Source organism: Sphingopyxis solisilvae, assembly GCF_015475875.1.
Classification (GTDB): domain Bacteria; phylum Pseudomonadota; class Alphaproteobacteria; order Sphingomonadales; family Sphingomonadaceae; genus Sphingopyxis; species Sphingopyxis solisilvae.
Genome location: NZ_JADKYM010000023.1, coordinates 1 through 49,595, shown reverse-complemented (window position 1 = coordinate 49,595; position 49,595 = coordinate 1). Strand labels below are relative to the sequence as shown.

The window sequence follows — 49,595 nt, the reverse complement described above, 5'->3', positions numbered from 1 at the left end:
GCTCTCGGCGCATCATTTGCCGCCCGACGCGCTGACGATCGAGATTACTGAAACGGCGCAGATCGAAAACAGCCGCCAGGCACGCCAGACGCTCGCCGATCCCGGCGCGGCAATAAGTCGCTGTTTGAAATTTGAATTGGTCGGGACGAGAGGATTCGAACCTCCGACCCCCACACCCCCAGTGTGATGCGCTACCAGGCTGCGCTACGTCCCGACCGGCCCGATTGGGCAGGCGTGGCCCCTAGCGTGCCTTCGCGGGCGATGCAAGGCCATCGTGCCGCCAGAAGGGCGGCAAATCCTATTTGTTCGCGCCGCGCCGGAAATCCCTTGATCGCGGTGTGCGGCACCCCATTTCGGAGCCGCTTGGCACGAGGGGGGGAGGGCGCCGCGACGGTTGCGCGCCCGGTTCCTGCGTGATAGGCGCCGCGCCATTCATGCGCGCCGGTTTCGTGACGGAACCAGCGACGCCTTTTGACGGAAAGTTTTCACCCATGTCGACCAATCTGCTTCTGACCCAGGCGGCCGGATCGGGAAGCGGGGCCGCCGGTTTTCTGATGCTGGTCCCCTATCTGCTGATCTTTGTCGTATTCTGGTTCTTCCTGATCCGCCCGCAGCAGGTACGCGCCAAGGAACATCGCGCCAAGATTGCGGCGGTGAAGCCGCGCGACCAGGTGGTGACTGGGGGTGGCATTGTCGGCAAGGTCACGCGCGTCGATGACGATTATGCCGATGTCGAAATTGCGCAGGGCGTCAAGATCAAGGTCGTCAAGGCGACGCTGGCCGACGTGATGCAACCCGGCGGCAAGCCCGCCAACGACTGACGCGGCGGGGACTGCGCGCGTCGCCGTCCTGCCAATCGATCGGACCAATAGACCATGCTCGATTTTCCGCGCTGGAAGACCATCAGCATCAGCATCATCCTGTTGCTGGGCGTCATCTTTTCCATTCCCAGCTTTTTGCCCGAACGGACACTGAACAGCCTGCCGTCGTTCATGCAGGCCAAGGTCAATCTGGGGCTCGACCTGGCGGGCGGCAGCCATCTGCTGCTGGAAGCCGACATCGACGATCTGCGCAAGACGCAGCTGACCAATATGGAAAAGACCGTGCGCGCGGCCATGAACGGCGAACGCGGACCCGACGACGACATCGCGATCGGCGAGCTGTCGACCGATGGCGGGCGGATCAGCTTTCTGGTCCGCAACCAGGCACAGCTGGACGAAGCGCGCGACCGGCTGTTCAACCAGACGCGCGGTGCGGCGCTGACCGGTCAGCGCGACTGGAATATCGACATCGTCGATACCACGCGGATCGTGATGACGCCGACCACCGCCGGGCAGACGCAGGCGGTCGCCGAGGCGATGGATTCGGCGCGCGACATCATCGACAAGCGCGTCAACGCGCTGGGGACGCGCGAGCCGACGATCATCCGGCAGGGCAATGACCGCGTGGTGGTACAGGTGCCGGGCTTGCAGGATCCGGCGGCGCTGAAAGAGCTGATCGGCAAGACCGCGCGGCTGGAGTTCCGCATGGTCGATCCCAACGCCGACCTGAACGAGGCGGCAGCGGGCCGCGTCCCCGTCGGCAGCGAAATCGTCCCCTATGCGCCCGGCGAGGGCAATGGCGCTGCGTTCGAAGTGCTGCGGCGCCAGGTGATGATCAGCGGCGACCAGCTGGTCAACGCGCGGCAGAGCTATGATCCGCAGACGAACGAACCCGTCGTGACGATCGCGTTCGATTCGGGCGGTTCAAACACCTTTGCGCGGGTGACGGCGCAGAATGTCGGTCGACGGTTTGCAATGGTGCTGGACGGCCAGGTGTTGTCGGCACCGAACATCAACGAACCGATTTTGGGCGGCAGCGCCCAGATTTCGGGCAGCTTTACCGTGGCGAGTGCCAATGCGCTGGCGATTTCGCTGCGGTCGGGCGCGCTGCCGGTGAAAATGGCGGTGGTCGAGGAGCGCACCGTCACACCCGAACTCGGTGCCGATTCGATCCGCAAGGGTGCCATCGCGGGGATTATCGCGACCGTCGCGGTGCTGGTGTTCATGATCATCGTTTACGGGCGGTTCGGCGTCTATGCGAACATCGCGCTGATGTTCAACATCGCGCTGATCATTGCGATCATGGCCGCGTTCAACGCCACGTTGACGTTGCCGGGGATCGCGGGCTTTGTGTTGACGATCGGCGCCGCGGTCGACGCCAACGTGCTGATCAACGAACGCATACGCGAGGAATTGAAACGCGGGCGGCGCGTGTTCCAGGCGGTCGATGTCGGCTATGCCGAAGCGAGCCGCGCGATTTTCGATGCCAACATCACCAATGTCATCGCGGCGGGATTGATGTTCTGGTTCGGGTCGGGGCCGATCAAGGGGTTCGCCGTCGTGCTGACCATCGGCATCATCACCAGCGTCTTTACCGCCGTGACCGTTACGCGCCTGTTTGCCGCCCGGTGGCTGCACCGCACGCGCCCGACGTCGCTGAACATTTGATAGAGGGACCGACACCATGCGCCTGCTGAAACTCGTCCCCGACGACACCAACATCCAGTTCCTGAAATGGCGCCAGCTCGCCATGGCGATCAGCATTTTGATGATCGTGGCGTCGATTGCGCTCGTCGCGATGCGCGGGCTGAACCTGGGGGTCGACTTCGTTGGCGGCCAGTCGGTGCGCGTCGAATTTACCCAGACGATGCCCCCGATCGACGAAATCCGGTCGAAAGTGGCGGCGATCGGACTGGGCGAAGCGACGATCCAGCAATTCGGGTCCGACAAGGCGGTATCGATCCGCACCGCGCTGCCCGAAGGGGACAAGGCCGCGGCCGAACAGGCCGGCCAGCGCCTGGTGGCCGGAATCAAGGCGGCGTTTCCGACTGCCGAAACCGGGTCGGTCGAAACGGTGTCGGGCAAGGTATCGGAGGAATTGCTGCGAACCGGCGCGCTCAGCCTGTTGCTGGCGATGGTTGCCATCTCGATCTATATCTGGATCCGGTTCGAATGGCAGTTCGGGGTGGGCGCGCTGTTTGCGCTGTTCCACGACGTCGCGCTGACGTTCGGTTTTTTCGCGCTGACCCAGTTGCAGTTTGACCTGAACATCGTCGCGGCGCTGCTGACCATCATCGGTTATTCGCTGAACGATACGATCGTCGTGTACGACCGTATTCGCGAAAACCTGAAAAAATACCGCAAGATGGAAATCATCCCGCTGCTCGATCTCAGCCTGAACGAGACGCTGGCGCGCACGGTGATGACCAGCTTTACGATGCTGATCGCGCTGGGCGTGTTGCTGTGGGTCGGGCCGGACGTGATTTTCGGCTTCACCGCCGCGATGCTGCTCGGCATTTTCATCGGCACCTATTCGTCGGTCTACATGTCGGCGCCGATCCTGGTGTGGTTGAAGGTCGGCCCCGACAGCTTTGTGCCACGCACGGTCGCCGGGATCGAGGGCGGCGAGCGGGTCGAGCGCAAGGACGACGGCGCGGTCGTTTAACGACCGGCGCAGCGGCGCAGATGCTCGGCCAGTTCGCGGCCGTTGCGGTTCCAGTCGAAGCGATCCGCGAGGGTGGCGGCGACGTCTGACGGCGCGGGCGGGTTGGTCAGGATGGCCTGTACTGCGGCGGCAATCGCTTCAGGGGTCCGTTCGACGATCCGTCCCGCGACGGGCGACGTGACCAACTCGGCAGCGCCGCCCGCATCGCTGATAACGATCGGGGTGCCACAGGCCAGCGCCTCGACCCAGGCATTGGCGAGGCCTTCGCTGACCGAGGGCATGACGACGATATCGGCGGCGCGATAGAGCATCGGCAGGTCGCCATTTGCGACCGGACCCATGACATGGACGCGGGTTTCGACGCCGAGCCGCTGCGCCAACGCGCGGTAGCGGCCTTCGGCTTCGCCCGCGCCCGCCAGCCAATAATGAACGCCGGGCAGCGCGGGGAGCGCCTCGATCACGAGCGCCTGCCCCTTGCGCGGGATAAGCGCGCCGACGGTCAGGACCATCGGCGCATCGTCGATGCCGAGCGCCGCGCGGGCGGCGGCGCGGTCGCCGGGCGCAAAGCGGGCGGTGTCGATGCCGGTGTAGTGGGTGGTGACCTTGGCGGGATCGATGCCGATCGCCGCCATGTCGCGGCGCATCGCATCGGACACAGCGAGCAGGCCCGCGGCCTTGCCGGCGGCCTCGATCAGCTGCGGTGCAGTCGCCGGATCATGGCCGAAATGGCTGATATCGGCGCCGCGCGCCTTCACCGAAAAGGGCAGGCCGTGCGCGGCGGCGACGCGCATCGCGGCGGGACCGTCGGGGTAGAAGAATTGCGCGTCGACGACGTCGAAGGTCTGGCCGGACACCGTTGACAGCACGGCGCGCGCGACCATCGCCGGGTTGAAGCGTGCGCCGATGTGCGGGATCAGCGGGAAGCGCGGGCGGTGGACCGTGAGGCCGTCCCAGCTTTCGGTTCGCGGCAAGGCGCGGAGCGGCCGGTAGCGCGGGTGGAGCGCCAGCGGGAAGGGCGGCAGGCCGACGGGCGCGACGATGGTGAGTTCGATGCCCGGCTGGGCGGCCAGCGCGCGGAGGCTGCGTTCGACGAACAAGCCGAAGTTGGGACGTACGGCATCGGGGAACAGGGTAGCGATCGACAGGACGCGGAGGGGGGAGGTCATTCGCGAGTGCCCATAAGCACGTCATTGCGAGCGAAGCGAAGCAATCCAGGGCGGTTACCGCACGCTCTGGATTGCTTCGCTTCGCTCGCAATGACGAGGTTCCTGATCGCGAGCATGTTCCTAAAGCGATCGGATCAGCCGCACCGCGACCGCGGCCCAGGGCGGGTTATTGACCACTTGCTGCCGGGCGCCGGTGCCGAGCGGAAGCAGGTGCAGTTTTTCGCCATCGACGTTGAGCAGGCGGGCGAAGAAGAAGCGGCCGGCGGGGCGCGGGACGAGCAGGTCACGGTTGAGCGCGCTGGTCCAGTCGCCGGTGATCCGGCGGCACCAGATTTCGTCTCCGGCACGGTAGTCGCCAATCGACGAGGTGACGCGGACGGCGACCATATCCTCACCGGGACGGGCGGTCAGCGCCTGCTCGACGCGCGTCGGCGCCTGCGCGCCGTCCGCGCCGAGGTGCGCGGTAATCGTCAGCTGGGTATCCTGCGGCAATTGCACCAGTTCGGCAGCGTCGACCCCTAGCGCGGCGGCGATGCGGTTCATCCAGCCGAGCGACAGGTTGCGGGTGCCGGTTTCGAGGCGGCCGATCGTCTGCGCGGTGGTCGGCGGATCGCAGCGCGCGCCGACTTCCTCAAGCGTCAGTCCCTTGGCGCGGCGCACGGCGCGGATGCTGTTGATCATAAAAATTCCTCGATAACCAAATTGGTTTTTTCTTTCCTACTTATTTCTCCAATGTCAAGACATGATTCGTGACAGAGGAGTTCAACATGATCGCACGCCAACTGACCGATTGCCTGCATCCCGACGACCGCATCGATCCCGGGAAGAGCGGGCCGCAGGCGATGCGGCGCGTGACCATGAACGTGGCCGAGAGCCCGGTACAGTGGCTGGCATCGCGCGGTTTGCTGACCGAAGCGCAGTGCCGCGCGGGCGAACGGCTGCGCGCCGATTACGAGCGCGCCGGGCTGGCGGCACGGGTGACGATGCGCTGGGACGCGGCGCCCCCTGCGAAAGTCCGCGGCGGCGCGCGCGCAGCGGATGCGTCGCTGGCGCGGATCGATGCACAACGGCGTTTCCATGGCGCGCTCGAGGCGGTGGGGCCGGGGCTGGCCGACATATGTTGGCGGGTGATTTGTGCGGGTGAGGGGATTGCCGGGGCGGAGAAGGGCCTGGGGTGGCCGGCGCGGTCGGGGAAGCTGGTGCTGGGTCTGGCGCTGGATCGGCTGGCGCGGTTTTATGGGGTGGGGTGATCGTTAGCCGAAGATGCGCTGCGTTTCGTCGATATCCTTGATGTAGGTATTCGCCACGCGCTTCGATTTCATAAGATAGGCTGTCCAGATCGTGGCCGAAATGCTCGATTTGGCGGCCGACCATAGTGCTTCAGGAACTATGGCGCCAACAAACTCGGGGAAAAGGATCGACCCAACCAAAGCATCGATCAGCGTCGGGATAGCGGCAAGGCACCAAAGGCCAATGATGACGATCCGCACGGATGACCAGCGATGAACCGCCAGCAGCCGATAGGCGAGGAAGATCGACCCGGCGGCCGATGCTGCGACCAGCGCCCAACAGAATTGAATGTAGATAGACGTGTTGGGGCCAAGCACCTGACCCATTATGGCCGTTTCACGTATGTTCGCGATTGTCTGGAACAACATTCGCGCCGGTGAGAGGATACCGAGGACGAACACAAGCAAGCCCAGCCATCCCGCGACGCCCTGCAATTCGGATCGGCCTTTGTCGTCGCTCATGTCGTTCTCCCTTGGTTACGACATGTTCGAATTGCGTCTGTCTGCCAAGCACAATCCAAGACTTAGCCAAGCGATTCAATCTCTTCGGCCAATTCCAACCAGCGATCTTCCGCCGCCGCCTTCTCGGCGCGCAGTGCTTCGAGCTTCGCGGTTAGCGCGGCGAACCGCGCATGGTCGCGGGTGAACAGGGTGCCGTCGGACAATTCGGTTTCCGCCGCGGCCATCTCCGCCTCGATCGCCTCGATCCGCCCCGGCAGCAGGTCATAGTCGCGCTGATCCTTGTAGCTCAGCTTCTTGCGCGCGGTCGGCGGGGGCGGGGCGGCGGCGGTTGATGCTTTGGCTTTGACGCTGTTCGGCTTGACCCGCTTCGCTTCCCAGTCGGCATAGCCGCCGGCGACGATGTCGACCTTGCCCGATCCGTCGAGGCCGAGCGTTACGGTGACGGTGCGGTCGAGGAAGTCGCGGTCGTGGCTGACGAGCAGCACGGTGCCGGCATAATCGGCGATGACTTCCTGCAAGAGGTCGAGCGTTTCGAGGTCGAGGTCGTTGGTCGGTTCGTCGAGCACGAGCAGGTTCGATTCGCGGGCGAATTCGCGCGCGAGGAGGAGGCGCGAGCGTTCACCGCCCGACAGCGCGCCGACGCTGGCCTCCATGACGCCGGGATCGAACAGGAATTCCTTCAAATATCCCTGGATATGCTTCTTGACCCCGCGCACTTCGACCCAGTCGCCGCCGTCGGCGAGGATGTCGCGCACGGTCTTGTCGGGGGACAGCAGGCTGCGCTGCTGGTCGATGATGATACCGTCGAGCGTCGGGGCAAGGGTGATGCTGCCGCTGTCGGGCGCGATCTCGCCGGTCAGCAGCTTGAGCAGGGTCGATTTGCCCGCGCCATTCGCGCCGACGATCCCGATGCGGTCGCCGCGCTGGACGCGGAAATCGAAATTCTTGATGATGACGCGGTCGCCGAAGCTTTTGGACACGCCCTCGGCTACGATCACCGATTTCGAGCGCACGTCGTCGTTGGCGAGGCCGAGTTTGGCGACGCCGGGACCGCCGATCATCGCGGCGCGGGTGGCGCGCATTTCCTTGAGCTTTTCGAGCCGCCCCTGATTGCGCTTGCGGCGCGCGGTGACGCCGCGTTCGAGCCAATGCGCCTCGAGCCGCAGTTTCGAATCGAGCCGCTGCGCGGCGCGCGCTTCCTCGGCGGCGACGGCATCGCTCCATTCCTCGAAACCGCCGAAGCCGATTTCCTTGCGGCGGATGCTGCCGCGGTCGAGCCACAAGGTCTGGCGGGTCAGGCGGGTGAGAAAGGTGCGGTCGTGGCTGATCGCGACGAACGCGCCGGTGTAGCGTGCGAGCCAGGATTCGAGCCAGTCGATCGCGGCGAGGTCGAGGTGGTTGGTCGGCTCGTCGAGGAGCAGCACGTCGGGGTTCTGTGCCAGCGCGCGGGCGAGCGCAGCGCGGCGGCGTTCGCCACCCGAGGCGCTGGCGGCGGTGCGGCTCATGTCGATGCCGAGCTGGTCGGCGATGGCGGCGACCTCAAATTCTTCCGGTGCATTGGGCGGTGCCATGGCAAAATCCATCAGCGTCGCGAAACGCGAGAAATCGGGTTCCTGTTCGAGCATCACGACATGGGTGCCGGGAACGATCACCCGCTTGCCCTTGTCAGGTTCGATCCGCCCGGCGAGCAGCTTGAGCAAGGTCGTCTTGCCCGCGCCGTTGCGCCCGATCAGCGCCAGCCGGTCGCGTTCGCCGACATAGATGTCGAGATCCTGGAACAGCCAGCCACTGCCCTGCACCAGGCCGAGGCCTTCGTATGAAAGAATGGGAGCTGCCATGATGAACGGCGCGCTACCGATCCATTCAGCATCATGCAAGCGCGCTGCGCACAAAGGCCGGAACGGGTCCGGTCCGTCTGCGTTACGGGCTGGAAATCGGAAATGGCCGGAGCTCCGGCCGACAGGAGAATGAAATGACGAAGCAATTGTTCACCGTTATGGCAGCCGGAATGGCTTTGATGGCGGCCGCGCCCGCTTTCGCGCAGCAGGGAGGTTCGGCGGTGACCGCAGCCACAATGCAGGGACCGATCCTGAGCTTCAGCGTCAGCGAGGAAGTGCGCTCTCGCCCCGACCAGGCGACGATCGGCGCCGGGGTGACAACCACCGCGCCGACCGCGGTCGAGGCGATGCGGCAGAATGCGGCGGCGATGGACAAGCTGATCGCCGCGGCGAAGGCGCGCGGGATCAAGGCCGAGGATATCCAGACGAGCGGCATCAACCTGTCGCCGCAATATGATTACAGCAACCAGACCCCGGGCCAGCCGCCGCGCTTCATTGGTTACCAGGTGTCGAACACGGTGCGTGCGACGACCGGCAAGATCGCCGACATCGGCCCGCTGCTCGACGCGCTGGTCGCCGCAGGCGGCACCAATATCGAAGGACCGTGGTTCGGGATGAAGGACGCCGACGCGCAGCTGGTCGACGCGCGCGGCACCGCGATCAAGGCGGCCGAAGCCAAAGCGGCGGACTATGCGCGGCTCGCTGGCTATCGCGGCGCCGAGCTGGTATCGATCAGCGAGGGCGGTTTCGTCGGCCAGCAGCCGCCGATGCCTTATGGCCGTATCCAGAGCACGGCGATGGAGATGAAGGCGACGCCGGTCGAACCGGGACAGGTCGCGAACACGCTGACGCTGAATTTCCAGTACCGGCTGGTGCGGTAAAGCGGTGGGCGCCTGTTGGGCGCGCTAGCAGGATTCGGGCGGGGCCGGAGCATATGCTTCGGCCCCTTTCGTTTGAGCAGGACAGGCGTGCCAGCCTTGCCGGAAATACAGGCGCTGCACTTGCGACGCCGGTTTAAGCGGTTAAGATTGCGACGGGACGCGTGGATATTGCACGCCGGACACGCTCCGGCGTCGAAGGGGATGGATGGATGATCCGCAAGGCGATGGCCGGTGCCGTGCTGGCAGGTTCGGCGATGATGGCGCTGGTGGCATGGGCGCAGCAGAAGGGGGAGCGCATCGATCTGGATGGGATGCCGTTTGTCGTAAACGAGTGGGGTTCGAACGGAGGATCGGTTTTTGCCGTAAGTTCGCCAGGCGACCGTGAGCCAGGCGTCGTGGTGTCTCTCTACACCTCGCCGACAGAGGGTACGGCATCATTCGATGTCCAATGGCATTCCCTGCTGCGTAATCTGGCAGGATCGTGCGCCGAAGACGAGCGCTTGGTTCGCGCACTGGCATTGCGTGCTGGGTATAAGATATCCGCGCTGAAGATCAATCGTTGCAAACTCAGAGCGAACAGTTTTCATGCTAAAACAGACGGCATCGCGGACATAGAAAAGGCCGCCCGACCGGCCATTGCGGGCGGGAAGTGCCGCGCCGATTCCTATGTCGGGACTTGGCAACGGCCCGGCAGCGGCAGGCAAAGCGCGCAGGTGCAGATCGTTTTCAGCCGGGAAGGTCAGGAGGGAACGGGCCGCGCGACCGGCTTTGCCCGCGCGCCATATAGCGACGGCGAAGTGATCGCCTCGCGCATCACCGGCGACGGGGCGGGGTGTCGTTTCAAGGCGCAGTGCGGCACGATCACTTCGACGTCGAATCCCTGTACGGTTGTTGTCGATCCCGCCCAGAACCGCTTGACCATCGAAGGCGGCGCCAAAAGCTTTGTTTCCGATGTCCCCTGGACGCGCGGCACCGCTGCGCCGGCCGCGGCGGTTTGCACGCGCGCCGATATCGAGGGTGACTGGCATCGCAGCGACGGGGCGCTGGTGCCGATCGTCGGCGTCGATGCGTTCGCGCGCGGTGACGGCGGTAACGCGCTGCTGTACAACCATCCCGAAAACTGGCCGAAGGGGCAAAGCAAGTTTCGCGGCATTTATCGCGTCGGCGGCGCGCAGAGCTGTCAATTGAAGGCCGTCTGCGCCGGTTACGACCGCAACAGCCGGACCGGCGCGGTCACGCGCAATGAACGCGCGTGCGAACTGACCATCGATCCGGTTCGCGGTACGCTGCGCGAAAGCGGATCGACCCTGACCTATCGCCGCGACGGCAGGGGCGGCGCCGCGACCCCGGCCCCCGCACCGGTGCCGGAGCCCAAGGTGAGCGCAGAAGAATTGGCTGCGACGCGCTCGCTCAATGCCGATCAGGCGGCGACTGCGAAGCGCGAGATCGAACGCTATGAAGCCGACAAGAAGCGTATCGCCGACGAACAGGCCGCCAATGAAGCCGCCTATCGCAAGGCGCTGGCCGACCGCGAGGCGCTGATCGCCGAAAACGACCGCAAGGCGCGCGAGGCGATGCGGAAATGGGAAGCGGACGTCGCGGCTTGCAAGGCGGGCGACCGCAGCAAATGCGCGCCGGGGCCGAACTGAGCGGCGATCGACGTCAGCGGTGAAGTTCCTCCGCCGCCCACGGCCACGGGCGCTCGCGGAACCATTTGGTGATGATATATTTGCGCCCTTTGCGCACCTTCATCCCATGGTGGAGCGTGTCGGGGTTGACCGTACCGTCGGGACGGACATTGTTCCACGCGAGCAGCTTGCCCGTCTCGGGCTGGTGCAGCTTGCCGGTGGCGAGAAAGCGCGTCGCGCCGCCCGCGGCGGGTTCGTTCAAATAGATCATCAATGTCCAGCTGCGCTGACCGGGGATCGTGCAATAGGTTTCCCAGTCGGCGCCGTGCGGGTCGAAATAGTCGGTATGCGCCTTGAACTCTTCCCCCACGTCGTAACGCTGGCCCTGTAGCGGTTCGCCATATTCGAGCGGGATACCGGTGAGGTCGTGGAGCCTGTTGTTGACCGCGACGACGACAGGCAGCCGGTGGTCGAGGTCGCAGGTGGAACTGGTACGAAACGTGTCGTCGCCGTTCGGGTCGGCGATCGTCGATGGGCGCGCGTCGCTGTCGATAAGATCGATGATCGCCGCGCAAGTGTCGGCGTCAAGCAGGCGCGGCAGCATGAACTGTTCGAGCTTGGGTGTCGGCGCGCGGCGGATGCCGGGGACGGCAGCGAGCCGCGCCGCGGTACGGTCGGCGCCCGAGGTCGCCATGTCGACAAATTCATTTGCAGCCATGGCGCGCGTTTTAGCAGGGTGGCGCGTGCGAACAATGCTTGACGAACGGGGCGGTGCGCGCCTATCGCCGCGCGCTGTCGAGGCCGCTTTATGCGTGCTCGGCATGTGTGTGGCGACCATAGCTCAGTTGGTTAGAGCGCCGGTTTGTGGTACCGGAGGTCGCGGGTTCGAGCCCCGTTGGTCGCCCCATTCCTCCTGAATAATCTGCGGACGGCGTTTGCGCGTGACTTCGCGCTTGCGCCTGATTATTACGCGGTGACGTAATTTTTTAACGCGAGGATTGAATCCATGTCCGCAGTCTGGGATTTCGCCGATTTCGACGATCACGAGCATGTCCATATGTTCCGCGATCGCGACAGCGGACTGACCGCGGTCATTGCGGTTCACTCGACGCACCTTGGTCCCGGCGCGGGTGGCGTACGCTATTGGCATTACCCGCAGCGGGCATCGGCAATCACCGATGCGCTGCGCCTGTCGCGCGGGATGAGCTACAAGAATGCCATGGCCGGGCTGCCGATGGGCGGCGGCAAGGGCGTGATCCTGGCCGACGAAGGCGCGGCGAAGACCCCCGAACTGCTCGCGGCGTTCGGCCGCGCGGTCGAATCGCTCGGCGGCGCCTATGTCACCGCCGAAGATGTCGGCATGTCGGACGCCGATATGGTCGCAATCTCGAAACACACCAAGCATGTCAGCGGCCTGCCCGTGGCGAGCGGCGAAGCGGGTGGCGATCCCGGCCCGCTGACCGCGCTGGGCGTTTATCTGGGCATCAAGGCGGCCATTCGCGAAGGATTGGGCGCCGACAGCGCCCAGGGCGTCCGCGTCGCGATCCAGGGCGTCGGCAGCGTCGGCGGCGGCGTCGCGCGGCGGCTGGCGGCGGAAGGCGCGAAGCTGACGCTGGCCGACGTCAATCTGGCGCGCGCCAAGGAACTCGCCGAGGAACTGGGCGCCGAACTCGCCGATTCGGCCGCGATCATGGAGATCGAGGCCGATGTGCTCAGCCCCAACGCGCTGGGCGCGATCCTGACCGAGCGCAGCATCGAGAAGCTGCGGGTGCCGATCGTCGCGGGGGGCGCCAACAACCAGTTGGCGACCGCCGCCGATGGGCAGCGCATCCACGATCGCGGCATCGTCTATGCGCCCGATTATGTGATCAACGCGGGCGGTATCATCAATGTCGCGCTGGAATATCTGGGGCAGGGGAGCCGCGAAGAGGTCGAGGGGCGGATTGCTCTGATCCCCGGACGCCTCGCCGAAATCTGGGCCGAGAGCAAGGCGAGCGGGACCCCGGCGTCGATGGTCGCCGACCGCATGGCGCAAAAGCTGATCGGGCGGGGTTAGGAGATTAAGCCCTTCCCCTGAAGGGGAGGGGTTTAGTTGTCTTTGATTTCCGCTAAGCCACCCCGCGATGAAGCGGCATTTTTTTCTTGTCGGTGGATTTTTGTCGCTCGCGCTTGGCGCGATCGGTGCGGTGCTGCCGCTATTGCCGACGGTGCCATTTGTCATTCTGGCCGCCTTTTGCTTCGCGCGTTCGTCGCCGCGGCTCGAGGCGTGGTTGCTCCATCACCCGACATTCGGACCACATATCGTCGCGTGGCGCGAGAAGGGGGCCATCAGCCGCAAGGGCAAGGTGGCGGCGATGCTCGCCTTTGCCTTCAGCATCGCCCTTGCACTGATTTTCGCACCGTGGCCGTGGATGATGGCACCGATCATCGCAGCGGCGGTCGGCGGTAGCTGGATATGGACAAGGCCGGAGGGTTGAGGTTCGTTGGTGCTGCTGAAGGCAGGTTTGGGGTGTCTTGCGGAATCTAGAAATCCTCCCCATCGACTTGCGATGGGGAGGATATATGTCCGCAACCGCTCGCTAGCTGGCGCTCCGAACCTGCACCGGGCAAATCGCTGGACCCCCACGCCGCGCTCCCCTAAGGACGCGAAGCGATGCACGCCTATGCGAATCCGACCCGTTTCCTGGCAATCGCCCGCCCATTGACGCCATGGCTGCTTTGCCTTGGCCTCTTGCTGGTGCTCGCCGGTGCATGGGCCGGGCTGACGCAGGTGCCCGGCGATTACAAGCAGGGCGAGACCGCACGCATCCTTTATGTCCATGTGCCGTCGGCGTGGCTGGGCATGGGCGGTTGGACCTCGCTGGCGATCGCCGGACTGGTTCAGCTCGTCTGGCGCCATCCGCTGTCGGGCATTGCGGCACGCGCGATTGCGGTGCCGGGGATGTTGTTTACCGCGCTGTGTCTTGCGACCGGATCAATCTGGGGCAAGCCGACGTGGGGCACCTGGTGGGAATGGGACGGGCGGATGACGTCGATGCTGGTCCTGCTGTTTCTCTATGCCGGCTTTATAGCGCTGACCAACGGTGATGAGGGCCAGCGACAGGGCGGATCCTTGTCACGCGGCGCGGCGATTTATGCGCTGGTCGGCGCGATCAATATCCCGATCATCAACCGCAGTGTCGTATGGTGGAACAGCCTGCATCAGGGGCCGAGCATCACGCTCCGCGGGTCGAGCATCGACAATGCGCTGCTCTGGCCATTGGGCTTGACCTTGCTGGGCTTTTCGCTGCTATTCGGCGCCATCGTGTTGATGCGGATGCGGCGGATCATCGCCGACAATCGCGTTGCGGCGCGGCTGCGGCGGCTGGCTGACGACGAGGGGACGATGGCGTGACGGGGGTGATCAGCGGTAGCGGCCAGTGGACCTATGTGGCGGCGGCGTACATGCTGACGGTGCTGCTGACCGGCGCCGTGCTGTGGTCGAGCTGGCGCGCGATGAAAAAAGCCGAGCGGCGCAGCGACGCGCTGCGTAAGGACCAGCCATGAAGGCAAAGCATCAGCGGCTCGTACTGGCGGTCGCGGCACTCGTCGGCGTCGCCGGAGCGGGTGTGCTGGCGGCGAGTGCGCTACGCGACGAGGCGGCCTATTTCCGTACGCCGGTCGAAATCGCAGACGGCAAGGCTGCGGTCGGCGAGGCCATGCGGCTGGGCGGCATGGTCGCGGCGGGCAGCATCGAACGTCAGCGCGACGGGCTGACGATCCGCTTCGTCGCCACCGACGGCAAGGCGTCGGTGCCGGTCGAATATACCGGCATCGTCCCCGACCTGTTCGGCGAGGAAAGCGGCATGGTCGCCGACGGTCGGATGCGCGCCGACGGGACGTTCGTCGCCGACCGAATCCTCGCGAAGCATGACGAGCGCTATATGCCGCCGCAGATGGGCGAGATGCCGAAGAATATGAAGGCGCCGACGGCGTGAGCGGTCTCCATTGGTCGTCATTGCGAGCGAAGCGAAGCAATCCAGAGCAGCGCAAGGCAGCCCCTGGATTGCTTCGCTTCGCTCGCAATGACGAAGTTTTTGGTGCTTCGGTTGAGGCGAGGGATCGATGATCGCCGAACTTGGCCTCGCGCTGCTGTGGATCGCGGCGGCGCTTGCCTGCCTCTCGCTCGTCGCCGGCGTGCTATACGTGCGCGGCGGCCAGGCCGAACTGGCGGCGCTGGTCCGCCCCGCCAGCGTAGCGCAAGGCGTGCTGACTGCAACCGCGTTCGGCCTGCTGATCGCGCTGTTCGTGCGGTCCGACATGTCGGTCGAACTGGTCGCGCGCAACAGCAACAGCCTGAAACCGATGATCTTCAAGGTCGCGGGAACGTGGGGCAACCACGAAGGGTCGATGTTGCTCTGGCTGACGATCCTGTGCCTGTCAGGCGCGCTGATCGCGTTGTTCGAAAAGCGGCTGCGCGAGGACACGCTGATCGCGACGCTGGCGGCGCAGGCGGCGCTCAGCCTTGGTTTCTTTGCCTTTTTGCTGTTTTCGTCGAATCCGTTCAACCGCTTGCCGGTGGCACCGCCCGACGGGCAGGGGCTGAACCCGCTGCTCCAGGACATCGGCCTCGCCTTCCATCCGCCGACGCTTTACGTCGGTTATGTCGGGCTGTCGGTCGCGTTCAGCTTTGCCGTCGGGGCGCTGGTGACGCGCGAGATCGGCCCCGCTTTTGCCCGCGCGATGCGGCCGTGGGTGTTGTTCAGCTGGATTTTCCTGACGATCGGGATCACCGCGGGCAGCTATTGGGCCTATTACGAGCTTGGCTGGGGCGGCTGGTGGTTCTGGGACCCGGTCGAAAATGTGTCGCTGGTGCCTTGGCTCGCGGGCGCCGCCTTGCTTCATTCGGTCGCGGTGACGGCCACCCGCAATGCCTTGCGGGCATGGACGGTGATGCTGGCGGTGATCGGTTTCTCGATGTCGATGGTCGGTACCTTCATCGTCCGGTCGGGGCTGCTGACCAGCGTCCACAGCTTTGCCGTCGATCCCGAGCGCGGGACTTTCCTGCTGGTGCTGATGGCGATCTATATCGGCGGCGCGCTGACTCTTTTCGCCTTGCGCGCGGGCAGCGTCGCGGAGGGCAAGAAGTTCGCGCTGCTCAGCCGCGAAGGGTCGCTGGTGATCAACAATCTGTTGCTGACCACCATCCTCGCGCTCGTGCTGCTCGGTACCCTCTATCCGATCGTCGCAGAGGCGATGGGCGAGAAAATCTCGGTCGGGCCGCCCTATTACAACCGCGTGGCCGGTCCGCTGGCGCTGGTGCTGTGCCTTGTGATGGTCGCGGGGCCGCTGCTCAGCTGGCGCCGCGACGATGGCAAGCGGCTGTGGTCGCGGCTGCCGGTAGCGGCTTTGGCCGGGGCAGCGGTTTTGGTGCTGCTCGTCGTGTTTGGCGGAAAGATCGGCATTCTGCCGCTGCTCGGCATGGTTGTGGCGGCGATCGTCGCAGTGGCCAGCCTGGCGCCGCTGTGGGGACGCAATCTTCGCCGCACGCCGTTGCCGACCTGGGGCATGGTCACCGCACATTTCGGGGTTGCGGTGGCGCTGGCGGGAATGGGGGCCGAAAGCGCTTTCATCAAGGAGCGGTTGGTCGCGGCAGCGCCGGGCGACATCATCAAGGTGGGCAGCTATGCCGTCACCTTTGTCGGGGTCAAGCCTGTCGCGGGCCCGAATTATACGTCTATCGAGGGAACATTGGTCGCGCGGACCGCCGGAGGCGGCGAGTTCACGATGCGGCCCGAAGCGCGAACTTTCCCGGGCTTGATGGGGACGGCGCCGACAGAAACCAACGAAGCCGCGCTGCTGACCCGGCCCGGCGGACAATTATATGCGGTGCTCGGCCAGCCGGTGACGAGCGATGACGGACGTGCCGACCGTTACCAGATCCGCCTGTGGTGGAAACCGCTGGTATGGTGGATATGGCTGGGTGGCGGATTGATAGCGCTGGGCGCCACGCTGTCGCTGGTCGGACGCGCGCAATTGCCCGGCATCTGGCGCGCACGGCGCTATCGCAAATCACAGGAGCGCTTTGCGCCATGACCAACCGCTGGGTCCTTTTTGTGCCGCTGGCGATCATGGGATTGTTGTTCGGCGCCTTCATCTATCGGCTGGTTACTCCAGCGGAAACGCTGATCCGCTCGCAATGGATCGACAAACCGATGCCGCTGTTCGACCTGCCACCCGCGACCGCCGGGGTCGAGGGGTTGGAGAGCAGCCAATTGGCCGACGGCAAGCCGCGACTGGTCAATGTGTTCGCGAGCTGGTGCATCCCGTGCCGCGCCGAAGCGCCGCAACTCGAGGCTCTGAAGGCTGCCGGCGTGCCGATCGACGGCATCGCGATCCGCGACCGCCCCGAGGATGTCGCGACGTTCCTGCGCGAATATGGGAATCCGTTCGATCGCATCGGGTCCGACATGCAGAGCAGCGTCCAGATCGCGCTAGGGTCATCGGGGGTGCCCGAAACCTTCCTGATCGATGGCAAGGGCATCATTCGCGAACAGCATCAGGGCATCATTCTGGCCGAGCAAGTGCCGGAGATTATCGCGAAGCTGGAGGCGATGAAGTGACGGGTGCCTTCTCAAGCTGCCTGCGCAGGGGCGCGGGGGTCTTTCTGGCGATGATGCTCGCTAACGGCGGCGCTGTGCCCGTCACCGCCCAGGATCGCCTGCCGCCCGCGCCCTACGCCTATGAGCAGCTACGCGATCCGGCAAAGGAAGCACGGGCGAAGGCGCTGATGGACGAACTGCGCTGCCTCGTCTGTCAGGGGCAGTCGATTGCCGACAGTGACGCGCCGCTGGCGGGCGATATGCGACACGAGGTCCGCAGCAAGATTGCCGCGGGCGAAAGCCCTGAAGCGATCAAGAAATGGCTGGTGGCGCGTTACGGCAATTGGGTCAGTTATGATCCGCCGTTCGATGCGGCCACCGCGTTTCTGTGGCTGGGGCCGTTCCTTTTCCTGCTGCTCGGCGGGTGGCTCGCATTCGGGCGCTTCCGGCGCGGTGAAGATGACGCAGCGGAAGGTGGGGCATGATTTGGCTGTGGGTCATGCTGGCGGCGCTGGCGACGATCGCCGGGATATTCTGGCTCGGCAAGCTGCCCGCGACCGCGCGACCGCTCGCCGGGGCGGCGGTAATGCTGGGACTGGCGGGCTATGCGCTGCAGGGCAGCCCGTCGCTGCCTGGCAAGCCGGTGGCGGCGCCCGAGGAGCCAGAGGGTTTTGGCGATGTCATCGCCGACCAGCGGCAGGGTATGGCCGACCGTTTCGGCCCGGCCGCGCAGTGGCTGGGGATGTCGGACGGATTTGCCCGCACCGGAAAGACCGAACTGGCGGCCAAGACGCTGGAAAAGGGACTCGCGCGCTATCCCGACAATGTCGATCTGTGGGTCGGGCTGGGCAATGCGCTGACCGCGCATGGTGGCGGGATGATGTCGCCGGCGGCGGCGCTGGCGTTCGACGAGGCCGCACGGCGCGATCCCAGTCATCCCGCACCGCCGTTCTTTGCCGGGCTGGCGCTGGCGCAGGGGGGCGATCTGAAAGGCGCCGAGGCGGTATGGGGTGAGCTGTTGGCGCGTAGCCCCGCGGATGCGCCATGGCGTGCGGATCTGGAGATGCGCTTGGCACAGCTGCGGCAGGCGATGGGCCCGCGACTTCCGGCCGAGGCAACGGAAGCCCCTTGAAATGGGCGCTATTACAATCACGCGGGCTCGTCTAAAGGCGCGCGATGACTGCTGAGTCGCAAAAAGGGGCGCGCAATGCGGAGACGGCTGCGCCGAGCGCTGCCGATACCGGCCATTATGGCCACGGCCAGCACGGCGATGGCAAGCTGAAGCTTGCGGTCGGCGCGGTGGGCGTCGTGTTTGGCGACATCGGGACAAGCCCGCTTTACGCCTTCCGCGAAACCTTTGCCGGGCACCATCCCATCGAACCCGATCGCCTGCACATCTATGGTGTGCTGAGCTTGGTATTCTGGTCGATGATGCTGGTCGTCACTTTCAAATATGTGCTGACGATCATGAAGGCCGACAACAAGGGTGAGGGCGGAAGCCTTGCCTTGCTGGCATTGATCAGCCGCTCGTCGGGTGAGAAGCGGTGGACCTGGCCGATCATTCTGCTCGGGGTTTTCGCAACCGCGCTTTTTTATGGCGACAGCATGATAACCCCGGCGATGTCGGTCCTGTCGGCCACCGAGGGGTTGCGCTATATCGACCCGGGTTTCTCCCCGTACATCGTGCCCATCGCGCTCGCGATCCTCATCGGCCTGTTCGCGCTCCAGTCGCGCGGCACGGCGAAGGTCGGGGCGCTTTTCGGGCCGATCATGCTGACATACTTCCTGACCCTCGCCGGGTTGGGGATAATGCACATCGCTGCCAATCCGTGGATCATCGTCGAAACGCTCAACCCGGTGAATGCGCTGCGCTTTTTCTATGTTGACGGATTTACCGCTTTCATCGCGCTCGGCGCGGTGGTCCTTGCGGTTACAGGCGCCGAAGCGCTGTATGCCGACATGGGCCACTTCGGGCGCGGCCCGATCGGCATCAGCTGGCTGGCCTTTGTGCTGCCCGCGCTGATGCTTAATTATATGGGGCAAGGCGCGATGGTTCTGGCCGCGGAAGTCGGTCCACGGGCCGATCTGATTGCCGATCCATTTTTCCAAATGATGCCCCGGTATCTGGAAGTGCCCGTCGTCATCCTGGCGCTCTTGGCAACGATCATCGCAAGCCAGGCGGTGATTTCGGGCGCTTTTTCTCTCACCCAGCAGGCGATCCAGCTCGGTTTCATGCCGCGCCTGCGCGTCGAGCATACCAGCGCTTCGGCAGCGGGCCAGATCTACATCCCGATCGTCAACTGGGGGCTGATGGTCATGGTCGTCATGCTCGTCATCGGCTTCGGGTCGTCGAGCAATCTTGCCGCCGCTTATGGCATCGCCGTGACCGGGGCGATGTTCATCGACACCTGCCTGATGAGCGTCGTGCTCTTCACCCTGTGGAAATGGCCGGCGTGGAAGGCGCTTCCGGTGCTGGCGGTGTTCTTTACCGTCGATATCGCCTATTTCGGCGCCAATCTGATCAAGGTGCCCGACGGCGGGTGGGTCCCGCTGGCGATCGGCCTGACCATCTTTACCATGCTCACCACCTGGTCGCGCGGGCGCAAGCTGATGCAGCAGGAAATGGCCGAGGGGGCGATGCCGATCCCGGTGTTCGTCAAATCGGCCGCGAACAGTGCGACGCGCGTGCCGGGAACCGCGGTGTTCATGACCTCGACGTCGGATGGCGTTCCGCACGCGCTGCTCCACAATCTCAAGCACAACAAGGTGCTGCACGAGCGCATCATCCTGCTGACGATCAAGATCGCCGACGTGCCGTTCGTTCAGGAAGAAAAGCTGTGCCAACTGGAGGATCTGGGCCGCGGTTTCCACCGTCTGATCCTGCATTACGGTTTTATGCAGCCCGTCGATGTGCCCGATGCGCTGGCACGGGTGACCAGCTGTGGCGGCGAGTTCAAGATGCTGGAAACCAGCTTTTTCCTGTCGCGGCAGACGCTGATCGCGGCGAGCAAGCCGGGGATGCCGATCTGGCGCGAAAAGCTGTTCGCATGGATGCTGCGCAATTCGGAAAGCGCGATGGAATATTTCCGCCTGCCGACCAACCGCGTCGTCGAATTGGGCAGCCAGGTTGCGATCTGACACCGGCGGCCGATTAACTCCGCGTCATCAGCAATTATGCGTTTGAAGATTGGTCGCAACCTTGCGATGCAGGCGCAGAGCGAGGGAGGTTGGCCGTCGACATGGATGCGGGAAGCACCGATACGCTGATCTTGCCGGTGCCGCCGGAACCCTTTGCGCTGATCGTCGGCGGCGCAATGCAGGGGCGGTCGGTGGATATGCTCGAACAGGCGCTACGCCGCATGGGCTTGCAGCCCGAACGAGTGGAAGATTGCACTCCCGGCGCCATTGAACCGCGTTTTCGCTTGCGTTTCGGCACGACGATCGTCCTCGCCGGCCCTGCTGAGGGAGCCGTGCTCGACGCCGCCGATCCCGACCAGCCATCGACCAGCCTCTTGGCTGCCAGCCTGCCATCCCATTGGCGACAGGATGGACATTGCTGGACGTTCGTCCCTGAACATGACAGCGCGCTGGCGACGGCAACCGGGCAGCCGTCGCAATTGCGCGATCTGTTCAAGATGATGGTGCTGCTGATCGACCTGTTCGATGCCAGCCATCTGTTTTGGTCGCCCGCGCGGCTGTGGTCCGACGCCGCGCAGTTTCGCGCGTCGATCGCCGAAATGCTGGCGAGCGGGATGCCGCCGGTACTGCATCTGGTTGCGTTTCGGCGCCGCGACGATGCCGCGGGTGCCAGCATGGGGACGCGGGGGCTGGCGCTGTTCGCCGGGCAGGAGTTGGAAGCCCGCATTCCCGTCGGCTGGACGGTGGCCGAGATGGTGCGGCGGCTGTCGCGGCTGGCGCTCGACATGATGTTGAACGGCCCGGTGCAGCACGAACGCAAGATGCGAGGGCTGGAGAGCGGCGAATGGATTGACCTGTCGCCGTCGTCGATCGTTGAAGGGCAGCGATCGACGGTGATCGTCGAGTTTGGCCGCGACCGCTGATGCCGGGCCGCGGCTGGCAGGGCGCCCCGCCACCGCAACCCGGATTTCAACGTCATCACCTGATCCCAATCGCCTTGCTCCACCGCGCGCAGATGGCGGCGATGTTCGACGCGTTGCAGGCCGAAGGCTTCGCGCTCGAGAATTTCCGTCGCAACGGACTGATGCTGCCCGCGTGCGAAGGGGCGGCGCTGTTGTCGGGCCATGCGCTGCATCGCGGGCCGCATCAGGGGTATAGCGATGTCGTGGCGGCACGGGTCGATCAGATCCGGCGGCATTTTGTCCTGCACGCGACCGCCGACCTGCGGTTTGCGCGACGCACAGCGGTGATGCGGCTGCGGCTGTTGCAGGACACGACACGGCGCGCGCTCACCGACCGGCACGGGGCGGGATTCTGGCTCAACCGCCGCGATCCGATGCGGCTGTTTGTCGACCGGCCCTATCTGGACGAGGCGATCGAGCGGTTGTTTGGCGGCGTTACAGCCTGACCTTTGCCTCGAGCTCGCGGCGTGCGGCCAGATATTGTGCTTCAAGCTCGGCGACGAAGTCGGCGACGGGGCGCACTGCGGTGACCGGGCCGATGCCCTGGCCCGATCCCCAAATGTCTTTCCACGCCTTGACCTTCGTATTGCCGCCCGAGCCGAAATTCATTGTCGACAGGTCGCCTTCGGGCAAGTTGTCGGGGTCCATGCCCGCGGCGACGATCGATTGGCGGAGGTAATTGCCGTGGACGCCGGTGAACAGGTTGGAATAGACGATGTCGGCGGCGCGGCCTTCGACGATGCCATCCTTGTAGCCTTGGTCCGCGTTGGCTTCGGCAGTCGCGATGAAGGCGCTGCCGATATAGGCGAGGTCGGCGCCGCACGCCTGCGCCGCGAGGACCGAGCGGCCATGGCCGATCGCACCCGACAGCGCGACGGGGCCGTCGAACCATTCGCGGATTTCCTGCACCAGCGCGAAGGGCGACTGGCGCCCGGCGTGGCCGCCCGCGCCCGCTGCGACGGGGATCAGCCCGTCGGCGCCCTTTTCGACGGCCTTGCGCGCGAAGCGGTCGTCGATGACGTCGTGGAGCGTGATGCCGCCCCAGCTGTGGACCGCTTGGTTGAGCTCTTCGCGCGCGCCGAGCGAGGTGATCGTGATCGGCACCTTCCATTTGGCGCAGGTCGCGATGTCCTGTTCCAGCCGGTCGTTCGATTTGTGGACGATCTGGTTGACCGCATAGGGCGCCGACAGTCGGTCGGGGTTGGCGCGGTCCCACGCGGCGAGTTCTTCGGTGATCTGGTGCAGCCATTCGTCGAGCAACGTCTGTGGCCGCGCGTTGAGCGCCGGGAAGCTGCCCACAACCCCCGCCTTGCACTGCGCAATGACCAGTTCCGGCCCCGATACGATGAACAAAGGCGAGCCGATGACGGGCAGGCGAAGGCGGTCGAAAATGGGGGGAAGGGCCATGAATCACTCTCCGGTAGCAGTTTGAAACTGACCTTAACGTAAAGGGAAGGTGGTGCAAGAGGGGTTGGCGGCGTTGCGACGACAAGGGCGGCCGAAGCCGCCCTTGTTCGTGATTTTGGTGGCGATCAGGCGACGGCGGTTCGGCGGCGCGCGGCTTTGAACGTCAGGTAGCCGAGGCCGACCATGGCAATCAACAGCACGCCCTGGGCAATGGCGAAGGGCGGTTCTGTTCCGTTCGGCGCCAGCGCGTTGAGCGCCGGTACTTTCAGAAAACTCTGCACTACTAGCACGAATAGGTTGAGATAGAGCGCGAGGGTGGCGGTGACCGCATAGATTGCGGCAGCGCGTCCGACGAGTTTGCGGCGGTACCAGGCCCAAAAGGTTGCCACCAGGATCAGCGTCGACAGGATTCCGAAGCCGAGCGCCGGGGTGAAGGCGACGATTGGGAACAGGAAACCCGTCAGGCTGGTGAGCAGCGTCGTCCACAGGAAGATGCCGGTCGTGCGCGGCAGGATGCGGCCGCGCGCAAAGGCGGGAAGGGCGATCAGCCCCGCCGCGATCGCGATCAGGCTGATCGCGACGTGCAGCGCGGTGAACTGCGGGATGGTGAGGCCCAAGATCATGGCACATCCCTCCGTTACAGATAGCGCGGCGCGGGACGCGCCAGCGACAGGTTGGGACGGAGCGCCGCGCGCGCCGCGACATAGGCGTCATAGTCCGCCATGTCGGGCAGGGCGGGAATGGTGACGGTTTCGCCCGCATCGAAACCGGCGAGTGCGGCATCGACCATGTCGTCCACGTCCATCAAGATTTCGGCGGGCAGGCTGGCCAATTGTTCGTCGGTCCAGATCGGGGTGCGCGTGGCGCCCGGCAGCACCGCCTGAATCCGCACGCCCTTCGCGCCCAGTTCGGCCTGCAAGGCTTCGCTGAACGCCAGCACATAGGCCTTGCTGGCGGGATAAGTCGCGGTGAAGCCATCAGGGATCAGGGCGGTTACCGAGCTGACGTTGATGATCGCCCCGCTGCCCTTCGCGGCAAGTCGCGGCGCGATCGCTGCGGCGAGCCGAGTGGCCGCCAGAATGTTGAGATTGATCAGCGCCGTCAGATGCACCGGATCGGCGTCGACAAAGCTGGTTTCGCCCGCGATCCCGGCGTTGTTGATGAGGCCGGTGATCGTGTCGTCATCGCGTAGGCGCGCTTCGACGCGGGCGAGGCCGTCAGGATTGGCGAGGTCGGCGGCGATAACGTCGACGGATACGCCGGTGTCGCTGCGCAGCCGGTCGGCGAGGTTGGCGAGTTTATCGGCGCGGCGCGCGACGAGGATCAGGTCGTGGCCGCGGCGGGCAAGGCGGTCGGCATAGACGGCGCCGATGCCATCCGATGCCCCGGTGATGAGGAAGGTCTGCTTGGTCATGGCTTGTCTCCTTGGTGAAGGAGGCGGCGCGGCCCCGCTGGACCGCGCCTCCCGTGTATCAGCTGTTGATGAAATCCAGAAGGTCGGCGTTGAAGCGGTCCTGGTGGGTGACCGCCAGGCCGTGGTCGGCGCCTTCGTAGATTTTCAGCACGGCCTGTTTGACGATCTTCACCGTGGCGCGGGCCGAGGCATCGACGGGAACGATCTGGTCGTCATCGCCATGGAGGACGAGGGTCGGGACGTCGAACTTCTTCAGATCTTTGTTGAAGTCGCTTTCCGAAAAGGCGCGGATGCTGTCGAGCTGGCCCTTGAGCCCGCCCATCATGCCCTGCCGGACAAATTCGTCGCGCAGCGCTTCGCTGACCGCCGCGCCGTCGCGGTTATAGCCGTAGAAGGGGATGGTCAGATCCTTGAAGAACTGCGGCCGGTTGTCGAACGTCCCCTTGCGGATGCCGTCGAAGACGTCGATCGGCAGCCCGCCCGGGTTGGCTTCGGTCTTGAGCATCAGCGGCGGCACCGCGCCGATCAGCGCAACCTTGGCGACCCGCGCCGTGCCGTGGCGGCCGACATAGCGGGTGACCTCGCCGCCGCCGGTCGAATGACCGACGAGGATGATGTCGTTAAGGTTCAACTGTTCGATCAGTTCGGCGAGGTCGTCTGCGTACTGATCCATATTGTTGTTTTCCCAGACCTGATCCGAGCGGCCATGGCTGCGGCGGTCATGGGCGATGGTGCGGAAGCCCTGATTGGCGAAATAGACCATCTGGGCGTCCCAGGCGTCGGCGCTGAGCGGCCAGCCGTGGGAGAAGATGATCGGCTGGCCGTCCTTCGGACCCCAGTCCTTGTAGAAGATGTGCGTGCCGTCCTTGGTGGTGATCGTGGTCATGGCTTGGTTCCTTTCGGTTCGAAGGGCGGGGTGTCCGTCCCGATGACACGGATTTAGGACGAGCCAGGCTTGCGCGGGATTGGCGGATACGACATTATGCGGGCCAAATCCGACAAAGGAGCCGATATGCCGAAGCTGATGCTGCCCGACGCGGCCATTGTGCCGATGATCGAAGTCGGATTGATGATCTATCCCGACTGCCAGATGGGGATGGTCCACGGTATCACCGACCTGTTCGACGTTGCGGGCCGCTTTGCGGTCGAGCATGCGCGACGCCCGATGCGCGTCAGCCACTGGCGATTGCAGAAGGACGGGGGCTTTGCGCGTTGTCGCGACAGCCACCCGGACGAAGCTGCGAACAATTCGCCCGCGGTGCTGATTGCGCCGGGTAGCCTGCACAAGCTGCTCGAACCCGGAGAGGTCGAACCCTATGCGCGCTGGCTGCTCGACCGGCACGCCCAAGGAACGGTGCTGGCGTCGAATTGCGGCGGCGCCTTTGCGCTCGCCGCGACGGGGCTGCTCGCCGGGCGCCCGGCAACGACACATTGGTTTTTTGCCGAGCGGTTTCGCGAGCGGTTCCCCGACGTGCGGTTGGAGGCCGACCGGATGGTGATCGACGATGGCGATATCGTCACCGCGGGCGGCATGATGGCGTGGACCGACCTGGGGCTCCGGATCGTCGAGCGATTGCTGGGGCCGACGGTGATGATGGAAACGGCGCGCTTTCTGCTGATCGACCCGAGCGGTCGCGAGCAGAAGAATTACGCCAGCTTTGCCCCCAGGCTGACGCATGGTGACGAGGCGATCCTGCGCGTCCAGCACTGGTTGCAGGCGCGCGGCGTCGGCCCGGTCACCGTCCCCGCCATGGCGAACGAGGCCGGGATGGAGGAGCGGACGTTCCAGCGGCGGTTCAAGGCCGCGACCGGCATGACCCCGGTCGAATATGTCCAGCATCTGCGCGTCGGCAAGGCGCGCGAACTGCTGGAATTCACCCGCCGCACCGTCGATCAGATCGCGTGGGGCGTCGGATATGAGGATGCGGCGGCGTTCCGCAAATTGTTCCACCGCATCACCGGGCTGTCGCCGCACGAATATCGCCAGCGGTTCGCGACACCGAATTCGCTGGCCGAGGTGGCCTGAAACGGGGCGTCTGCTAGCCCCTTACGTCCGAGATATTCGCCACAGAAAATTTTTTCCGCCATGTGTCGATTTCGGGGAAAGTCGTTCGTCGTGAAGATACGAGGCCGATTTTGGTCCGGTTTAAAGGAGACAGGCAATGCGTGTGATGGTGTTCGTAAAGGCGACTGAGGACAGCGAACAGGGCATGACCCCGTCGCCCGAGCTGAGCCAGATGTTCATCGACATGGGCAAGTTCAACGAGGAACTGGTCAACGCCGGGGTGCTGGTCGCCGGTGACGGGCTGAAGCCGTCGTCGTTCGGCAAGCGGGTCGCGTTCGATGGTCCCAGCCGCACCGTGATCGACGGGCCGTTCGCCGAAACACGCGAACTGGTCGCCGGTTACTGGATCTGGGAGGTGAAGGACATGGACGAGGCGGTCGAATGGGTGAAGCGCTGCCCCAACCCGATGTTCGGCCCCAGCGAGATCGAGATTCGTCCTTTCTATGAAATGGAAGATTTCGGCGATGTGATCCCCGACGAAGCCGCGGCCATCCACGACGGGGTGGGCGAGAAGCTTGCGAACCGCTGAACCCTTGGTCCACCCCGCCATGCGCCGCGCACCGTAGCGCATGGCGGCGGACCCCACCCATCGGGCAATCGAGGCGGTATTTCGGATCGAGCGCGCCAGGCTGATTGCCGGTCTTGCTCGCCTGACCCGCGATGTCGACCGCGCCGAGGAGCTGGCGCAGGACGCGCTGCTGGTCGCGCTGACCGAATGGCCCGCCAGCGGCGTCCCCGCCAATCCGGGCGCCTGGCTGATGGCGGCCGCCAAGCGGCGCGCTATCGACGGCTTCCGCCACACCGCGATGCAGAGCCGCAAGCACGCCGAAATTGCTCGCGAACTGGATGAGGAACAGGGCATGAGCGCCGAAGCCGTCGAGGCCGCGCTGGACGATCCGCTGGGCGACGAACTGCTCGGCCTGGTCTTTGCCGCGTGCCACCCGGTGATCGGAGCCGAGGGCCGTGCCGCGCTGACGCTGCGGCTGGTCGGCGGGTTGACGGTGGAAGAAATTGCCCGGGCCTTCCTTTCCAACGAGGCGGCGATTGCGGCGCGGATTACCCGGGCCAAGAAGGCGATTGCGAAGGCGGGCGTAGCGTTCGAGGTGCCGCGCGGCGCCGAGCTGGCGGCGCGGCTGCCGTCGGTGCTCGAGGTCGTCTATCTGATCTTCAACGAAGGCTATGCCGCGACCGCGGGGCCGTCGCTGGTCCGCCCGCCCTTGTGCGGCGAGGCGCAGCGGCTGGGGCGCATCCTGGCGGGGTTGATGCCCGATCAGCCCGAGGTGCTGGGGCTGCTGGCGCTGATGGAGATCCAGGCGTCGCGGCTGGCAGCGCGCGCCGGTCCGGACGGCCGTTTCGTGCCGCTGACCGAGCAGAACCGGGCGCGCTGGGACCAGTTGCTGATCCGCCGCGGGCTCAATGCGCTCGCCCGCGCCGAGGCGCTGGGCGGCGCGAACGGTCCCTATGCGTTGCAGGCGGCGCTCGCGGCATGCCACGCCCGCGCCCGCCGTGCCGAGGACACGGACTGGCGGCGCATTGCCCTGCTGTACGACCGTCTGCGGCAGGTAATGCCGTCGCCGGTGGTCGAGCTGAACCGCGCGGTCGCGCACAGCATGGCATTCGGCCCGGCCGCCGGGCTGGCGCTGGTCGATGCGATCGCCGACGAAGCGGCGCTGCGCAACTATGCCCCGCTGCCCGCCGCACGCGGCGACTTCCTGCTCCGCGCCGGACGCCGCGCCGAGGCAAAGGCGCAGTTCGAAGCCGCGGCGGCGCTGGCCGGCAATGACCGCGAACGCGACTATCTGCTCAGCCGCGCCGCCGATTGTTAATAGCCCCCCTCCGACCCCGGGGCGCGGTAGAAGCGGTGGCGGGTGACGGTGCCGTCGATCAGGCTGTTCTTGAGCTTTTTGCGCATCGTGTCGGCGCCGTCGGGCGACACGCAGACCAGGCGGGTGCCGCCGTCGGGCAGCGGTTCGATCGCGCTGATGATGACCCCCGCGCTCTTGCACAGCGCCGCCACCTCGGCCTCGGTCAGCGTGACATTCATCGCGCGGCTCATGACGTGGTGGCGCCGGGCGCCAGGGCGCGGATCGCAGCGGCGACCTGCTCAAAACCCTCGGCACTGGCGGTGGCGAGCGCGAGCGGGCGACCGCCGAGCGCGGCATTTTCGCTGTTCAGAAATTCGACCGCCGGATCGCGGCCGCCCATGGTCAGAAAGGCCAGCTGGCTGATGTCGCCCTGTCGCTTGGCATCGTCGCGGGCGAGGGGGGTGCGGTTCTTGCGGAAATGATTGTTGTTGCGCGCACGGGTCGGCGTCACGTCGTCGGCAGCGTGTTTCGCGTCGCTGCTGCTTGGTTCGGCCGGCGCGGCGGCGACGGGCGCCGTGCCGACGGGCGGATTGACGGGTTTGGTTCGGCTGTTCATCGGGCGTGGCTCCTGTTCGGGCAAGCGGGAGCACGCAGGTCTCTCAGCCGCGGCGGCCTGTGGAAAAGTCGGTGCCGCGATCGGGACGATATGGGGACGCCGAGCACCGATTGTAAGATGGCGGCCGGACCGCGTCCGTCGTCGGCGCACGGGCCGTTCGTCGATGACACCTTGCCACTCGTCGAATGGTGGCCAATCGCCGCGGCGACCGATGGCAATGAAAAAGCGTCGAATTTCCTGTTTTCCCGATACCGCGCCCGATCGCCAGTGCAACGGCGCGCGCGGTTCGGGCGTTTTTCGGACGAGGAGACGTATCGCCGACCAAAATCTTTCGCCCCCTGGCGGCGGTCATAGCCGAACTGACCAGCGGCACTGCCCCTTCGGTTCCCCCAACGAAGGTATTCTCCCATGCAAGTTCCCCGATCTTTGCGGCGCGGCGCGAGCGATGGCGGCTGCGATTGCCTGCCGCGCCCCGATGCGCCCAGTCATGGCGCGGCACTCCCCGCCGCCCCGGCGACCACCAAACCCCTGACCACATACATCCTGCGATACCGCGACGCGTGGTTCGGGATGGAAAAGCGCGTGGCGTTCGAGGCGACCGACGTCGCCGCGGCGCTGGCGATGATGGCGCGCGAACCGATCGGCGAATGGGCCGAATTGCTGGTCGATGGCGAGGTAATCTGTCGCCGCGGCCACGAACCCGGCGGCGCCCCCGATTATTGGGTCGCCGATTAGGGGCAGCCCGTCACGCGCGGTTGCCGCAAAGCGACGGCCTGCTGATCGTCCCCGGCATCATTTGCGGCACCGAGCCGCGCGAAAAAGGCGCGGCGCGCGGCTTCGCCCGCGACCAGCAGCGGGGTGACCTCGGCCGCGCGCATATTTTCATAGATTTCCAGCTCGTCGTCATCGAGCGCGCGGGCATAGGCGGGGTCGCCGAACTGCCCCTCCTCATGCCCCCAAAAATCGGCGGGCGGCGGGAAGTCGGTGCGCCAGTCGTCGGCGTGGTCGTCGTACCACACGGTCATCGCGGCGGCGGCCTGTTCGGGCGTTTCCTCGGTTTCGCCGTCGGCGCCGAAATCGGCGGAAATCTGCGCAACTTCACTCGCGATTGCGCTGTCCTGCCACAGCGCGGCGAGCGGGTTGGCGCGGTTGTCGCGGCCGGTCAGCCAGAGCGCGAGCGCGGTGGTGAGCGGGGCGGGCTGTCCGTCTGCGTCGTCTGCCGCGTCTGCATTATGCGCGGCGGCGGCGTCGAACAGCGCCAGGAATCCCGGCCAGTCGCCCGCGATCAGCTGCGCCAGCATATCCTCCCCGGCCTCTGCGGGCGTTTCGACCATCTTGTCGAGCCGCGCGAGCATCGCGAGGCCAAGGCGCGAATCAAGGCGGCGGCGCTTGGCAAAGCTGCGCCCCTCTTCGCGCAGCAGCTCGGCGGTTTCGTCATAACCCCAGATCGCGCGGTCGAGCAGCTCGTCGACCAGCCGCCCGCGCGCGATCAGCACCGCGGCGGCGCAGCCCAGCTTGAACGCGGCGCCCGCGGCGCGGTGCTTGAGCTGATAGACGGCGGACGGCGACATGCCGACCTTGGCCGCGGCGATTTTCACCGAGCCGGTGGTGGCGAGGCTTTCGAGAAAGTCGCGCTGGAGTTTGGGGGTCCAGTGGTAGCTGGCGGGGGCGGGGAGGAAGGCGGGGTAATCGTCGGTGTCGTCCATTGATTCGTCCTTTTCGGTTGGGGGAACCGAGGGAGTGAACCATATGGGTTAAATGTAGGAAAGAGAAATTTTCCGTAAGGGGTTAGTTCTCCAACCTTCGGAACTCTAGCTTTCCAAAACTTCAAACTAGATTAGGTTGGTGATCGTGATTGATCGCGCGAGGGGCCGGAATACAGAACAAAATCTGTATATATTACAAAGCTTGGTAAGGAGTTTCGCCTTTCGCTCTATTCGCCGCTGACTCAGCGTCTCGCCACAGGGAGGATTGGTTGGCTGCCTAGCTGCTTCCCCATACGGATGAGGGGGACGGAGGCACCATTCGGACCCGGCGCTTCGACATGCTCGATCGGGGTGTAGCCGCAGGCGCGGTAGAGGGGCTCGCCCGATAGCGTCGCCATCAGCTCGGTGCGGGCGAAGCCGGCCTGCTGCACGGCGGCTTCGCAGAGCGCCATCACCATGCGGCCGACGCCCTGCCTTGCGAAGGCGGGGTGGGTGTACATCGCACGGATGCGCGCGGCGTCGGTGGCGGGGTTGAGCGGGGCGGGGTCGCGCAGGGCGGCGGCGTGGTCGCCGCCATAGAGCGTCGCGCGGTGCGACCAGCCGCCGCAGCCCGCGATCTGATCACCTGCCTCGATGACGAAATAGGTGCCGTCGGCGATCAGCTGGGTGTCGAGGCCCATGACGGCGTGGCTGGCGGCGATCTGCGCGTCGTCGAGGAAACCCTTTTGCAATTCGGCGATCGCGAGCGCCATCACCGCACGCAGCGCATCGAGGTCCGACGGCTGCGCGAGGCGGTGGCTGAGCGTCATCGAGATGTCACGCCCCGTTGGCGGCGCTCAGGATCGCGCGCACGCTGGCGGTTGCGACGTCGGTGTCGAGGCCGCAGCCGAAGACGCTTTTGCCGTCGGGGGTGCGGCATTCGACATAGGCGGCGGCTTGCGCGGTGCTGCCCTGGCCGATCGCGTGCTCGCTGTAATCGACGATGTCCATGACCGGGCCGCCAGATTCGGCGAGCGCGGCGATGACGCTGCTCATCAGGCCGTTGCCGCGGCCGCTGACGCTGCGTTGCTGGCCGTCGATGCGGAGGATTCCCGCGAAGATGCGATCTGCCGCGGGTGCCCCTCCACCACTTCGTGGTCCCCCTCCCCCGGTGGGGGAGGCATGATGTTCGGACCAGTCGACGAGCTGGAAGCGTTTGGCCTCGACCTTGAGATAGGCGGTTTCGAAGGCGCCCCAGATGTCGTCGGCGGTCAGTTCGCGGCTGGTCTCGTCCGCCAGCGCCTGCACGACATGGCTGAAGCTGGCCTGCATTTTCTTGGGTAGTTTCAGCCCCTTGTCCTGTTCGAGCACCCAGGCGACGCCGCCCTTGCCCGACTGGCTGTTGACGCGGATCACCGCTTCATAGCTGCGGCCGAGGTCGGCGGGGTCGATGGGCAGATAGGGGACTTCCCAGCGTTCGTCATTCTGGCGCTCGCGCGCGGCGAAGCCTTTCTTGATCGCGTCCTGATGGCTGCCCGAAAAGGCGGTATAGACCAGCTCGCCGCCATAGGGATGGCGCGGGTGGACGGGGAGCTGGTTGCAATATTCGACCGTCGCGATGACTTCGTCGATGTTCGAAAAATCGAGCCCGGGGTCGACCCCCTGTGTGTACATGTTGAGCGCGATGGTGACGAGGCAGGTGTTGCCGGTGCGCTCGCCATTGCCGAACAGGCAGCCCTCGACGCGGTCGGCGCCCGCGAGTAGGCCAAGTTCGGCGGCGGCGACGCCGGTGCCGCGGTCGTTGTGGGTGTGGAGCGAGATGATCGCCTTGTCGCGGCCGGGCAGGTTCTTGCAGAAATATTCGATCTGGTCGGCGTAGATGTTCGCGGTCGACGCCTCGACCGTGGCGGGCAGGTTGAGGATGATCGGCTTGTCGGTCGTCGGCTGCAGGATGTCCATCACCGCGGCGCAGCATTCGATGCTGAAATCGAGTTCGGCGGTCGAGAAGGTTTCGGGGCTGTATTGAAAGCGCCAGTCGGTGCCGGGGAGGCGTGCGGCGTTGTCGCGCAGCTGCTTCGCGCCCTCGATCGCGATCGCCTTGATCTCGGGCATTTCCATGCCGAACACGATGCGGCGCCACGCGGGGCTGACCGCGTTATAGACGTGGACGATCGCGGTTTTGGCGCCGGCGAGGCTGTCGAAGCTGGTGCGGATGAGGTCGGCGCGGCTTTGGGTCAGCACCTGCGGCGTCACATCCTCGGGGATGCGGCCTTGCTGGACGAGGCCCGAGATGAAGTCGAACTCGGTCGCGCCGGCGCTGGGGAAGCCGACCTCGATCTCTTTCAGGCCGATGCGGCAGAGGAGGTCGAAGAAGCGCGCCTTTTTCTCGGCATCCATCGGGTCGATCAGCGCCTGATTGCCGTCGCGCATGTCGGTGGACAGCCAGATCGGCGCGGCGGTGGTGACGCGGGTGGGCCAGTCGCGGTGGGCGAGCGGAACTTGCGGAAAGGCGCTGTACTTGACCGAAGGGTCGCGGAGCATGGTCATGGGATGGTCTTCTGCTGGTCGGTTGCGAATATGTCGATCGGACCCTTGAGCGGGTGGCCGCGACTAACGCGCAGCCAGTGTCACGCCCAAGGGCGTGTAAGTCGCAGAAGAAGAAGGGCGTTGCCGCGCATGGCCGCCCTAGTGATGCAAAATGTCGCGCTTGGCAAGGGGGGGATTAGAAAATGTCGCCGGGCGGCGAGGTCGCAAGGCCGCCCGGCGCAGGTGCAGGGGAGGGTCAGGCGGCTTCGGACTCGTCGTCCTCGTCGCTCCAGGGTTCAAAAACCTCTTCCTCGATCATATTGTCGACGGCGTGGACGCGGACGCCGATGCACCAATCTTCGAGCGGCCCTTCCCAGCCGGCCTCGACCGGGGTCAGCACCGCCGCGGCGCCATCGCCCGGGCGGTCGCCGACGAGGTCGAAATCCTGAAAACCGTCATCGGGGGCGTCGACGGTGACATGCGGTTCGAGGCGGACATTGGCCCAGCCGGCGGTGGCGGCCAGCCCTTCGACCTCGACGATCAGCAGCGGATGTTCATCATCGCCGTCGTCGATCGCGGCGTTCACTTCGACTATTTCGCGGACCAGTTCGCTCATCGCAGCGCTCCTTGGCAGACGGGGCGGGGTGGCCCCGTCGGCGTCCTAGCCGAAGCGTGTGACAGATTCGGGGCTCAGCCGCCGGTGTCGCTGCGTGTCCAGCCAACCTTCGGATCGTTGAAGTCGACGACGTCGGCCAGTTCGTAGACATTGGGATAGCCATAGCCGACGAGGTTGATGAAGGTCTGGATATTGAGCGCCAGCGGTGCCGATTTCAGCGGCACCGGGCTGACGTGGTTGGAAAAATTATTGTTGCAATAGATGAGGATAGGGCGGTCAGGGTCGGCACCGACCACCGCGGCGAGGCTGTCGGCGGTAAAGTCGGTGAGCGGCAGGTTGACCGCACCCGCAATATGGCCGCGCTGGAAGGCGTCCTTCGAGCGCGCGTCGAGGAGGAGGACGTCGGACCTGGCCGCTTCGGCCTTGAAGGCGTCGAAAGCGAGCAAACGGTTGGCGCGCTGCGGCGCGACGCTGGCGGTGAGCGCCTCGAACGCGGGATAGTCGATCTGGGGATTGGCTTGCGCCAGCGCGGGGGTAGCGGCGAGAACGGCGGCGAGCAGCAGGAAACGCATGATGGTCCTCCCTTGGTTGCAGGGAGGGTAGCGGGGCGCGATGGACCGGGGATGAACGATCCTCCCCACGGCTTCGCCGCAGGGAGGATTTGATCGGACTTACTGTTTTTCGAAGGCGGCGTGGATCTTGAGATCGACCTCGTCGCTGACCATCGGGATGCCATAGGTGATGCCGAAGTCGCTGCGGCGGATCTTGCCCTCGGCCTCGAAACCGACGGTGGCTTTCTTGTTGAACGGATTGTCGCCGGCGCCGTGAAATTCGACGTCGAGCGTGACGGGCCTGGTCACGCCGTTCAGCGTCAGGTTGCCGGTGACCTTCGCCTCGTCGCCGTCGTCGCCCATCACCACGGCGGTCGAGACAAATTTGGCGTCGGCGGGGGCGGGGCCAAAGAAGTCGGGCTTGCCGCCGTCCTTGCCCGCGCGCATCAGATGGCTGGTCAGGCCGGTGCTGGCGGTGGTGACCTTGGCGACGGGGATTGTCACATCGACCTTCGCCGCGGCGGGATTGGCGGGGTCGATCACGAGGGTGCCGGTAACATCGCCGAAGATGCCGGTGTAATCGCTGAAGCCGAAATGGTCGACTTTCCACACGACCATCGTGTGCCCCGCATCGGCGGCATAGGTGCCCGCGGCGACGCGCGTCTTGTCGGGAGCGCCGGGAACGGTCGGGGCGTTCTGGGCGATAACGGCGGGTACCGCGACGACGGCGGCGGCAAGAGCGGCGAGCGGGATGATGCGGCGCATGAAGCGATCTCCTGTTGGGGGTGCGCGCAAGCTAAGCTCCGCGCGGGGTAGCGGTCAATCACGAGGCTGGAAACGCTGCGTTGCGCGATCCGGTTCCCGCTCAGCGCGCGCGGCGCGCCTCGAACCACTGACGGAGCGCCAGCGCGGCGCAGCCGGTGTAGCCGTAGCTGCCGACCGGCGAGCAGCTGTCGGGGCGTGTCTGGCGCGCGATATTGTCGTAACCCTCGACCCGCGATGCCCAGCTGCCGCCGCCGACGGGGGTGTCGTCCTTGATCTCCTCGCGCAATTCCTTGGGTACGCGGTAGCGCTCGGATTCGGGTTGCTGCGCGCAGACGACGATCTCGTTGCCCTCCGGCTCGGGGCAGGGCTCGTCGCCATAGGTGTAGAGAACCGACGTACGCTGCGGCGGTTCGCCCGACTGCGCGAGGCTGTCGTCCTGCGCCTGCACGGGGGAAGCCAGCACGGCGATCGAGAGGAGCAGCAGGCAGGTCGGCTTTATTGTCATCGGGCGTTGTGCCTCCAAAGCCTCTCCCGCCACAGGTGATATGCGTGCAGGATGAACCTAAGCCGAACCGGCCAGTCGATGCGAGGTTGCGTCGCCGTGCGATTGGCACCAAATCGGCGGCAAAGGAACCCGAACCATGCCCGTCGTCCGCATCGCCCACAATCTGTCCCGCGCCGAAGTGCGCCGCCGCATGGCCGCGCGCGCCGACGATCTGGTCAAGCTCATCCCCGGCGGCATGGGCCGTGTCGAACATCGCTGGGAGGACGAGGACCGGATGGCGTTCACCATCCATGCGATGGGCCGCGCGATTAACTCGACCGCGATGGTCGAGGACGACGCGCTGGCGATCGATTTCGAACTGCCCGCCGGGATGGGATTTGTTGCGCCGATGGTCGAAGGGATCATCCGCCAGGCGGGCGACAAGCTGTTGCTGGGCAAAGGGTAAGCGCGCGGAGGCCGGGATCCGGGGACTGGACGACCCAGCACTCTCGCGCAGCGAGTGGTGGAGGGGCCGCGACGCTGGCGCCATAGCCCCTCCGTCAGCGCTTCGCGCTGCCACCTCCCCATCGCTGCGCGACAGGGAGGATTTTTCCGTCAGTTCTTCGCCTTGTCGACCAACTGGTTCTTGGCGATCCACGGCATCATCGCGCGCAATTCGCCGCCGACCTTTTCGATCGGGTGGGCGGCGGCGGCCTTGCGGCTCGCCTTCAGTTCGGGCTGGCCGGCCTGGTTGTCGAGAACAAAGTCCTTGACGAAGCGGCCCGACCGAATGTCCTGCAGGACGCGCTTCATTTCCTTCTTCGTTTCTTCGGTGATGATGCGCGGGCCGGTCTTGATGTCGCCATATTCGGCGGTGTTGCTGATCGAATAGCGCATGTTGGCGATGCCGCCTTCATAGAGCAGGTCGACGATCAGCTTGGTTTCGTGGAGGCATTCGAAATAGGCCATTTCGGGGGCGTAGCCCGCCTCGACCAGCGTTTCGAACCCGGCCTGGATCAGATGGGTGATGCCGCCGCAGAGCACCGCCTGTTCGCCGAACAGGTCGGTTTCGCACTCTTCCTTGAAGGTGGTTTCGATGATGCCGCTGCGGCCGCCGCCGACGGCACTGGCGTAGCTGAGGGCGAGCGCCTTGGCATAGCCGTTGCCGCTGTTGCCGGTCGCTTCCTGCGCCACCGCGATCAGGCAGGGAACGCCGCCGCCCTTTTGATATTCACTGCGCACCGTGTGGCCCGGACCCTTGGGGGCGACCATGAAGACGTCGATGTCGGGGCGGGCTTCGATCAGGCCGAAGTGGATGTTGAGGCCATGGGCAAAGGCGAGCGCGGCGCCGGGCTTCATGTGGGGGCCGAGATCGTCGGCATAGATTTTCGCCTGATGCTCGTCGGGGGCGGCGACCATGATGACGTCGGCCCATTCGGCGGCTTCCTTGTTGGTCAGCACCTTGAAGCCCGCGGCTTCGGCTTTTTTGGCGGTCGCCGAGCCAGCGCGGAGCGCGATCGCGACCTCGGTGACGCCGCTGTCGCGCAGGTTCTGCGCGTGGGCGTGGCCCTGGCTGCCGTAGCCGACGACGGCGACCTTTTTGCCCTTGATCAGATCCTGGTCGGCGTCGCGATCGTAATAGACTTGCATGTTTTCTTCCCTGCTAGTTTTCGTCATGCCGGGCTTGATCCGGCATCCATGGACCCCGGATCAAGTCCGGGGTGACGATCGTTGAGACCCTAAACGTAAACCCTAAAGCGCCTCCGACCCGCGGGCGATGGCGACGACGCCGGTGCGGCCGACTTCGACCAGCCCGCATTCGCGCATCAGCGCGATGAAGCGGTCGACCTTGTCGCTCGTCCCGGTGATTTCGAAAATGAAGCTGCTGAGCGTCGTGTCGACGACCTTGGCGCGGAAGACATCGGCCATGCGCAGCGCCTCGATCCGTTTGTCGCCGCTGCCCGCGACTTTGACCAGCGCGATCTCGCGCTCGACATGCGCGCCGCCGTCGGCGAGGTCGGTGACCGAGTGGACGGGGACGAGGCGGTCGAGCTGTGCGATGATCTGGTCGATCACCGCGGGCGGCCCCGACGTCACGATGGTGATGCGCGACAGCGCATGGTCGGCGCTGATGTCGGCGACGGTCAGGCTTTCGATATTATAGCCGCGCGCCGAGAACAGCCCGGTGATCTTGGCGAGAATGCCCGCCTCGTTATCGACGGTGACGGCGAGCACATGGCGCTCGCCCGCTTCGGTGCGGATTTTCATCGGCTTAGACCAGTGCTTTCGCTTCGTCGTCCATCGTGCCGACGATGTCGTTCGGCTGGAGGATCATGTCGGTGTGCGCGGCGCCCGAGGGGATCATCGGGAAGCAATTGGCGAGCTGCGCGACGCGGCAGTCGACGATAACCGGGCCCGGGGTGTTGATCATCGTCTGGATGCCGTCCGCAAGTTCGCCCAGCGTGTCGATGCGCAGGCCGGTCCAGCCATAGGCGTCGGCGAGTTTGACGAAGTCGGGCAGGCTGTCCGAATAGCTGTTCGAATAACGGCTTTCGTAGGTCAGTTCTTGCCACTGGCGGACCATGCCCATCCACTGGTTGTTGAGGATGAAGATCTTCACCGGCAGGCGATATTGCGCCACGGTGCCCATTTCCTGAATGTTCATCTGGAGCGAGGCTTCGCCTGCGATGCAGATGACGAGGCGATCGGGATGCGCGATCTGGGCGCCGACGGCGGCGGGGAAGCCATAGCCCATCGTGCCGAGGCCGCCACTGGTTAGCCAGCGGTTGGGGCTGTCGAAATGGAAATGCTGCGCGGCCCACATCTGGTGCTGGCCGACCTCGGTGGTGATGATCGGGTCCATGCCGCGGGTCGCGTCGAACAGCGCCTTGACCGCGCGCTGCGGCATGATTTCGGCGCCGTCTTCCTTCTTTTCGGGGAAGTCGAGGCAGCGGGTGGCGCGCCAGCCGTCGATCCGGCGCCACCATTCGCCAAGGTCGCGGGCTTTGTGACCCTTGTCGGCCCACGCCGCGATCAGCGCATCGAGCGCGCGCCCGGCGTCGCCGACGACCGCGAGATCTACCGGAACGATCTTGTTGATCGAACTGCGGTCAATGTCGATGTGGATCTTTTTGGAATTGGGCGAGAAAGCGTCGAGGCGGCCGGTGACGCGGTCGTCGAAGCGCGCGCCGACCGCGATGATCAGGTCGGCGCGGTTCATCGCCATATTGGCTTCATAGGTGCCGTGCATGCCGAGCATGCCGAGCCATTTGTCGTCGTCGGCGGGGAAGGCGCCGAGCCCCATCAAGGTCGAGGTGACCGGGGCGCCGGTGAGGGCGACGAGCTGGCGCAGCGCCGCGCTGGCATCGGGACCGGCGTTGATCACACCGCCGCCGGTGTAAAAGATCGGGCGCTCAGATGCGGCGATCATCGCGACGGCGGCGGCGATGGCGTCGGCGTCGGGATCGACCTGCGGGCGATAGCTTTTGTGATCGATCCGGTTGGGGATCGAATAAGTGCCGGTCGCGACCTGGACGTTCTTTGGGATGTCGATGACCACCGGGCCGGGGCGGCCGTGGGTCGCGATATAGAAGGCCTCGTGCAGGATCGGGCCGAGGCGGTCGGGGTCCATCACCAGATAATTATGCTTGGTGCAGTGGCGGGTGATGCCGACGGTGTCGCATTCCTGGAACGCATCGGTGCCGATCAGCGTCGTCGGCACCTGCCCGGTAAGCACGACCATGGGAATGGAGTCGAGCAGCGCATCGGTGATCCCCGTGACCGCATTGGTCGCGCCGGGGCCGGAGGTGACGAGCACGACGCCGGGCTTGCCGGTCGAGCGCGCATAGCCTTCGGCGGCATGGGTCGCGGCCTGTTCGTGGCGAACGAGGATGTGCTTGATCGTCGGGTGCTTGAAAAGCGTGTCGTAAATGGGGAGCACCGCGCCGCCCGGATAGCCGAACACCGTATCGACCCCAAGGTCGACCAGCGCCTGAACCACCATGTCGGCACCGCTCATTTCCGTCACGACGAAACTCCTTCCAACCCAAAAGCGCAGCGCTTGTGCGCTGCAACAGGGTTGCGGGCAATAGGTATATGATTCTATCCTGTCAACAGCCTTTTACGTAATATAATTGCTAATTCATCAACAGAATCGTTGTTTAGTGACTCAGTGTGGCGGGGCCAGTCGGGCGGCGGCTGATTGCGGAACCAGGTATATTGGCGCTTGGCATATTGGCGGGTGGCGGCCTGTGCCGCTGCCAGCGCGTCGTCGCGGCTCGTCGCGCCGCCCAGGAATGCCGCGATCTGCGGGACACCGATCGCGCGCATGACGGGAAGGTCGGGCTCGAGCCCGCGCGCCAGCAGGGCTTCGACTTCATCGATAGCGCCCGCCGCGAACATGTCGACCAACCGCGCGTTGCAGCGCGCTCGCAGCCAGTCGCGCGGCGGCAAAAGGACGAGCGGGGCAAGCGTGACGCGGTTGGCGATGCCGCCATCGTGGGCCTGTTGCCAGCTCGCCAGGGTCCGCCCGGTTGAGCGCACGACCTCCAGCGCGCGCGCGACGCGTGTGGTGTCGGCGGGGTTCAGCCGCACCGCGGCTTCGGGATCGTCCGTGGCCAGCGCGGCATGAGCGTCGGCGACAGGCAGCGCGCGCACCGCGGCACGGATTTCGGGGTCGATTTCGGGAACCGGGGCGATGCCATAGAGCAGGGTGCGCAGGTAGAGCCCGGTGCCGCCGACAAGAATCGGAATGTCGCCCGCGGCGTGCGCGGCGGCGATGGCGGCGCGCGCTTCATCGGCCCAGCGCACAGCATTATGCGCCTCGGCGGCGTCGATATGGCCGAAGAGATGGTGCGGGATGCCCGCCATCTCGTCGTCGCTCGGGCGCGCCGACAGAATCGCGAGGTCGGCATAGACCTGGCTGGCGTCGGCGTTGATCACAACGCCGCGCCCAACCGCCTTCGCCACCGCCACCGCCAATGCGCTCTTGCCGCTGGCGGTGGGGCCGGCGATGATCGCGAGGGGCGGCGCGATACGGGGGGAAGGTGACATAGCCATATCCAGACTGGGACGCATAGCAGGCGCGATGCGGACGAGCGAGACGGCGCTTGCCCGCCCGCTCGCTAACCCGGCATTTTCACCGCCGCGCTTCGGTCGCCATGCGGACGGCCAGCGCGGCGAGGACGGTGCCCATGATCCAGCGCTGGACCATCGCGAAGGACGGGCGCCGGACCAGAAAGCCCGCGATCGCCGCCGCGAATAGGATGATGGCCGAATTGACCGCCACGCTGATGACGATCTGCACCGATCCCAGCACGAGCGCCTGGCCCAGGATCGATCCCGCGCCGGGGCTGATGAACTGCGGCAGCAGCGACAAATACATGACCGCGATCTTGGGGTTCAGCAGGTTGGTGAGAAATCCCATCAGGAACAGTTTTCTGGGCGGATCTTCGTCCAGTTCGCGAATCTCAAACGGCGACCGCCCCCCCGGCCGGACGGCCTGCCACGCCAGCCACAAAAGATAGAGTGCGCCAACGAAGCGGATGGCGTCATAGGCAAAGGGGATCGCCATCACGAGCGCGGTAATGCCGAAGGCCGCGCAAAGCATGTAAAAGACAAAGCCGAGCGCTACACCGCCCAGCGAGATCATGCCCGCCAAGCGACCCTGACAAATGGCGCGCGAGATCAGATAGACCATGTTCGGTCCGGGGGTGAGCACCATTCCGAGCGCAATGACGGCAAAGGCAAGCAGATGGTTCGTTTCGGACATCTTGTTCCTCCATGCAGGATCGATGCCCAGACGCGCGGCGACTTACCCTCGCGCTCCCCGATGGTGGCCCATCTTCAGCGTCAGTTGCGCGACGTGGCCATCGCTATCGATCGGCGCCGCGATGGCGGCAACAGCGATGATCTTTGGTCGGCTAAACTTGTGCTTTAGGGCACGGCGGATTTTCGTGTGACCGTGGGCAATGGCTCTTGCCGCTGGCGATGGGGGTGGCGATAAGGGGCGGCAACGCAGCCCAAAAAGCAATTAAAAAGGACCCGCCATGTTCGTCGCGACGCTGATAGCAGCCGGGAAGCTGACCGACGAGGTGGTTCGCGAAGCAATCGACCGGCTCGACGCCACAGGGCATGACGTCGGCGCGCCGCACTGGCTGGACGAGGGCGATGCCGCCGATATCGTCTTTCATGGCAGCCTGGTCAGCGCGCGCAAGGAACTGGCGCTGATGGACCATGGATTGCTCGACACGATCGTCCAGCCGCAGGGCGACCGGACGAAGAAGCTGATCATTGCCGACATGGATTCGACAATGATCACCGTCGAATGCATCGACGAACTGGCCGATTATGCCGGGCTGAAGCCCGAGATTGCGGCGATCACCGAGCGCGCGATGCGCGGCGAGCTGGATTTTCGCGCCGCGCTGATCGAGCGGGTCGGATTGCTGGCGGGGATGCCCGAGGCGACCTTGGTCGAATGCCGGATGGAGCGGGTGAAGCTGACCCGCGGCGCGCGGACGCTGGTGCAGACGATGAAGGCGCATGGCGCGTGGTCGGTGCTGGTGTCGGGGGGCTTCATGCCGTTTGCCGGGCCGGTCGGCGAGGCGATCGGGTTCGATAAGGTGGTCGCGAACGAGCTGGAGATTAAGGGCGGCAAGCTGACCGGCAAGGTGATCGAGCCGATCGTCGACAGTGCGGCGAAGCTGGAAACGCTGAAGGCCGAGGCGGCGAAGCATGGCCTGCCGCTCGCCGAGACGCTGGCGGTCGGCGACGGCGCGAACGATATTCCGATGATCACGTCGGCGGGGCTGGGGATCGGCTATTATCCGCACCCGGCGGCGGCGGAAGCGGCGGCGGCGGTGGTACGACACCATGACCTGACCGCGCTGTTGTGGGCGCAGGGCTATCCCCGGCGGAGCTGGGTGCTGGGGTAGGGCGGGGGTCTCGGCAACGCGCTGCCCGATTTCGCTATCTTCCCCTGAGGGGGAGCGGTTCTTCTTTTGAAGGACCACTCACCACCCGCGATGGGCACTTCACCGGTACTGGTACGCCAAAGCGGCAGCGCGGACGGTGGCAGCGGGCTATGGTTTAGCGCATCCGTCGCTCCCGGGAGGGTCAGCATGAAAGTTCAGGGTACAGGATACGCTTTTTCAAACCACTCGAAACAGGTAGCCGTCGGCCAAGGCGGAGTCCGTTTCGGCGCTGCGCTCACGCAGTCCAGCCCAAGCGGGGACGGTTCGCCCCATGCGGCCCTGCGCGATTTTTCGAAAATGACGCGCGGCGATCTGTTCGGGTGGATGAACGAGCGGATCAAGGTGGGCGAACTGTCGCTGGACGACAGCTTGGGGTTGCTGGGGCTGTCGGGAGGCGGCGCGATCGGTGCGATCGGGTCGGGCTCGCCCGAGGCTGTGCCGCCTGACGATCAGGAGCGCGTCAATTTCTTTCAACTGGCCCAAGACCGTATCGCGGCGGCGCGGCATCGCCGCGAGCATGGCGTGGAAGCCGCCTATTTGGTCGCGCTGGGCATCATGCAGCAATTTCAGGCTCCGTCTTAGCCACCTCCTCCGCCGAAATTTCATCGGCCAGCCACCCCTTGAACCGCACCATCGCGTCACTTTCCACTCGCGACATCAGGCGGGTGAGCCAGTAGCGGCCTGCGTCGATCGTCGTGGCGAAGGGCTGCACGAGTGTCTCGGCCGCCAATTCGCGGGTGAACATGGCGGGCGGGGCGAGGGCGATGCCCTGGCCTGCGGCGGCGGCGGTGGCCATCAGCGCCGAACTGTCGAACATCGGGCCGCGCAGGACCGGGGCGGGGACGCCCGCGGCGGTGAACCACAGCGCCCATTCGTCGGCGCGGTATGAGCGCAGCAGGCGTTCGGGGATCAGGTCGGCGGGGGTTTTGAGCCGCGCGGCGATCGTGGGGGTGCAGAGCGGGGTCATCGGCGCGGCGAGCAGAGGCTGTGCATGGGTGCCGTGCCAGGCGCCGTCGCCGAAGCGGATCGCATAGTCGAGCGCCTCGCCCGCGAGGTCGACGCGGTTGTTGTTGGTCGAGATGCGCAGGTCAATGGCGGGATGCGCGCGGGCGAAGGTGTCGAGCCGCGGGAGCAGCCAGCCGGTAGCGAAGGTTCCTACGACGCCGACCTTCAATGTCTCGCGGAAACATCCGTCCGCATATTGGTCGAGCGTCGCGGCGACGCGGTCGAAGGCGTCGGCGACGACGGGGACCAGCGCCTGTCCCTCGTCCGTGAGCGCGAGGCCGCGCGGCAGGCGGTGGAACAGGCGGGTGCCGAGGCGGCGTTCGAGCTGCGCGACCTGATGGCTGACCGCGCCTTGGCTGACGCACAGCTCGATCGCGGCGCGGGTGAAATTGAGGTGGCGCGCCGCGGCCTCGAAAGCACGCAGGGCGTTGAGCGGGAGTTGGGCACGGTCCATCGTCAATCCATGAATAAATCTCATGGCTTTGTCGAGAAATGATGCTTTGTTGACCGGTTGCCGGCTCGGTTATCTGGCGGCGAAGGGAGACATATATGATCGCCATGATGACAGTCGCGGCCTGGTTGGCCGGTGTGCAACAGATGCCGTTGCCTATCGTCGAAATGCCCGACGCCGCGATGGTGGCCGGCGGGGTGAGTGCCGCTGCCGACGACCCACTGACGCGTCCGATCGGCGGTGCTAGGGCAACCGAATGGTTGACGCCTGTCCCCCCGGAACGGCTTTTCGGCAACAGCTATCTGGTTGGCTTCGCCGGGTTGAGCGTCGCGCTGATCGACACGGGCGACGGGCTGGTGCTGGTCGATGGCGCGTTGCCGCAGTCGGCCGCGGCGGTACTCGCCAATGTCCGGGCGCTGGGGTTCGATCCCAGAGACATCAAATTTATTCTGAGCACCGAACCGCATTGGGACCATGCCGGCGGCCTGGCGGCGCTGGCGCGCGACACCGGCGCGACCGTCGTCGCGAGCAAACGGGGTGCGGAAGGGTTGCGGACCGGGAAGCATGCGGCCGACGACCCGCAGCTGGGCTATGGCGGCAGCTGGCCCGCGGTGACGACACCGATCCGCATCATGAAGGATGGCGAGGTTCTGCCGCTGGGCACGGCGCGGATCACGGCGCGCGCGACCCCCGGGCACACGATGGGCAGCATGAGCTGGAGCTGGCAGGCGTGCGAGGGCAAGACGTGCAAGGAAATCGTCTTTGCCGCGAGCCTGAACCCGGTGTCGGCCGACGACTATCGATTCAGCAGCGCGGCGGGTGCGCCGTTCGTGGCGGGATTTGCGCGCAGCTATCGAATCATGGGCCGACTGAAATGCGATATGCTGGTTACGGCGCATCCCGACAATGCGGGCGACGGGCGGTATAATTCCGCCCCGGGGGCGTGCAGCGCCTATGCCGAGCGGTCGCGTCAGGCGCTGGCCAAGCGGCTGGCGGCGGAGAAGGCGGGCGCAGCGAAGTAGCGGGTTGCTGATCCTCCCTGTCGCGCAGCGATGGGGAGGTGGCAGTCCGCAGGACTGACGGAGGGGCTTTGGCGCTGACGTCGCTGCCCCTCCACCCCTTGTTTCGCAAGCGGTCCCGCTGGCGCTGCGCGCCGTCTGCGACTCCCCCATGGCTTCGCCACAGGGAGGATTTGGTTCTATTTATCGACGACCAGACAGGCCTGACCGCTCTTTGAGAGCGCGGCGCAAAAATTGTTCGCTTCACCCTTGTTGGCAAAGCCGCCGGTCTGAAGGCGGGTGACGTTGCCGGTCTTGACATACAGCGGCTGTCGTTCCGCGACCGCCGGATGTTTTTTACCGAGCGCGGCCCACAGGTTGCGCGCGTTCGCCTCGACACCGAAGGCGCCGAGCTGCGCGCGCCACGGGCTGTTGCCGCCGCCGGGGCGGGCGGGGGTCGGCGTTTCCACGACGGCGATAGGGTCATTGTTGCGCGGCGCCGGGCGCGGCTTCGCGGATCCGGGACTGGAGGCTCCGCTTTCAGGCGGCGGCGCATAGCTGGTACCGGGCGTCGTTCCGGCGGAGGCGGCTGCGGCGTCGGCGGTCGCTTCGGCGGCGGCCGTGGCCGCAGCGGTTGCAGCGGGCGACGACAGGACAGGGGTGGCGGTTGCGCGGGGCGTCGCCGGGGCGGACGGAACAACCGGCGGCGGTGTATAGCTGGTGCCGGGCGCCGAGGCGGGCAGGCTGGCGGTCTTGATCGGCGAGGCCGGCGCGGGTTGCGGTGCCGACGGCGCTGCCGCGTTGACCGCCGCCAGCCGCGCGCGCGCTTCGTTCTTTTCGATGTCAGGCAGCATTGCGAGACCGCGCTGGCGCTGGTCGAGCGGGATCAGGCCGTCAAGCTGCGCCAGCCGCGCCGATGCGATCGAAAGCCCCGCATCGCTGGCGCGTTTGGTCAGCGCATAGGCGCGCGGCAAGTCCTGCGGCGCGAGGTCGCCGTTGAACAGCGCGGTGCCGAGGACATATTGCGCGCGCGGCTCGCCGCGTTCGGCCGAGCGGGTGATGTAGGGCATCGCCTCCTTGCGGCGATTGGCGGTGAAGAGCACCAAGCCCAAATTGTCTTCGGCCTGCAAATGACCTTGTTTCGCGGCACGGCGGTACCAGCTTTCGGCCTGCGCCAGATCGGTCGGGACCCCGCGGCCCAGCTTGTACGCCTGCCCTAGATTGAACTGGGCGTCGGCGTCGCCCGCCAGCGCTTCGGGACGCCAGGCGGCGACGGCGGCCTGATAGTCGCCGCGTTGCCAAGCATCGACGCCGTCCTTGACATCGGCCATGGCGGGCGGCGCGAGCATCGACGCCGCCAGCAAGGGCAGCGCGAACGCAACGGCGGAGCGGAAAGAACGCATGTTATTCTCCAATGACTTGCATCGCTGCAGTCCCCGGGCTTCCGGTACGCCAAAATGGCTAACACGGCGTTATCGACGCGCGCCATATAGCATATTTGATCCATTTCGGGACAAACTGCCATTGTCCCCTTGTTAACCATGGCGGCGAGTGGGTCGTTCACCCTCTTTTTATCATCGTTAACTCAATTTTAGCGCCCCGCATGGCATTCCCCCGCCAATTCGTGATTTTTCAGGGGGACAGCTGTGCGCGTTTTGGCATTGGCTTCACAAAAGGGCGGGTCGGGAAAAACGACCTTGTCGGGGCATCTCGCAGTACAGGCGCAGCTCGCGGGCGCCGGGCCGGTCGTCCTGATCGACATCGATCCGCAGGGCTCGCTCGCCGACTGGTGGAACGAACGCGAAACCGATCTGCCGGCCTTTGCGCAAACCACCGTGGCGCGGCTGGCGTCGGACCTGGAAATCCTGCGTCAGCAGGGCTTCAAGCTGGCGGTCATCGACACACCACCTGCCATTACGATGGCGATCCAGAGCGTGATTTCGGTTGCCGAACTGATCGTCGTGCCGACCCGGCCCAGCCCACACGACCTGCGCGCCGTCGGCGCCACCGTCGACCTGTGTGAACGTGCCGGCAAGCCGCTGGTGTTCGTCGTCAACGGCGCGACCCCCAAGGCCAAGATCACCAGCGAAGCCGCGGTTGCGCTGTCGCAGCACGGCACCGTCGCTCCGATCACGCTGCACCACCGCACCGATTATGCCGCGTCGATGATCGACGGACGCACGGTGATGGAGGTCGATCCCAATGGCCGCTCGGCCGATGAGATCCGCCAGCTGTGGACCTATATGAGCGACCGGCTCGAAAAGAATTTCCGCCGCACCATCTTTGCCGCGCCGATTCCGACGCAGGGCAATTATGGCGCGGTCCGTCCGATGGGCGGTGGCTTTGGCCGCCGCATCGCTGGCCAGTGACGGGAGGGATCGGAACCATGGGCGAACCGAAACCCCTCGCATCGCTGAGCGCCGGCCTGTTGGCCCGCAAGGGCGGCGCAAGGCCCGCCATGCGCCGCCAGCCGCTGGGCAGCGGCCCCGCGCCGCTCGGCGCCACCGGCTATGACGACCTGGGCTGGAACGACATGGGTTATGATGTCGACCCCGACCAGTCGGGCGAACCGGCGCGGATGCTCGACCTCAAGCCGTTGCTGACCGGGTCGGTGCTGGCGCACAATGTCGAAGCCGAACATGCGGTCGATGAAAGCGTCGGCCACGAGCTGACCGATGCGGTCGCGGAAGACTATGCCGCCGAGGATTTCAGCGCCCCTGCCCATGAGGCCGAAGCCGTCGAAGTGCCCGAAATCGTCCGCCAGCAGGAATCGCTGATCGATCGCGTCGCCGCCGTGGCGCGCAAGGTCGAGGCGCGACCCGTCGTGACCGCGAAGAAGGAAAAGGCGCCGCGCGCGCTGCGTGCCCGCGAAAAGGCGGCATTCACGCTGCGTCTCGACGCCGAGCGCCATCTGCGGCTGCGGCTGGCGAGTGCTGTCACGAACCGGTCGTCGCAGGTGATCCTGACCGACCTGCTCGACGAATATCTGTCCACGCTGCCCGAAATCGACGCGATGGCCAGCCGCCTGCCGGCGGCACGGCCGCTGCGCCAGACGAAGTCGCGCTGATCCAACAAGGGGAACCTGGTGATGAACCGCAAAATGCTGAAGAATCTGGCCGTATCGGGCTTTGTCCTGAGCGTCGCCACCGGCTGCAGCGGGATGGGCGCCATGGCCGACGCGCCGTCGCGCGCGGCAGGAAAGCCCGAAGTGGCGGGCAAATCGGCATCGCAGGCACGCGCAGCGCTGGAATCCGGCAAGGCCGGCAAGGCGGTCGCACTGGCCGAAGCCGCCGTCGAAGCCAGTCCACGCGATCCGGGTTTTCGCGCGCTGCTCGGCCAGGCTTATCTGAACGAAGGCCGCTTTACGTCGGCCACCACCGCGCTTGAAGAAGCGATGGAGTTGGGTGCGACCGACAGCAACACGGTGATTGCGCTGGCCCTGGCCCATATTGCCCAGAACAAACCCGGCGCCGCCGTATCGCTGCTTCAGGAACATCGGGACACCATCCCCGCTTCGGACATCGGGCTGGCGCTCGCGCTCGCCGGCGACAGCGAGAGCGCGATCTATGTGCTGAGCGAAGCCGCACGCGCGCCCGACGCCAATGCCCGGACGCGCCAGAATCTGGCGCTGGCGCTGGCGCTGTCGGGCCGCTGGGCGCAGGCACGCATCTATGCGTCACAGGATCTGTCGCTCGCCAAGGTCGAATCGCGGATGGCCGAATGGTCCAAACTCGCCGAAACGCCGAATTCGCAGGCGCGGGTGGCCAGCCTGATCGGTACCGAAGCGCGCGCCGACGCCGGGATGCCGGTCCGTCTGGCGCTGAACAATTACAGCGAAACCCAGTTGGCTTTTGCGCCCGCCGCCGATCCGGCGCCGGTTGCGACCTATGCACCGCCGCCGGTGGCGCTGGCCGATGCGGGCAGCGCCATTCGCAGCGTCGAATTGCCGATGCCCGAACGCAACGCCGACGGCGTCGTGCCGGTCACTGAATTGCCGCAGCCGAAAGCGGCGGGCGAGGTCATCATGGCCGACGCCGCGCCCTATCGCGCTGCCCCACGGGTAGTCGGGGAAGGACGTATCCGTCCCGCGCAGCAGCAGGCGCTGGAACTCGCGACGGTGCTGATCCCGCGCGCGATGGCGTTCGACAGCAAAAAACCGTCGGGTTGGGCGGTTCAGCTGGGTGCCTATGACAGCCTGGGTATCGCGAAGGAAAAATGGAGCGGTCTGCAAAAGCGCAGCACGATGCTGGCCAGCTTCCCCGCGTCGAGCCACGCCGCGAAAGTCAACGGTCGGACCTTCTATCGCCTGACCGTCAACGGTCTGGCGAGCCGCGCCGATGCCACGGCATTGTGCAACGAGTTGAAGGCGAAAGGCCAAGCGTGTTTCATCCGCGCGATGGGCGGCGCCGAGAATATCCAGTGGGCGGCGAAGGCGAACCCGGTGCGGCTCGCGTCGCGCTGAACACATCAATTCGGGTCGAAAAGGGGCGTGGCCGGAAGGCTGCGCCCCTTTTGTTTTGGAGTGGCCGGTTGCGACCGGTAGCGGTCTTTTGCCCGAAGGCCGTGTTGGAACAAGTTTCGCGCAGAGGCGCAGAGATCGCAGAGTTAGAGTGCCTTCCCTTGGCGGTCTCTGCGCCTCTGCACGAATTTTACAGGACGCTGCATTTCGACCGGTCGCGGACGTAATATCCTCCCCATCGACTTGCGATGGGGAGGTGGCAGCCCGCAGGGCTGACCGAGGGGCCGCGACGTTGCTGCCCCTCCACCACCGCCTGCGGCGGCGGTCCCCCTCCCCATCGCAAGTC

53 protein-coding genes, 2 tRNA genes, 1 pseudogene and 1 riboswitch are annotated in these 49,595 nt (G+C 65.6%); of the genes and pseudogenes, 30 read left to right on the top strand and 26 right to left on the bottom strand.

The window, feature by feature from the left end; translation table 11 throughout:
• Nucleotides 1–137 precede the first annotated feature (137 nt).
• A tRNA-Pro gene (locus IR187_RS14140) sits at nucleotides 138–214 on the bottom strand.
• 277 nt (nucleotides 215–491) lie between these two features.
• Here IR187_RS14140 and yajC point away from each other — a divergent pair.
• Genes yajC through secF form a run of 3 tightly spaced genes read left to right on the top strand, consistent with a single transcriptional unit; the run spans nucleotide 492 to nucleotide 3,486 of the window.
• On the top strand, nucleotides 492–821 hold the full coding sequence (gene yajC, locus IR187_RS14135; protein ID WP_162548518.1) for a preprotein translocase subunit YajC: 330 nt from the start codon (nucleotides 492–494) through the stop codon (nucleotides 819–821).
• 54 nt (nucleotides 822–875) lie between these two features.
• Nucleotides 876–2,489 (top strand): protein translocase subunit SecD, encoded by a 1,614-nt coding sequence (secD, locus tag IR187_RS14130; RefSeq protein WP_194955221.1) that lies wholly within the window; start codon nucleotides 876–878, stop codon nucleotides 2,487–2,489.
• 16 nt (nucleotides 2,490–2,505) lie between these two features.
• Nucleotides 2,506–3,486 (top strand): protein translocase subunit SecF, encoded by a 981-nt coding sequence (secF, locus tag IR187_RS14125; RefSeq protein ID WP_194955220.1) that lies wholly within the window; start codon nucleotides 2,506–2,508, stop codon nucleotides 3,484–3,486.
• On the opposite strand, the gene IR187_RS14120 is transcribed toward secF, so the two are convergent.
• Both IR187_RS14120 and IR187_RS14115 read right to left on the bottom strand, forming a co-directional pair.
• Nucleotides 3,483–4,652 carry a glycosyltransferase gene (locus IR187_RS14120; RefSeq protein ID WP_194955219.1) on the bottom strand — a complete coding sequence of 390 codons (1,170 nt, stop codon included), beginning with the start codon at nucleotides 4,650–4,652 and terminating at the stop codon, nucleotides 3,483–3,485. The two genes, secF and IR187_RS14120, sit on opposite strands and share 4 nt — an antisense overlap.
• A gap of 120 nt (nucleotides 4,653–4,772) precedes the next feature.
• Nucleotides 4,773–5,333 carry a helix-turn-helix domain-containing protein gene (locus tag IR187_RS14115; RefSeq protein ID WP_194955218.1) on the bottom strand — a complete coding sequence of 187 codons (561 nt, stop codon included), beginning with the start codon at nucleotides 5,331–5,333 and terminating at the stop codon, nucleotides 4,773–4,775.
• Nucleotides 5,334–5,419: 86 nt separating this feature from the next.
• Here IR187_RS14115 and IR187_RS14110 point away from each other — a divergent pair, with 86 nt between their 5' ends.
• Nucleotides 5,420–5,902: a DUF6456 domain-containing protein gene (locus IR187_RS14110; RefSeq protein WP_228765958.1), complete on the top strand. Its 483-nt coding sequence runs from the start codon at nucleotides 5,420–5,422 to the stop codon at nucleotides 5,900–5,902.
• A gap of 3 nt (nucleotides 5,903–5,905) precedes the next feature.
• Here the strand turns inward: IR187_RS14110 and IR187_RS14105 are convergent, their stop codons facing one another.
• Entirely contained in the window at nucleotides 5,906–6,403 is a 498-nt protein-coding gene (locus IR187_RS14105; RefSeq protein ID WP_194955217.1) for a DUF2569 family protein, read from the bottom strand.
• Between the two features lie 62 nt (nucleotides 6,404–6,465).
• A complete protein-coding gene (locus tag IR187_RS14100; RefSeq protein ID WP_194955216.1) occupies nucleotides 6,466–8,241 on the bottom strand; it encodes an ABC-F family ATP-binding cassette domain-containing protein in 1,776 nt (591 codons plus the stop codon).
• A gap of 134 nt (nucleotides 8,242–8,375) precedes the next feature.
• Here IR187_RS14100 and IR187_RS14095 point away from each other — a divergent pair, with 134 nt between their 5' ends.
• Both IR187_RS14095 and IR187_RS14090 read left to right on the top strand, forming a co-directional pair.
• Nucleotides 8,376–9,122 carry an SIMPL domain-containing protein gene (locus IR187_RS14095; RefSeq protein ID WP_194955215.1) on the top strand — a complete coding sequence of 249 codons (747 nt, stop codon included), beginning with the start codon at nucleotides 8,376–8,378 and terminating at the stop codon, nucleotides 9,120–9,122.
• 713 nt (nucleotides 9,123–9,835) lie between these two features.
• A complete protein-coding gene (locus IR187_RS14090) occupies nucleotides 9,836–10,771 on the top strand; it encodes a cell envelope integrity protein TolA (RefSeq protein WP_194955214.1) in 936 nt (311 codons plus the stop codon).
• Between the two features lie 13 nt (nucleotides 10,772–10,784).
• Here the strand turns inward: IR187_RS14090 and IR187_RS14085 are convergent, their stop codons facing one another.
• Nucleotides 10,785–11,468, bottom strand: coding sequence for a prolyl hydroxylase family protein (locus IR187_RS14085; RefSeq protein ID WP_228765957.1), 684 nt, complete (start codon nucleotides 11,466–11,468; stop codon nucleotides 10,785–10,787).
• Nucleotides 11,469–11,580: 112 nt separating this feature from the next.
• Here IR187_RS14085 and IR187_RS14080 point away from each other — a divergent pair.
• The 13 genes from IR187_RS14080 to IR187_RS14020 all read left to right on the top strand — a co-directional run bounded on the left by IR187_RS14080 (nucleotide 11,581) and on the right by IR187_RS14020 (nucleotide 21,877).
• Nucleotides 11,581–11,657, top strand: a tRNA-His gene (locus IR187_RS14080).
• A 99-nt stretch (nucleotides 11,658–11,756) separates the two neighbouring features.
• The gene (locus IR187_RS14075; protein WP_194955213.1) at nucleotides 11,757–12,806 is read left to right on the top strand and encodes a Glu/Leu/Phe/Val family dehydrogenase; all 1,050 of its coding nucleotides are present in this window, start codon (nucleotides 11,757–11,759) and stop codon (nucleotides 12,804–12,806) included.
• A gap of 67 nt (nucleotides 12,807–12,873) precedes the next feature.
• Complete coding sequence (locus IR187_RS14070) at nucleotides 12,874–13,227, top strand: YbaN family protein (protein ID WP_194955212.1); 354 nt, start codon at nucleotides 12,874–12,876, stop codon at nucleotides 13,225–13,227.
• Between the two features lie 176 nt (nucleotides 13,228–13,403).
• Nucleotides 13,404–14,144, top strand: a complete 741-nt coding sequence (gene ccmC / locus IR187_RS14065) for a heme ABC transporter permease CcmC (RefSeq protein WP_194955211.1) — start codon at nucleotides 13,404–13,406, stop codon at nucleotides 14,142–14,144.
• Nucleotides 14,141–14,296, top strand: coding sequence for a hypothetical protein (locus IR187_RS14060; RefSeq protein ID WP_194955210.1), 156 nt, complete (start codon nucleotides 14,141–14,143; stop codon nucleotides 14,294–14,296). Before ccmC ends, IR187_RS14060 begins: the two co-directional genes overlap by 4 nt.
• The gene (gene ccmE, locus IR187_RS14055; protein ID WP_194955209.1) at nucleotides 14,293–14,727 is read left to right on the top strand and encodes a cytochrome c maturation protein CcmE; all 435 of its coding nucleotides are present in this window, start codon (nucleotides 14,293–14,295) and stop codon (nucleotides 14,725–14,727) included. The genes IR187_RS14060 and ccmE overlap by 4 nt, the downstream gene beginning before the upstream one ends.
• Before the next feature lie 127 nt (nucleotides 14,728–14,854).
• Nucleotides 14,855–16,825: a heme lyase CcmF/NrfE family subunit gene (locus IR187_RS14050; protein ID WP_194955208.1), complete on the top strand. Its 1,971-nt coding sequence runs from the start codon at nucleotides 14,855–14,857 to the stop codon at nucleotides 16,823–16,825.
• Nucleotides 16,822–17,352: a DsbE family thiol:disulfide interchange protein gene (locus tag IR187_RS14045; RefSeq protein WP_194955207.1), complete on the top strand. Its 531-nt coding sequence runs from the start codon at nucleotides 16,822–16,824 to the stop codon at nucleotides 17,350–17,352. The genes IR187_RS14050 and IR187_RS14045 overlap by 4 nt, the downstream gene beginning before the upstream one ends.
• A 50-nt stretch (nucleotides 17,353–17,402) precedes the next feature.
• Nucleotides 17,403–17,816, top strand: coding sequence for a cytochrome c-type biogenesis protein (locus IR187_RS14040; protein WP_194955224.1), 414 nt, complete (start codon nucleotides 17,403–17,405; stop codon nucleotides 17,814–17,816).
• A complete protein-coding gene (locus IR187_RS14035; protein WP_194955206.1) occupies nucleotides 17,813–18,463 on the top strand; it encodes a tetratricopeptide repeat protein in 651 nt (216 codons plus the stop codon). Before IR187_RS14040 ends, IR187_RS14035 begins: the two co-directional genes overlap by 4 nt.
• A 44-nt stretch (nucleotides 18,464–18,507) precedes the next feature.
• Nucleotides 18,508–20,469, top strand: a complete 1,962-nt coding sequence (locus IR187_RS14030; RefSeq protein ID WP_194955205.1) for a potassium transporter Kup — start codon at nucleotides 18,508–18,510, stop codon at nucleotides 20,467–20,469.
• A gap of 101 nt (nucleotides 20,470–20,570) precedes the next feature.
• Nucleotides 20,571–21,392, top strand: a complete 822-nt coding sequence (locus tag IR187_RS14025) for a hypothetical protein (protein ID WP_194955204.1) — start codon at nucleotides 20,571–20,573, stop codon at nucleotides 21,390–21,392.
• A complete protein-coding gene (locus tag IR187_RS14020; protein WP_194955203.1) occupies nucleotides 21,392–21,877 on the top strand; it encodes an AHH domain-containing protein in 486 nt (161 codons plus the stop codon). The genes IR187_RS14025 and IR187_RS14020 overlap by 1 nt, the downstream gene beginning before the upstream one ends.
• On the opposite strand, the gene IR187_RS14015 is transcribed toward IR187_RS14020, so the two are convergent.
• The 4 genes from IR187_RS14015 to IR187_RS14000 form a co-directional block, all read right to left on the bottom strand.
• The gene (locus IR187_RS14015) at nucleotides 21,867–22,838 is read right to left on the bottom strand and encodes an NAD(P)H-dependent flavin oxidoreductase (protein WP_194955202.1); all 972 of its coding nucleotides are present in this window, start codon (nucleotides 22,836–22,838) and stop codon (nucleotides 21,867–21,869) included. The two genes, IR187_RS14020 and IR187_RS14015, sit on opposite strands and share 11 nt — an antisense overlap.
• Nucleotides 22,839–22,963: 125 nt before the next feature.
• Nucleotides 22,964–23,461 carry a hypothetical protein gene (locus tag IR187_RS14010; protein ID WP_194955201.1) on the bottom strand — a complete coding sequence of 166 codons (498 nt, stop codon included), beginning with the start codon at nucleotides 23,459–23,461 and terminating at the stop codon, nucleotides 22,964–22,966.
• Nucleotides 23,462–23,475: 14 nt separating this feature from the next.
• Complete coding sequence (locus tag IR187_RS14005; RefSeq protein WP_194955200.1) at nucleotides 23,476–24,252, bottom strand: SDR family NAD(P)-dependent oxidoreductase; 777 nt, start codon at nucleotides 24,250–24,252, stop codon at nucleotides 23,476–23,478.
• A 58-nt stretch (nucleotides 24,253–24,310) separates the two neighbouring features.
• Nucleotides 24,311–25,138: an alpha/beta fold hydrolase gene (locus tag IR187_RS14000; RefSeq protein ID WP_194955199.1), complete on the bottom strand. Its 828-nt coding sequence runs from the start codon at nucleotides 25,136–25,138 to the stop codon at nucleotides 24,311–24,313.
• 126 nt (nucleotides 25,139–25,264) lie between these two features.
• Here IR187_RS14000 and IR187_RS13995 point away from each other — a divergent pair, with 126 nt between their 5' ends.
• The 3 genes and pseudogenes from IR187_RS13995 to IR187_RS13985 all read left to right on the top strand — a co-directional run bounded on the left by IR187_RS13995 (nucleotide 25,265) and on the right by IR187_RS13985 (nucleotide 28,143).
• Complete coding sequence (locus tag IR187_RS13995) at nucleotides 25,265–26,278, top strand: GlxA family transcriptional regulator (RefSeq protein ID WP_228765956.1); 1,014 nt, start codon at nucleotides 25,265–25,267, stop codon at nucleotides 26,276–26,278.
• A gap of 136 nt (nucleotides 26,279–26,414) precedes the next feature.
• A pseudogene (locus IR187_RS13990) lies at nucleotides 26,415–26,774 on the top strand (YciI family protein); the annotation flags it as partial.
• 112 nt (nucleotides 26,775–26,886) lie between these two features.
• The gene (locus IR187_RS13985; RefSeq protein ID WP_194955197.1) at nucleotides 26,887–28,143 is read left to right on the top strand and encodes an RNA polymerase sigma factor; all 1,257 of its coding nucleotides are present in this window, start codon (nucleotides 26,887–26,889) and stop codon (nucleotides 28,141–28,143) included.
• Here the strand turns inward: IR187_RS13985 and IR187_RS13980 are convergent.
• Entirely contained in the window at nucleotides 28,140–28,373 is a 234-nt protein-coding gene (locus IR187_RS13980; RefSeq protein WP_194955196.1) for a hypothetical protein, read from the bottom strand. The two genes, IR187_RS13985 and IR187_RS13980, sit on opposite strands and share 4 nt — an antisense overlap.
• Complete coding sequence (locus tag IR187_RS13975) at nucleotides 28,370–28,738, bottom strand: antitoxin Xre/MbcA/ParS toxin-binding domain-containing protein (RefSeq protein ID WP_194955195.1); 369 nt, start codon at nucleotides 28,736–28,738, stop codon at nucleotides 28,370–28,372. Before IR187_RS13975 ends, IR187_RS13980 begins: the two co-directional genes overlap by 4 nt.
• 408 nt (nucleotides 28,739–29,146) lie before the next feature.
• On the opposite strand from IR187_RS13975, the gene IR187_RS13970 reads away from it, so the two are divergent.
• Nucleotides 29,147–29,473, top strand: coding sequence for a hypothetical protein (locus IR187_RS13970; protein ID WP_194955194.1), 327 nt, complete (start codon nucleotides 29,147–29,149; stop codon nucleotides 29,471–29,473).
• Here the strand turns inward: IR187_RS13970 and IR187_RS13965 are convergent.
• From IR187_RS13965 to IR187_RS13935, 7 genes are all read right to left on the bottom strand, one after another.
• Entirely contained in the window at nucleotides 29,470–30,444 is a 975-nt protein-coding gene (locus IR187_RS13965) for a hypothetical protein (protein WP_194955193.1), read from the bottom strand. The two genes, IR187_RS13970 and IR187_RS13965, sit on opposite strands and share 4 nt — an antisense overlap.
• A gap of 242 nt (nucleotides 30,445–30,686) precedes the next feature.
• Nucleotides 30,687–31,253, bottom strand: coding sequence for a GNAT family N-acetyltransferase (locus tag IR187_RS13960; protein ID WP_194955192.1), 567 nt, complete (start codon nucleotides 31,251–31,253; stop codon nucleotides 30,687–30,689).
• 7 nt (nucleotides 31,254–31,260) lie between these two features.
• Nucleotides 31,261–32,970: a 2-isopropylmalate synthase gene (gene leuA, locus IR187_RS13955; RefSeq protein WP_194955191.1), complete on the bottom strand. Its 1,710-nt coding sequence runs from the start codon at nucleotides 32,968–32,970 to the stop codon at nucleotides 31,261–31,263.
• 235 nt (nucleotides 32,971–33,205) lie between these two features.
• Nucleotides 33,206–33,565, bottom strand: coding sequence for a hypothetical protein (locus tag IR187_RS13950; RefSeq protein WP_194955190.1), 360 nt, complete (start codon nucleotides 33,563–33,565; stop codon nucleotides 33,206–33,208).
• A 74-nt stretch (nucleotides 33,566–33,639) separates the two neighbouring features.
• Nucleotides 33,640–34,137 carry a rhodanese-like domain-containing protein gene (locus tag IR187_RS13945; protein ID WP_194955189.1) on the bottom strand — a complete coding sequence of 166 codons (498 nt, stop codon included), beginning with the start codon at nucleotides 34,135–34,137 and terminating at the stop codon, nucleotides 33,640–33,642.
• Between the two features lie 99 nt (nucleotides 34,138–34,236).
• Nucleotides 34,237–34,881 carry a YceI family protein gene (locus tag IR187_RS13940; protein WP_194955188.1) on the bottom strand — a complete coding sequence of 215 codons (645 nt, stop codon included), beginning with the start codon at nucleotides 34,879–34,881 and terminating at the stop codon, nucleotides 34,237–34,239.
• 100 nt (nucleotides 34,882–34,981) lie between these two features.
• Complete coding sequence (locus IR187_RS13935; RefSeq protein WP_194955187.1) at nucleotides 34,982–35,386, bottom strand: hypothetical protein; 405 nt, start codon at nucleotides 35,384–35,386, stop codon at nucleotides 34,982–34,984.
• A gap of 136 nt (nucleotides 35,387–35,522) precedes the next feature.
• Here IR187_RS13935 and IR187_RS13930 point away from each other — a divergent pair, with 136 nt between their 5' ends.
• Nucleotides 35,523–35,831, top strand: a complete 309-nt coding sequence (locus tag IR187_RS13930) for a polyhydroxyalkanoic acid system family protein (protein ID WP_194955186.1) — start codon at nucleotides 35,523–35,525, stop codon at nucleotides 35,829–35,831.
• 149 nt (nucleotides 35,832–35,980) lie between these two features.
• Here IR187_RS13930 and ilvC read toward each other — a convergent pair whose 3' ends face one another.
• From ilvC to IR187_RS13905, 5 genes are all read right to left on the bottom strand, one after another.
• The gene (gene ilvC / locus IR187_RS13925) at nucleotides 35,981–37,015 is read right to left on the bottom strand and encodes a ketol-acid reductoisomerase (RefSeq protein WP_194955222.1); all 1,035 of its coding nucleotides are present in this window, start codon (nucleotides 37,013–37,015) and stop codon (nucleotides 35,981–35,983) included.
• 102 nt (nucleotides 37,016–37,117) lie between these two features.
• Entirely contained in the window at nucleotides 37,118–37,633 is a 516-nt protein-coding gene (gene ilvN / locus IR187_RS13920; protein WP_194955185.1) for an acetolactate synthase small subunit, read from the bottom strand.
• A gap of 4 nt (nucleotides 37,634–37,637) precedes the next feature.
• Entirely contained in the window at nucleotides 37,638–39,392 is a 1,755-nt protein-coding gene (locus IR187_RS13915) for an acetolactate synthase 3 large subunit (RefSeq protein ID WP_194955184.1), read from the bottom strand.
• A 74-nt stretch (nucleotides 39,393–39,466) separates the two neighbouring features.
• Nucleotides 39,467–40,417, bottom strand: coding sequence for a tRNA (adenosine(37)-N6)-dimethylallyltransferase MiaA (gene miaA / locus IR187_RS13910; RefSeq protein WP_228765955.1), 951 nt, complete (start codon nucleotides 40,415–40,417; stop codon nucleotides 39,467–39,469).
• Between the two features lie 85 nt (nucleotides 40,418–40,502).
• Nucleotides 40,503–41,135 (bottom strand): LysE family translocator, encoded by a 633-nt coding sequence (locus IR187_RS13905; RefSeq protein WP_194955182.1) that lies wholly within the window; start codon nucleotides 41,133–41,135, stop codon nucleotides 40,503–40,505.
• 17 nt (nucleotides 41,136–41,152) lie between these two features.
• A riboswitch (ZMP/ZTP riboswitch) is annotated at nucleotides 41,153–41,233 on the bottom strand.
• A 179-nt stretch (nucleotides 41,234–41,412) separates the two neighbouring features.
• Here IR187_RS13905 and serB point away from each other — a divergent pair.
• On the top strand, nucleotides 41,413–42,297 hold the full coding sequence (gene serB, locus IR187_RS13900; RefSeq protein ID WP_194955181.1) for a phosphoserine phosphatase SerB: 885 nt from the start codon (nucleotides 41,413–41,415) through the stop codon (nucleotides 42,295–42,297).
• 336 nt (nucleotides 42,298–42,633) lie between these two features.
• Nucleotides 42,634–42,918, top strand: coding sequence for a hypothetical protein (locus tag IR187_RS13895; RefSeq protein WP_194955180.1), 285 nt, complete (start codon nucleotides 42,634–42,636; stop codon nucleotides 42,916–42,918).
• Here the strand turns inward: IR187_RS13895 and IR187_RS13890 are convergent.
• Nucleotides 42,890–43,795 carry a LysR family transcriptional regulator gene (locus tag IR187_RS13890; protein ID WP_194955179.1) on the bottom strand — a complete coding sequence of 302 codons (906 nt, stop codon included), beginning with the start codon at nucleotides 43,793–43,795 and terminating at the stop codon, nucleotides 42,890–42,892. The two genes, IR187_RS13895 and IR187_RS13890, sit on opposite strands and share 29 nt — an antisense overlap.
• A 95-nt stretch (nucleotides 43,796–43,890) precedes the next feature.
• Between IR187_RS13890 and bla the strand changes: the two genes are divergently transcribed.
• On the top strand, nucleotides 43,891–44,814 hold the full coding sequence (gene bla / locus IR187_RS13885; protein ID WP_194955178.1) for a subclass B3 metallo-beta-lactamase: 924 nt from the start codon (nucleotides 43,891–43,893) through the stop codon (nucleotides 44,812–44,814).
• A gap of 176 nt (nucleotides 44,815–44,990) precedes the next feature.
• Here bla and IR187_RS13880 read toward each other — a convergent pair whose 3' ends face one another.
• Nucleotides 44,991–46,193 (bottom strand): SPOR domain-containing protein, encoded by a 1,203-nt coding sequence (locus IR187_RS13880; protein WP_194955177.1) that lies wholly within the window; start codon nucleotides 46,191–46,193, stop codon nucleotides 44,991–44,993.
• Nucleotides 46,194–46,436: 243 nt separating this feature from the next.
• Between IR187_RS13880 and IR187_RS13875 the strand changes: the two genes are divergently transcribed.
• Genes IR187_RS13875 through IR187_RS13865 form a run of 3 tightly spaced genes read left to right on the top strand, consistent with a single transcriptional unit; the run spans nucleotide 46,437 to nucleotide 49,252 of the window.
• On the top strand, nucleotides 46,437–47,159 hold the full coding sequence (locus IR187_RS13875) for an AAA family ATPase (RefSeq protein ID WP_194955176.1): 723 nt from the start codon (nucleotides 46,437–46,439) through the stop codon (nucleotides 47,157–47,159).
• A 17-nt stretch (nucleotides 47,160–47,176) separates the two neighbouring features.
• On the top strand, nucleotides 47,177–47,857 hold the full coding sequence (locus tag IR187_RS13870; RefSeq protein ID WP_194955175.1) for a hypothetical protein: 681 nt from the start codon (nucleotides 47,177–47,179) through the stop codon (nucleotides 47,855–47,857).
• Between the two features lie 21 nt (nucleotides 47,858–47,878).
• Complete coding sequence (locus IR187_RS13865; protein ID WP_194955174.1) at nucleotides 47,879–49,252, top strand: SPOR domain-containing protein; 1,374 nt, start codon at nucleotides 47,879–47,881, stop codon at nucleotides 49,250–49,252.
• The last annotated feature ends 343 nt before the right edge of the window (nucleotides 49,253–49,595 follow it).

Bases quoted from the DNA above. Each gene is read 5' to 3' on its own strand.
- bla (WP_194955178.1), top strand. From the start codon at position 43,891: ATGATCGCCATGATGACAGTCGCGGCCTGGTTGGCCGGTGTGCAACAG.
- IR187_RS13975 (WP_194955195.1), bottom strand. From the start codon at position 28,738: ATGAACAGCCGAACCAAACCCGTCAATCCGCCCGTCGGCACGGCGCCC.
- serB (WP_194955181.1), top strand. From the start codon at position 41,413: ATGTTCGTCGCGACGCTGATAGCAGCCGGGAAGCTGACCGACGAGGTG.
- IR187_RS14120 (WP_194955219.1), bottom strand. From the start codon at position 4,652: ATGACCTCCCCCCTCCGCGTCCTGTCGATCGCTACCCTGTTCCCCGAT.
- leuA (WP_194955191.1), bottom strand. From the start codon at position 32,970: ATGACCATGCTCCGCGACCCTTCGGTCAAGTACAGCGCCTTTCCGCAA.
- secF (WP_194955220.1), top strand. From the start codon at position 2,506: ATGCGCCTGCTGAAACTCGTCCCCGACGACACCAACATCCAGTTCCTG.
- IR187_RS14010 (WP_194955201.1), bottom strand. From the start codon at position 23,461: ATGATCTTGGGCCTCACCATCCCGCAGTTCACCGCGCTGCACGTCGCG.
- IR187_RS14030 (WP_194955205.1), top strand. From the start codon at position 18,508: ATGACTGCTGAGTCGCAAAAAGGGGCGCGCAATGCGGAGACGGCTGCG.
- IR187_RS14100 (WP_194955216.1), bottom strand. From the start codon at position 8,241: ATGGCAGCTCCCATTCTTTCATACGAAGGCCTCGGCCTGGTGCAGGGC.
- IR187_RS14110 (WP_228765958.1), top strand. From the start codon at position 5,420: ATGATCGCACGCCAACTGACCGATTGCCTGCATCCCGACGACCGCATC.
- IR187_RS13965 (WP_194955193.1), bottom strand. From the start codon at position 30,444: ATGGACGACACCGACGATTACCCCGCCTTCCTCCCCGCCCCCGCCAGC.
- IR187_RS13995 (WP_228765956.1), top strand. From the start codon at position 25,265: ATGCCGAAGCTGATGCTGCCCGACGCGGCCATTGTGCCGATGATCGAA.
- miaA (WP_228765955.1), bottom strand. From the start codon at position 40,417: ATGTCACCTTCCCCCCGTATCGCGCCGCCCCTCGCGATCATCGCCGGC.
- IR187_RS14050 (WP_194955208.1), top strand. From the start codon at position 14,855: ATGATCGCCGAACTTGGCCTCGCGCTGCTGTGGATCGCGGCGGCGCTT.
- IR187_RS13895 (WP_194955180.1), top strand. From the start codon at position 42,634: ATGACGCGCGGCGATCTGTTCGGGTGGATGAACGAGCGGATCAAGGTG.
- IR187_RS13960 (WP_194955192.1), bottom strand. From the start codon at position 31,253: ATGACGCTCAGCCACCGCCTCGCGCAGCCGTCGGACCTCGATGCGCTG.
- IR187_RS14105 (WP_194955217.1), bottom strand. From the start codon at position 6,403: ATGAGCGACGACAAAGGCCGATCCGAATTGCAGGGCGTCGCGGGATGG.
- IR187_RS14075 (WP_194955213.1), top strand. From the start codon at position 11,757: ATGTCCGCAGTCTGGGATTTCGCCGATTTCGACGATCACGAGCATGTC.
- IR187_RS14000 (WP_194955199.1), bottom strand. From the start codon at position 25,138: ATGACCACGATCACCACCAAGGACGGCACGCACATCTTCTACAAGGAC.
- IR187_RS13880 (WP_194955177.1), bottom strand. From the start codon at position 46,193: ATGCGTTCTTTCCGCTCCGCCGTTGCGTTCGCGCTGCCCTTGCTGGCG.
- IR187_RS14070 (WP_194955212.1), top strand. From the start codon at position 12,874: ATGAAGCGGCATTTTTTTCTTGTCGGTGGATTTTTGTCGCTCGCGCTT.
- ilvN (WP_194955185.1), bottom strand. From the start codon at position 37,633: ATGAAAATCCGCACCGAAGCGGGCGAGCGCCATGTGCTCGCCGTCACC.
- IR187_RS13940 (WP_194955188.1), bottom strand. From the start codon at position 34,881: ATGCGCCGCATCATCCCGCTCGCCGCTCTTGCCGCCGCCGTCGTCGCG.
- IR187_RS13870 (WP_194955175.1), top strand. From the start codon at position 47,177: ATGGGCGAACCGAAACCCCTCGCATCGCTGAGCGCCGGCCTGTTGGCC.
- IR187_RS13985 (WP_194955197.1), top strand. From the start codon at position 26,887: ATGGCGGCGGACCCCACCCATCGGGCAATCGAGGCGGTATTTCGGATC.
- IR187_RS13935 (WP_194955187.1), bottom strand. From the start codon at position 35,386: ATGACAATAAAGCCGACCTGCCTGCTGCTCCTCTCGATCGCCGTGCTG.
- IR187_RS14020 (WP_194955203.1), top strand. From the start codon at position 21,392: ATGCCGGGCCGCGGCTGGCAGGGCGCCCCGCCACCGCAACCCGGATTT.
- IR187_RS13945 (WP_194955189.1), bottom strand. From the start codon at position 34,137: ATGCGTTTCCTGCTGCTCGCCGCCGTTCTCGCCGCTACCCCCGCGCTG.
- ilvC (WP_194955222.1), bottom strand. From the start codon at position 37,015: ATGCAAGTCTATTACGATCGCGACGCCGACCAGGATCTGATCAAGGGC.
- yajC (WP_162548518.1), top strand. From the start codon at position 492: ATGTCGACCAATCTGCTTCTGACCCAGGCGGCCGGATCGGGAAGCGGG.
- IR187_RS13980 (WP_194955196.1), bottom strand. From the start codon at position 28,373: ATGAGCCGCGCGATGAATGTCACGCTGACCGAGGCCGAGGTGGCGGCG.
- IR187_RS13890 (WP_194955179.1), bottom strand. From the start codon at position 43,795: ATGGACCGTGCCCAACTCCCGCTCAACGCCCTGCGTGCTTTCGAGGCC.
- secD (WP_194955221.1), top strand. From the start codon at position 876: ATGCTCGATTTTCCGCGCTGGAAGACCATCAGCATCAGCATCATCCTG.
- IR187_RS14095 (WP_194955215.1), top strand. From the start codon at position 8,376: ATGACGAAGCAATTGTTCACCGTTATGGCAGCCGGAATGGCTTTGATG.
- IR187_RS13905 (WP_194955182.1), bottom strand. From the start codon at position 41,135: ATGTCCGAAACGAACCATCTGCTTGCCTTTGCCGTCATTGCGCTCGGA.
- IR187_RS13930 (WP_194955186.1), top strand. From the start codon at position 35,523: ATGCCCGTCGTCCGCATCGCCCACAATCTGTCCCGCGCCGAAGTGCGC.
- IR187_RS13950 (WP_194955190.1), bottom strand. From the start codon at position 33,565: ATGAGCGAACTGGTCCGCGAAATAGTCGAAGTGAACGCCGCGATCGAC.
- IR187_RS13865 (WP_194955174.1), top strand. From the start codon at position 47,879: ATGAACCGCAAAATGCTGAAGAATCTGGCCGTATCGGGCTTTGTCCTG.
- IR187_RS14085 (WP_228765957.1), bottom strand. From the start codon at position 11,468: ATGGCTGCAAATGAATTTGTCGACATGGCGACCTCGGGCGCCGACCGT.
- IR187_RS14045 (WP_194955207.1), top strand. From the start codon at position 16,822: ATGACCAACCGCTGGGTCCTTTTTGTGCCGCTGGCGATCATGGGATTG.
- IR187_RS14115 (WP_194955218.1), bottom strand. From the start codon at position 5,333: ATGATCAACAGCATCCGCGCCGTGCGCCGCGCCAAGGGACTGACGCTT.
- IR187_RS14040 (WP_194955224.1), top strand. From the start codon at position 17,403: ATGATGCTCGCTAACGGCGGCGCTGTGCCCGTCACCGCCCAGGATCGC.
- ccmC (WP_194955211.1), top strand. From the start codon at position 13,404: ATGCACGCCTATGCGAATCCGACCCGTTTCCTGGCAATCGCCCGCCCA.
- ccmE (WP_194955209.1), top strand. From the start codon at position 14,293: ATGAAGGCAAAGCATCAGCGGCTCGTACTGGCGGTCGCGGCACTCGTC.
- IR187_RS13970 (WP_194955194.1), top strand. From the start codon at position 29,147: ATGCAAGTTCCCCGATCTTTGCGGCGCGGCGCGAGCGATGGCGGCTGC.
- IR187_RS14015 (WP_194955202.1), bottom strand. From the start codon at position 22,838: ATGGCCCTTCCCCCCATTTTCGACCGCCTTCGCCTGCCCGTCATCGGC.
- IR187_RS14025 (WP_194955204.1), top strand. From the start codon at position 20,571: ATGGATGCGGGAAGCACCGATACGCTGATCTTGCCGGTGCCGCCGGAA.
- IR187_RS14035 (WP_194955206.1), top strand. From the start codon at position 17,813: ATGATTTGGCTGTGGGTCATGCTGGCGGCGCTGGCGACGATCGCCGGG.
- IR187_RS14005 (WP_194955200.1), bottom strand. From the start codon at position 24,252: ATGACCAAGCAGACCTTCCTCATCACCGGGGCATCGGATGGCATCGGC.